Annotated in this window: 55 protein-coding genes and 2 pseudogenes (1 of these 57 running past the window's edge); 31 read left to right on the top strand and 26 right to left on the bottom strand. The window is 64.0% G+C overall.

Annotated elements, in window-relative coordinates; genetic code table 11:
• A protein-coding gene (locus tag BFL28_RS06985; RefSeq protein WP_206599092.1) for a thiolase family protein crosses the window boundary here: on the bottom strand, positions 1-1,116 show its 5' portion. It extends 105 nt beyond the left edge of the window; 1,116 of the gene's 1,221 nt are visible here — the first part of the coding sequence; the start codon lies at positions 1,114-1,116; its stop codon lies off the left edge, out of view.
• Positions 1,117-1,299: 183 nt separating this feature from the next.
• On the opposite strand from BFL28_RS06985, the gene pcaF reads away from it, so the two are divergent.
• The 4 genes from pcaF (at position 1,300) to BFL28_RS06965 (ending at position 5,468) form a co-directional block, all read left to right on the top strand.
• Entirely contained in the window at positions 1,300-2,499 is a 1,200-nt protein-coding gene (gene pcaF / locus BFL28_RS06980; protein ID WP_069319895.1) for a 3-oxoadipyl-CoA thiolase, read from the top strand.
• Between the two features lie 121 nt (positions 2,500-2,620).
• On the top strand, positions 2,621-3,850 hold the full coding sequence (locus BFL28_RS06975; RefSeq protein WP_158011630.1) for an MFS transporter: 1,230 nt from the start codon (positions 2,621-2,623) through the stop codon (positions 3,848-3,850).
• Positions 3,847-4,683 (top strand): SDR family oxidoreductase, encoded by an 837-nt coding sequence (locus BFL28_RS06970; protein ID WP_241527244.1) that lies wholly within the window; start codon positions 3,847-3,849, stop codon positions 4,681-4,683. The genes BFL28_RS06975 and BFL28_RS06970 overlap by 4 nt, the downstream gene beginning before the upstream one ends.
• The gene (locus BFL28_RS06965; protein WP_119184565.1) at positions 4,680-5,468 is read left to right on the top strand and encodes an enoyl-CoA hydratase; all 789 of its coding nucleotides are present in this window, start codon (positions 4,680-4,682) and stop codon (positions 5,466-5,468) included. The genes BFL28_RS06970 and BFL28_RS06965 overlap by 4 nt, the downstream gene beginning before the upstream one ends.
• A gap of 2 nt (positions 5,469-5,470) precedes the next feature.
• On the opposite strand, the gene BFL28_RS06960 is transcribed toward BFL28_RS06965, so the two are convergent.
• Positions 5,471-6,163, bottom strand: a complete 693-nt coding sequence (locus tag BFL28_RS06960) for a TetR/AcrR family transcriptional regulator (RefSeq protein WP_069319893.1) — start codon at positions 6,161-6,163, stop codon at positions 5,471-5,473.
• Between the two features lie 148 nt (positions 6,164-6,311).
• Between BFL28_RS06960 and BFL28_RS06955 the strand changes: the two genes are divergently transcribed.
• Together BFL28_RS06955 and BFL28_RS06950 are read left to right on the top strand one after the other, a co-directional pair.
• Positions 6,312-6,596 (top strand): hypothetical protein, encoded by a 285-nt coding sequence (locus BFL28_RS06955; protein ID WP_069319892.1) that lies wholly within the window; start codon positions 6,312-6,314, stop codon positions 6,594-6,596.
• 28 nt (positions 6,597-6,624) lie between these two features.
• Positions 6,625-7,377 (top strand): SDR family NAD(P)-dependent oxidoreductase, encoded by a 753-nt coding sequence (locus BFL28_RS06950; protein ID WP_069319891.1) that lies wholly within the window; start codon positions 6,625-6,627, stop codon positions 7,375-7,377.
• On the opposite strand, the gene BFL28_RS06945 is transcribed toward BFL28_RS06950, so the two are convergent.
• The gene (locus BFL28_RS06945; RefSeq protein WP_069319890.1) at positions 7,364-7,972 is read right to left on the bottom strand and encodes a TetR/AcrR family transcriptional regulator; all 609 of its coding nucleotides are present in this window, start codon (positions 7,970-7,972) and stop codon (positions 7,364-7,366) included. The genes BFL28_RS06950 and BFL28_RS06945 overlap by 14 nt on opposite strands.
• Complete coding sequence (locus BFL28_RS06940; RefSeq protein ID WP_069319889.1) at positions 7,969-8,751, bottom strand: tyrosine-protein phosphatase; 783 nt, start codon at positions 8,749-8,751, stop codon at positions 7,969-7,971. The genes BFL28_RS06945 and BFL28_RS06940 overlap by 4 nt, the downstream gene beginning before the upstream one ends.
• Positions 8,752-8,801: 50 nt before the next feature.
• On the opposite strand from BFL28_RS06940, the gene BFL28_RS06935 reads away from it, so the two are divergent.
• From BFL28_RS06935 to BFL28_RS06915, 5 genes and pseudogenes are all read left to right on the top strand, one after another.
• Entirely contained in the window at positions 8,802-9,875 is a 1,074-nt protein-coding gene (locus BFL28_RS06935; RefSeq protein ID WP_069319911.1) for a phosphotransferase family protein, read from the top strand.
• Positions 9,872-11,164, top strand: a complete 1,293-nt coding sequence (locus BFL28_RS06930) for an acyl-CoA dehydrogenase family protein (protein ID WP_069319888.1) — start codon at positions 9,872-9,874, stop codon at positions 11,162-11,164. The genes BFL28_RS06935 and BFL28_RS06930 overlap by 4 nt, the downstream gene beginning before the upstream one ends.
• Entirely contained in the window at positions 11,161-11,919 is a 759-nt protein-coding gene (locus BFL28_RS06925) for an SDR family NAD(P)-dependent oxidoreductase (protein WP_069319887.1), read from the top strand. Before BFL28_RS06930 ends, BFL28_RS06925 begins: the two co-directional genes overlap by 4 nt.
• A 12-nt stretch (positions 11,920-11,931) precedes the next feature.
• Positions 11,932-12,699, top strand: a pseudogene (locus tag BFL28_RS21415) (SDR family NAD(P)-dependent oxidoreductase).
• A complete protein-coding gene (locus BFL28_RS06915) occupies positions 12,699-13,688 on the top strand; it encodes an NADPH:quinone oxidoreductase family protein (RefSeq protein ID WP_069319886.1) in 990 nt (329 codons plus the stop codon). Before BFL28_RS21415 ends, BFL28_RS06915 begins: the two are co-directional and overlap by 1 nt.
• 5 nt (positions 13,689-13,693) lie before the next feature.
• On the opposite strand, the gene BFL28_RS06910 is transcribed toward BFL28_RS06915, so the two are convergent.
• From BFL28_RS06910 to BFL28_RS06900, 3 genes are read right to left on the bottom strand one after another with little or no spacing between them, the layout of a single operon-like run.
• On the bottom strand, positions 13,694-14,362 hold the full coding sequence (locus tag BFL28_RS06910) for an SDR family NAD(P)-dependent oxidoreductase (RefSeq protein WP_069319885.1): 669 nt from the start codon (positions 14,360-14,362) through the stop codon (positions 13,694-13,696).
• Positions 14,359-15,129, bottom strand: coding sequence for a hypothetical protein (locus BFL28_RS06905; RefSeq protein WP_069319884.1), 771 nt, complete (start codon positions 15,127-15,129; stop codon positions 14,359-14,361). Before BFL28_RS06905 ends, BFL28_RS06910 begins: the two co-directional genes overlap by 4 nt.
• A 9-nt stretch (positions 15,130-15,138) precedes the next feature.
• Positions 15,139-16,326, bottom strand: coding sequence for an amidohydrolase family protein (locus tag BFL28_RS06900; RefSeq protein WP_069319883.1), 1,188 nt, complete (start codon positions 16,324-16,326; stop codon positions 15,139-15,141).
• A 219-nt stretch (positions 16,327-16,545) separates the two neighbouring features.
• On the opposite strand from BFL28_RS06900, the gene BFL28_RS06895 reads away from it, so the two are divergent.
• Positions 16,546-18,756 carry an acyl-CoA dehydrogenase family protein gene (locus BFL28_RS06895; protein ID WP_206599090.1) on the top strand — a complete coding sequence of 737 codons (2,211 nt, stop codon included), beginning with the start codon at positions 16,546-16,548 and terminating at the stop codon, positions 18,754-18,756.
• Here BFL28_RS06895 and BFL28_RS06890 read toward each other — a convergent pair.
• The 4 genes from BFL28_RS06890 to BFL28_RS06875 are packed head-to-tail and all read right to left on the bottom strand — an operon-like array spanning position 18,753 to position 21,928.
• A complete protein-coding gene (locus tag BFL28_RS06890; RefSeq protein WP_158011628.1) occupies positions 18,753-19,631 on the bottom strand; it encodes an alpha/beta fold hydrolase in 879 nt (292 codons plus the stop codon). The two genes, BFL28_RS06895 and BFL28_RS06890, sit on opposite strands and share 4 nt — an antisense overlap.
• A complete protein-coding gene (locus BFL28_RS06885) occupies positions 19,628-20,398 on the bottom strand; it encodes an SDR family oxidoreductase (protein WP_069319882.1) in 771 nt (256 codons plus the stop codon). Before BFL28_RS06885 ends, BFL28_RS06890 begins: the two co-directional genes overlap by 4 nt.
• 32 nt (positions 20,399-20,430) lie before the next feature.
• Positions 20,431-21,003, bottom strand: a complete 573-nt coding sequence (locus BFL28_RS06880) for an amino acid synthesis family protein (RefSeq protein WP_069319881.1) — start codon at positions 21,001-21,003, stop codon at positions 20,431-20,433.
• A gap of 10 nt (positions 21,004-21,013) precedes the next feature.
• On the bottom strand, positions 21,014-21,928 hold the full coding sequence (locus tag BFL28_RS06875) for a fumarylacetoacetate hydrolase family protein (RefSeq protein ID WP_206599089.1): 915 nt from the start codon (positions 21,926-21,928) through the stop codon (positions 21,014-21,016).
• Between the two features lie 110 nt (positions 21,929-22,038).
• On the opposite strand from BFL28_RS06875, the gene BFL28_RS06870 reads away from it, so the two are divergent.
• On the top strand, positions 22,039-22,569 hold the full coding sequence (locus tag BFL28_RS06870; protein ID WP_079246998.1) for a VOC family protein: 531 nt from the start codon (positions 22,039-22,041) through the stop codon (positions 22,567-22,569).
• A gap of 3 nt (positions 22,570-22,572) precedes the next feature.
• Here BFL28_RS06870 and BFL28_RS06865 read toward each other — a convergent pair whose 3' ends face one another.
• Together BFL28_RS06865 and BFL28_RS06860 are read right to left on the bottom strand one after the other, a co-directional pair.
• A complete protein-coding gene (locus tag BFL28_RS06865) occupies positions 22,573-24,381 on the bottom strand; it encodes an enoyl-CoA hydratase-related protein (protein ID WP_069319878.1) in 1,809 nt (602 codons plus the stop codon).
• Positions 24,382-24,421: 40 nt separating this feature from the next.
• On the bottom strand, positions 24,422-24,988 hold the full coding sequence (locus tag BFL28_RS06860; protein ID WP_206599088.1) for a VOC family protein: 567 nt from the start codon (positions 24,986-24,988) through the stop codon (positions 24,422-24,424).
• Positions 24,989-25,113: 125 nt separating this feature from the next.
• On the opposite strand from BFL28_RS06860, the gene BFL28_RS06855 reads away from it, so the two are divergent.
• The 6 genes from BFL28_RS06855 to BFL28_RS06830 all read left to right on the top strand — a co-directional run bounded on the left by BFL28_RS06855 (position 25,114) and on the right by BFL28_RS06830 (position 29,793).
• Positions 25,114-25,977, top strand: a complete 864-nt coding sequence (locus BFL28_RS06855) for an SDR family NAD(P)-dependent oxidoreductase (protein WP_069319876.1) — start codon at positions 25,114-25,116, stop codon at positions 25,975-25,977.
• Positions 25,974-26,393 (top strand): nuclear transport factor 2 family protein, encoded by a 420-nt coding sequence (locus BFL28_RS06850; protein ID WP_069319875.1) that lies wholly within the window; start codon positions 25,974-25,976, stop codon positions 26,391-26,393. Before BFL28_RS06855 ends, BFL28_RS06850 begins: the two co-directional genes overlap by 4 nt.
• An 86-nt stretch (positions 26,394-26,479) precedes the next feature.
• Complete coding sequence (locus BFL28_RS06845) at positions 26,480-26,902, top strand: PaaI family thioesterase (RefSeq protein ID WP_069319874.1); 423 nt, start codon at positions 26,480-26,482, stop codon at positions 26,900-26,902.
• Positions 26,903-26,915: 13 nt separating this feature from the next.
• Positions 26,916-27,857: an alpha/beta fold hydrolase gene (locus BFL28_RS06840; protein WP_069319873.1), complete on the top strand. Its 942-nt coding sequence runs from the start codon at positions 26,916-26,918 to the stop codon at positions 27,855-27,857.
• 11 nt (positions 27,858-27,868) lie between these two features.
• Positions 27,869-28,783 carry an NAD-dependent epimerase/dehydratase family protein gene (locus BFL28_RS06835; RefSeq protein WP_069319872.1) on the top strand — a complete coding sequence of 305 codons (915 nt, stop codon included), beginning with the start codon at positions 27,869-27,871 and terminating at the stop codon, positions 28,781-28,783.
• Between the two features lie 182 nt (positions 28,784-28,965).
• Entirely contained in the window at positions 28,966-29,793 is an 828-nt protein-coding gene (locus tag BFL28_RS06830) for an IclR family transcriptional regulator (RefSeq protein ID WP_079246988.1), read from the top strand.
• Positions 29,794-29,832: 39 nt separating this feature from the next.
• Here the strand turns inward: BFL28_RS06830 and BFL28_RS06825 are convergent, their stop codons facing one another.
• The 3 genes from BFL28_RS06825 to BFL28_RS06815 are packed head-to-tail and all read right to left on the bottom strand — an operon-like array spanning position 29,833 to position 32,252.
• Positions 29,833-30,621 carry an SDR family NAD(P)-dependent oxidoreductase gene (locus BFL28_RS06825; protein ID WP_069319870.1) on the bottom strand — a complete coding sequence of 263 codons (789 nt, stop codon included), beginning with the start codon at positions 30,619-30,621 and terminating at the stop codon, positions 29,833-29,835.
• Entirely contained in the window at positions 30,614-31,501 is an 888-nt protein-coding gene (locus BFL28_RS06820) for an enoyl-CoA hydratase (RefSeq protein ID WP_241527243.1), read from the bottom strand. The genes BFL28_RS06825 and BFL28_RS06820 overlap by 8 nt, the downstream gene beginning before the upstream one ends.
• On the bottom strand, positions 31,473-32,252 hold the full coding sequence (locus BFL28_RS06815; protein WP_069319869.1) for an SDR family NAD(P)-dependent oxidoreductase: 780 nt from the start codon (positions 32,250-32,252) through the stop codon (positions 31,473-31,475). The genes BFL28_RS06820 and BFL28_RS06815 overlap by 29 nt, the downstream gene beginning before the upstream one ends.
• A gap of 273 nt (positions 32,253-32,525) precedes the next feature.
• Here BFL28_RS06815 and BFL28_RS06810 point away from each other — a divergent pair, with 273 nt between their 5' ends.
• The 4 genes from BFL28_RS06810 to BFL28_RS06795 are packed head-to-tail and all read left to right on the top strand — an operon-like array spanning position 32,526 to position 36,280.
• A complete protein-coding gene (locus BFL28_RS06810) occupies positions 32,526-33,212 on the top strand; it encodes an NIPSNAP family protein (protein WP_069319868.1) in 687 nt (228 codons plus the stop codon).
• Positions 33,213-33,222: 10 nt separating this feature from the next.
• Complete coding sequence (locus BFL28_RS06805; protein WP_069319867.1) at positions 33,223-33,942, top strand: CoA transferase subunit A; 720 nt, start codon at positions 33,223-33,225, stop codon at positions 33,940-33,942.
• Entirely contained in the window at positions 33,939-35,039 is a 1,101-nt protein-coding gene (locus tag BFL28_RS06800) for an acyl-CoA dehydrogenase family protein (RefSeq protein ID WP_069319866.1), read from the top strand. The genes BFL28_RS06805 and BFL28_RS06800 overlap by 4 nt, the downstream gene beginning before the upstream one ends.
• Positions 35,036-36,280: an acyl-CoA dehydrogenase family protein gene (locus BFL28_RS06795; protein ID WP_069319865.1), complete on the top strand. Its 1,245-nt coding sequence runs from the start codon at positions 35,036-35,038 to the stop codon at positions 36,278-36,280. The genes BFL28_RS06800 and BFL28_RS06795 overlap by 4 nt, the downstream gene beginning before the upstream one ends.
• Positions 36,281-36,441: 161 nt before the next feature.
• Here the strand turns inward: BFL28_RS06795 and BFL28_RS06790 are convergent, their stop codons facing one another.
• Positions 36,442-38,778, bottom strand: a complete 2,337-nt coding sequence (locus BFL28_RS06790; RefSeq protein ID WP_069319864.1) for a TonB-dependent receptor — start codon at positions 38,776-38,778, stop codon at positions 36,442-36,444.
• Positions 38,779-38,991: 213 nt separating this feature from the next.
• Between BFL28_RS06790 and BFL28_RS06785 the strand changes: the two genes are divergently transcribed.
• The gene (locus BFL28_RS06785) at positions 38,992-39,657 is read left to right on the top strand and encodes a TetR/AcrR family transcriptional regulator (protein ID WP_079246986.1); all 666 of its coding nucleotides are present in this window, start codon (positions 38,992-38,994) and stop codon (positions 39,655-39,657) included.
• A gap of 69 nt (positions 39,658-39,726) precedes the next feature.
• Positions 39,727-40,449 carry a GntR family transcriptional regulator gene (locus BFL28_RS06780; RefSeq protein ID WP_069319862.1) on the top strand — a complete coding sequence of 241 codons (723 nt, stop codon included), beginning with the start codon at positions 39,727-39,729 and terminating at the stop codon, positions 40,447-40,449.
• Here the strand turns inward: BFL28_RS06780 and BFL28_RS06775 are convergent.
• Genes BFL28_RS06775 through BFL28_RS06745 form a run of 7 tightly spaced genes read right to left on the bottom strand, consistent with a single transcriptional unit; the run spans position 40,446 to position 48,002 of the window.
• The gene (locus tag BFL28_RS06775) at positions 40,446-41,153 is read right to left on the bottom strand and encodes a glutathione S-transferase family protein (protein ID WP_069319861.1); all 708 of its coding nucleotides are present in this window, start codon (positions 41,151-41,153) and stop codon (positions 40,446-40,448) included. The genes BFL28_RS06780 and BFL28_RS06775 overlap by 4 nt on opposite strands.
• Positions 41,150-42,868 carry an FAD-dependent oxidoreductase gene (locus BFL28_RS06770; RefSeq protein ID WP_069319860.1) on the bottom strand — a complete coding sequence of 573 codons (1,719 nt, stop codon included), beginning with the start codon at positions 42,866-42,868 and terminating at the stop codon, positions 41,150-41,152. The genes BFL28_RS06775 and BFL28_RS06770 overlap by 4 nt, the downstream gene beginning before the upstream one ends.
• Complete coding sequence (locus tag BFL28_RS06765) at positions 42,865-43,338, bottom strand: nuclear transport factor 2 family protein (RefSeq protein WP_069319859.1); 474 nt, start codon at positions 43,336-43,338, stop codon at positions 42,865-42,867. Before BFL28_RS06765 ends, BFL28_RS06770 begins: the two co-directional genes overlap by 4 nt.
• Entirely contained in the window at positions 43,335-43,748 is a 414-nt protein-coding gene (locus BFL28_RS06760) for a Zn-ribbon domain-containing OB-fold protein (protein WP_069319858.1), read from the bottom strand. Before BFL28_RS06760 ends, BFL28_RS06765 begins: the two co-directional genes overlap by 4 nt.
• Before the next feature lie 58 nt (positions 43,749-43,806).
• Positions 43,807-45,123, bottom strand: a complete 1,317-nt coding sequence (locus BFL28_RS06755) for an amidohydrolase family protein (RefSeq protein WP_069319857.1) — start codon at positions 45,121-45,123, stop codon at positions 43,807-43,809.
• A 32-nt stretch (positions 45,124-45,155) separates the two neighbouring features.
• A complete protein-coding gene (locus BFL28_RS06750; protein WP_069319856.1) occupies positions 45,156-46,784 on the bottom strand; it encodes an AMP-binding protein in 1,629 nt (542 codons plus the stop codon).
• A gap of 42 nt (positions 46,785-46,826) precedes the next feature.
• A complete protein-coding gene (locus BFL28_RS06745) occupies positions 46,827-48,002 on the bottom strand; it encodes a thiolase family protein (RefSeq protein WP_069319855.1) in 1,176 nt (391 codons plus the stop codon).
• 203 nt (positions 48,003-48,205) lie between these two features.
• On the opposite strand from BFL28_RS06745, the gene BFL28_RS06740 reads away from it, so the two are divergent.
• Positions 48,206-50,392, top strand: coding sequence for a CoA transferase (locus BFL28_RS06740; protein WP_069319854.1), 2,187 nt, complete (start codon positions 48,206-48,208; stop codon positions 50,390-50,392).
• A 9-nt stretch (positions 50,393-50,401) separates the two neighbouring features.
• Here BFL28_RS06740 and BFL28_RS06735 read toward each other — a convergent pair whose 3' ends face one another.
• Both BFL28_RS06735 and BFL28_RS06730 read right to left on the bottom strand, forming a co-directional pair.
• A complete protein-coding gene (locus BFL28_RS06735) occupies positions 50,402-52,054 on the bottom strand; it encodes an FAD-dependent monooxygenase (RefSeq protein ID WP_069319853.1) in 1,653 nt (550 codons plus the stop codon).
• Positions 52,055-52,346: 292 nt separating this feature from the next.
• Positions 52,347-52,670 carry a hypothetical protein gene (locus BFL28_RS06730; RefSeq protein ID WP_069319852.1) on the bottom strand — a complete coding sequence of 108 codons (324 nt, stop codon included), beginning with the start codon at positions 52,668-52,670 and terminating at the stop codon, positions 52,347-52,349.
• Positions 52,671-52,849: 179 nt separating this feature from the next.
• Here BFL28_RS06730 and BFL28_RS06725 point away from each other — a divergent pair, with 179 nt between their 5' ends.
• The 5 genes and pseudogenes from BFL28_RS06725 to BFL28_RS06710 all read left to right on the top strand — a co-directional run bounded on the left by BFL28_RS06725 (position 52,850) and on the right by BFL28_RS06710 (position 55,429).
• Positions 52,850-53,584, top strand: coding sequence for a hypothetical protein (locus tag BFL28_RS06725; protein WP_069319851.1), 735 nt, complete (start codon positions 52,850-52,852; stop codon positions 53,582-53,584).
• A gap of 94 nt (positions 53,585-53,678) precedes the next feature.
• Positions 53,679-54,065, top strand: coding sequence for an IS3 family transposase (locus BFL28_RS21685; protein ID WP_030541591.1), 387 nt, complete (start codon positions 53,679-53,681; stop codon positions 54,063-54,065).
• Positions 53,990-54,175: pseudogene (locus tag BFL28_RS21775) on the top strand (hypothetical protein); the annotation flags it as partial. The gene BFL28_RS21685 and the pseudogene BFL28_RS21775, both read left to right, overlap by 76 nt.
• 4 nt (positions 54,176-54,179) lie before the next feature.
• Positions 54,180-55,043, top strand: a complete 864-nt coding sequence (locus BFL28_RS21675; RefSeq protein ID WP_277620994.1) for an IS3 family transposase — start codon at positions 54,180-54,182, stop codon at positions 55,041-55,043.
• A 92-nt stretch (positions 55,044-55,135) separates the two neighbouring features.
• On the top strand, positions 55,136-55,429 hold the full coding sequence (locus tag BFL28_RS06710) for an MFS transporter (RefSeq protein ID WP_079246983.1): 294 nt from the start codon (positions 55,136-55,138) through the stop codon (positions 55,427-55,429).
• Positions 55,430-55,691 lie beyond the last annotated feature (262 nt).

Genomic DNA, 55,691 nt, shown 5'->3' with positions numbered 1-55,691 from the left:
CATGCGCGCGCCGCTCGCCGCAATCGGGTGGCCGATGCTGCAACCGCTCCCGCTAACATTGACCGTCTCTTCATCGATCCCGAGCTGGCGGCAGGTCGCTAGCGGGACGGATGCGAATGCCTCGTTGATTTCCCAGATCGCAATGTCTGCCTGCGCGACACCTGTCCGACCAAGCAATTTGGGAAGCACTCGGATCACTGAGGTGCCGGTGTCACGCGGCGGCACGCCAACCGAGCACCAGCCGCGTACCCGCGCCATGATCTCCAGCCCCTCGGCGCGCGCAAAAGCTTCATCAACCACCAGCAGTGCAGCGGCCGCGTCGTTGATCCCGCTGGAATTGCCCGCCGTAATCGAGAATCCCTCGATCTCCGGATGAATGACCTTTAGTGATCCAAGCCGTTCCATGCTGGTATCGCGCCGTGGGTGTTCATCGACTGCGAAGTCGAATTCGGTACCGTCACGGCGTTGGACGCGGATCGGCACGATCTCTTCCGTCAGGCGACCTCCATCGGTCGCGGCAATCGCGCGCTGATGAGACCTGAACGCCCACGCATCCTGTTCCTCACGACTGAGGCCGGCGGCTTGAGCAGCGCTCCAGCCCACGGTAATCGTCATGTCGTTGTTCGGCGCCTCCGGCTCATCGGGATGAGTCGGCGGGGATCGTGTGTCGGAATAGTCGTCACTCCCCGGCGTACGCCAGGAGAGCATTGGCATGAACGAACTGGAATGAACGCCGCCCGCGACGATGGCGCGATCCATCCCCGCGATAATCGATCCGGCCGCGACAGCGATGGAGCTAAGGCTCCCAGCGCAATGCCGATTGAGCGCCATCCCCCCTGCGTTCAGAATTCCTGCCTCGACTGCTGCATGCCGAGCCACCGCGCCGCCACCGTAGAGCGATTCGGCGAAGATCACGTCGTCGATCAATTCGGGCGCCAGCCCGGACCGGTCGATCGCTGCCGTCAGGATATGCCTGGCCAACACCTCGGTCGGGACATCGATCAGCGATCCGCGACGGGCGGTGGCCACTGCGGTGCGTACGGCGCTGGCAATAACGGCTACCATTTCAACTCTCCACTGGGCCTCTCGCGCCTCATCCCATGCAGTCTGCGGCAATACGATACTAGAATTTCAATAGCCACATCCGTTACTGCGTTCCTGCGGCGGCAATGCAAGTTTACGCATATGTGTTGATCGCTCGATATCCCGCACGAGGCCAATCCGAAGCTTGGGTCCGGCCCCTGCGCAGATTAGCGAGCATCCGCGAGTTGCCTTGTCGCCGCCGAAGAGGAGAGCAGAATGGAAGCCTATGTTTGCGACGCCTTGCGCACCCCGATCGGACGGTTCGGAGGCAGCATTTCCGCGGTACGGACAGACGACCTCGCCGCGATTCCGCTTGCGGCATTGATGGCGCGCAATCCCGGTGTGGACTGGGAAAAGGTGGACGACGTGATCTATGGCTGCGCAAACCAGGCAGGCGAGGACAACCGCAACGTCGCACGGATGGCATCGCTGCTTGCGGGCCTGCCGACGACCGTGTCAGGCGCTACCATCAATCGCTTGTGCGGATCTGGCCTGGACGCAGTCGGATCGGCAGCGCGCGCAATCCGCGCAGGTGACGCCGATCTGCTGGTCGCTGGCGGCGTGGAGAGCATGAGCCGCGCCCCGTATGTCATGGGGAAGGCCGACAATGCATTCGCCCGTAACCAAAAGCTCGAGGATACGACGATTGGCTGGCGGTTCGTAAACCCTGCGATGAAGCGCCTTTACGGCGTTGACTCGATGCCCGAAACAGGCGAAAACGTCGCCGGCGAATGGCACGTCTCGCGCGCGGCACAAGATAGGTTCGCCCTCGCCAGCCAGACCAAGGCAGCGGCGGCGCAAGCACGTGGGCGCTTTGCTCTCGAGATTACGCCGGTGACGATTCCGCAGCGCAAGGGCGATGCCCTGGTGGTCGATCGCGACGAGCACCCCCGCGCGACTTCAATCGAATCGTTGTCGGCGCTTAAGCCGGTCGTGCGACCCGACGGCACGGTAACCGCGGGCAACGCATCGGGGGTCAACGATGGCTCCGCGGCGATGCTGATCGCGTCGGCCGACGCGGCAACTCGAAATGCCCTCACCCCACGCGCACGCATTGTCGGGATGGCCGCCGCCGGCGTGGCGCCACGTATCATGGGCATCGGACCGGTCGATGCGGCGAAGAAGCTGCTGGCGCGTACATCGGTGCGGCTCGATCAAGTCGATGTCATCGAACTCAACGAGGCATTCGCCTCCCAGGCAATTGCCGTCCTCACCGACCTTGGCCTCGCGGCGGACGATCCCCGCGTCAATCCAAACGGCGGTGCGATCGCGCTGGGGCACCCCCTTGGCATGTCAGGTGCACGGATCGTGATGACCGCTGTTGAAGAATTGCATCGGATCCGGGGTCGCTACGCACTCGCGTTCATGTGCGTCGGCGTCGGTCAAGGTATTGGCATATTATTGGAGCGGGTCTGATCGACTCAGTGGATGTTTGCAAAGCTATCCAAAGCCTGAAATATTCTAGTATGCTTCGGTGTGCTATTTCGTCCCCGATGTTCGATAACAGACCCGCCAGCGGGCAGCGTGAGGATGTATGATGGCTGAAACACGAACGAGCGGTGAGTGGCGCACGGGCTGGCCAGCGCTGATCGCTGGCGGGGCGGGCATCGCGCTGACCACCATCCACATTTATGCGACTGGACTCTTTATCCAACCGCTCGAGGCGGAATTCGGCTGGCCGCGCGCCGAGGTTTCGAGCGCGATGGTGCTGCCCTCGATCATCGCATTCTTCCTCACCCCAATTGGAGGCCGGTTCATCGACCGGCTCGGCGCGCGGCGCGTCGCGCTCGCCGGAACGATCTTCTATTGTCTCGCGGTGATGGCGCTTTCGTTCACCGCCAGCTGGATCTTCAGCTGGTGGCTGCTGTGGGCACTGATGGGCTTCGCGCTGTCGGTGCTCTCGCCCGCCGTCTGGTCGACGGGCGTCGCCTCATGGTTCGACCGTAACCGTGCTGTCGCGCTGGCGCTCGCCTTTTGTGGCACCGGCATCGGCGCCAGCCTAGTTCCGATTCTGACTAACTGGCTGATCAACAATTATGGCTGGCGCGGCGCGTTCGTGGGGCTGGGCCTCACCGGCCTCGCCGTGATCCTGCCAATACTCTTCCTTTTCTTCTTCGATGGTCGCCGCGCAACCAAGGGCGAGGACAAAGTTGAGGCATCGGCCGTCCCGCTGGGCGGCTATGGCGTGCGCGAAGGCTTACGTTCCCGGGCCTTTTTCCGGCTCGCCGTCGCCGGCTTCGGCGGCACTGCCGCGATCGTCGGCGTACTTGTCCATCTCGTGCCGATCCTTAGCACCTATGGTGTCGATCGAACCACGGCGGCATGGCTCGTCGGGCTGGTCGGCATCCCTTCGATTATCGGCCGGCTGTCGGTCGGCTTTCTGCTCGACCGCTTTTCGGGGCCTGCGGTGGGCGCAGTCAGCATCTCATTACCGATCCTTTCGGTTGCTCTCCTCGTCCTGTTCCCGGGCAATGTTCCGGCCGCGATCGCCGCGATCATCATCCTCGGCCTGTCGATCGGGGGCGAATATGACGCGGTCATCTATCTCTCCACACGCTATCTGGGGCTCAAGAACTTCGGGTCGCTGTTCAGCTATATTGCCGCGCTGATCACGCTCGGACTGGGGCTCGGTCCCGCGTTGGGTGGTCTGGTTTACGACCTGTCCGGGTCTTATCAGCTTTATTTCGCGATCCTGATCCCGATCTGGGCGGTCAGCGGGCTGATGCTCGCTACGCTCGGCCCCAATCCGCATGTGAGCGAGTCGTGACGCCGTATCAAGACGACCCCTTGGCGACCTACCGCCCCAGTCTGTTCGCCGGATGCAACGCGGTCGTCGCGGGTGGGACCAGTGGGATCAATCTCGGCATTGCCAAGGCAATCGCCGCGTGCGGGGCAAAGGTCGCGGTGATTGGCCGAAATGCTGAAAAGGCCGAAGGCGCGGCGCAAGCGCTGCGCGACATCGGACCCGAAGCGATGGCGCTCATCGCCGATGTCCGCGATTTCGCCGCGGTCGACGCCGCGATGGCGCATGCGGCGCAACAGCTAGGGCCGCTCGATTTCGTTGTCGCCGGCGCGGCCGGCAATTTCATCGCCGCTGCCGACGCGCTCTCTTCTAACGGCTTTCGCACGGTGACCGACATAGACCTGCTCGGCACGTTCCACACGTTCAAGGCGGCGCGCTCGCGGCTTCGCGAAGCGGGCGCCAGCCTGATCGCGATCTCGTCCGGCCAGGCGTTTCAGCCAATGTGGGGCCAGGCTCATGCTTCGGCTGCCAAGGCGGGGATCGAGTCGCTGGTGCGCACGCTCGCGCTCGAATGGGGACCCGCCGGAATCCGCGTCAACAGCCTCAGCCCGGGACCGATCGCGGCAACCGAAGGGGTCAAGCGGCTGGTGCCGCAGTCGCGTATCGACGCGATCGCCAGCCGGCTACCCGTCCGCCGCTTCGGCAGCGCGGGCGAAGTTGGCAACGCCGCCGTGTTCCTGCTTAGCCCCGCGGCGAGCTTCGTCACGGGCATGACGCTGTTCTGCGACGGCGGCATGATGTTGACGCCCTATGACGGCCAGCCCGATGCCGGTCTCGTTCCGGAGACCGTGCGATGAACGATTTGCTCTTGATCGAGCGACGCAACGGCTATGCCGTGGTTACACTCAACCGGCCCGAGGCGCTCAACGCGCTGTCCGAGCCACTCGTTGCGCGGCTCGCCGAAACGCTCGAGACGCTCGAGGCCGACCCACAGGTTCGCGGCCTCATCGTGACCGGCACAGGCCGCGCATTCTGCGCCGGCATGGACATCAAGGAATTGCAGGACCCCAATGGACCGCTTAGCCGACCCGGCGGCTTGTGGGCGGACGGCACGCTGAACCCCATCCTGCGGCTGCGCGGCTTTGCGAAGCCGACGATCGCCGCGGTCAACGGTGCGGCGGTGACTGGCGGGTTCGAGCTCGCGCTGGCGTGCGACCTGATCGTCGCATCCTCCGCCGCGCGCTTCGCAGACACCCATGCGCGCGTCGGGATCATTCCGGGCGGCGGCCTCAGCCAGCATCTGTCGCGCGTGATCGGCATCCACCGCGCCAAGGAGCTTCACCTGACCGGCAATTTCTTGTCCGCGGAGCAGGCGGACCGCTGGGGCCTGGTCAACCGGGTGGTCGCGCCGGAAGAACTGCTGCCGGTCAGCGAAGCATTGATGCGAGACATGCTCGGCATCGAACAGGCGATGTTGGTCAGCTACAAGCGGTTGATCGACGGCGGCTATGCGTTGGGTTTCGGCGATGCGCTGGCCGAAGAGGCGCGTACGGCAAAAGCAGAGGCAAACCGCACCCAAGCGGATGACATCGCCCAGCGCGAGGACGCACTGCTCGATCGGGGACGAACCCAAGCGAACTGAATTTAGCGTGGTTCGAGCAACCGTGTGAGGATGCGCGCCTGGGCTTCCATCAGATCGTCCGCGCTTAATCCGTCCTCGGGATATTGATGCACCGCCGCGGCTAGCCGCTCCAGCGCGACGAAGAAAACCGCCGCCTCGGCATAGACCGCTCCGCGTCGCGGGCGGCGGTTGGGCGGATAGGCATTGCCGATCCGGTCCGACAAGGCGTTCATCACCGGAATGGCCCCTTCGGTGCGCAGTTCATTGAAGCGCGGATTCCCGCGATCCGCCTCCAGATTGCGATAGAGCAATATGTCGCTGTGGCGGTCCCACACTTCATTGAACGCGCGCACGAACCGCATCGAGTCGGCAAAGAAATGATCCGGATTGCGCAACAGCCGGTCGTCATCGAACAGATCGACGATCTCCGACGCGATCTCGGCGCTCATCGCATAGAGCACGTCCTGCACATCGTCGAAATAGACATAGAAGGTCGCCGGCGCCGCCTTGGCCTCGCGGGTGATCAGCAGCGCGGTCAGCTCGAACGGCGAGCGTTCGGTCAACAGGCGCCGCGCGGCATCCATCAACCGCTTGCGGGTCTCCATGCCCTTGCGGCCGAGCTGTTGGCCATTCTTGTTGACGTTGCGCGACGCGTCCGCCGTTGGACTGGCCGTCGTGCCCGGGGGTCGGGCGGCAAGTCGCGCAACCGGTGCCATCGCTATGTCCGCTCCTGATTTTTTATAACTGAATAACCTTCAGAATTCTCTTGAGGCCGTGGACGATGGACGTCAACACGATCCGGAGCGGCAGCTATAGCCGCATAAGGAGAGGCTGCCCAAGGCATGGTTCACATAGGAGACTTCCATGTCGTTTCGCACCGTGATGCTGCTTGCGGCAGCCGCTACTCTGTCACCAAGCCTGGGCCAAGCTCAGGAGACAACCAGCCCTACACCAGCGGCAGTGCCCAAAAAGGGCTTCGCGCTCAAGGACCGCGACGGCAAGAAGATCGGAACGGTGGACATGGTAAGCGCGAGCGGCGTAGTTACCTTCATTCGCGACATGCGCATCTATCGCGTGCCGCTGGCAACCGTCTCTACCAATGGCCGCACCAGCACGACCAGCCTGAGCTGGGCCGAGATCCGCAACTGATCGCCGCCCTGCCTCATGGTGGCCGGCGATGACGTTGCTGACCGGACGCCTTGCCGTGATCACTGGCGCCGCGTCTGGCATCGGACGCGGCACGGCGATCCGGCTGGCGCGCGAGGGCGCCCGGGTGGTACTCGCCGACATCGCCGAGTTGGGGCTTGCCGAAACCGCGGCGCTGGTCCGCGAGGCCGGTGGCGAGGCGCATTGCCGCGTCGCCGATTGCGCCGACCCGCCGCAAATCGACGCGCTCGCCGATTTCGCGGCAGGTCTCGCGCCACTGGAAATCTGGTGCAACATCGCTGGCGTGGCCGCAGCCTGCCCGGCGGTGGACATCCGCCCGGCACTCTACGACCGCATCCTTGATCTCAATCTGGGCGGAACCTTCTGGGCCTGCACGGCGGCGGCACGGCAAATGATTCCACAAGGACGTGGGGTCATTGTCAACATTTCGTCCAATGCCGCGGACGAGCCGATTGCGGGGCTGTCGCTGTATGCCATGTCCAAGGCAGCCGTGAACATGCTAACCCGCACACTCGCCAAGGAGCTGGGTCCACACGGTATCCGCGTGAACGCGATCGCCCCGGGTTTCACGGTGACGACGATGACGGTCGCGGAAAGCCTGGACGCCGATGCGCTAATCGCGCGCAATGCGGCGCGCTCACCGCTGGGCATGGTCGGTTCGCCGGAGGACATCGCTGCGGCAATCGTTTATCTCGCCTCCGATGACAGCCGCTTCGTCACCGGCCAGATCCTGCGCGTGAATGGCGGCGTCACGATGCCGTAACGGGTTCCGCCAACATCGCCGACAGCTCTTCCGCGACCAGGTCGAGCGCGGCCGTCGCCGCCAGACGCGGTGCGGGCTGAGCTACGGCATCGGCGACAAAGTCGATCTTGACGACCATCAGCACCGCCGCCGCATGTGCCCGACCTGCTCCCGGTGCAAACGCCGCAAAGTGCTGGCCGAGGCTGCGCACGACCGATTCGCGATAATCCTCGATCATCACGCGAACCGTGTCGTCCGTGGCCATGGCGATCTGGAAAAGGCGCATCGCCTGGCGGTGACGGACCAGCGCTCGGACATAGCTCTCCAGCCATTTGCGAACGCTCGCGATATCATACGCCCCCAGCCCGCATAGCCGCTCATAGATCAAGCGCACCTCCTCGAGATTGCGCGACAGCAGCTCGGTGAGAATGGCGCTCTTGTTGGCATAATGGAGATAGACCGTAGCGCGACGCACACCCGCCGCGGTCGCGATATCCTCGAATGAGGTTTCGCTCACGCCTTTTTCATAGAAGCACTGACGCGCAGCCTCGGCAATGCGCGCGCGAGTCAGGTCCTTGTGCGCTTGGCGGATCGAGGGTCTGGCTTTGGTCTTCACGCCGCCTCCAGCATGACCGCGCGGAGCTGTTCGATGCGTGACGCATCAAAGCCGAGCGTTCCGGCGAAATAGAATTCGACGCCACCCCGCGCATCGAACGCAGCGAACATCGCGTCGAGATAGGCACGGTCGGTGCGCAGAATCGGCTCCCATTCAGCACGCAGCAGCAAGGCGTCGGCGCCGTTGCCGGCAAAACGCGCGCGATTGGCCTCGAAGCAACGTTCGCTCATGAGGAAGTCGTCGTAGATCGCATCCCGCGTCACGCCAAGTGCGCTGAGCAACAACGCCGCTGCCACGCCGGTGCGATCCTTGCCCGCCGCGCAGTGGAACAGTATCGGCATCCTCCCGGTCTCCACCAGTTCGAACAGCAACCGAAAACCTTCGGCCTGCTCCCAGGGCAGCCGGCGATAGATGTCCAGCATCATCGCATGGACCTCGGCATGAATGACCTCGCCCTTGGCCCATAGTCGCTCCATGTCGGCGCTGCTCGTCGCATAGTCGTAATGCACCAGCGTCAGGCCCGAGTGCAGGCCGTTCGCCGGCGGCCGCTTAGTGCGCTCGCGGGTAGAGCGAAGATCGAGGATCGTGGCCACGCAGTGCTGGTCGCGCAACGCGGCCAAGCCTCGGTCGGTCAGCTTGTCGAGTTCGGCGGAGCGGATCAGCACTCCACGTCGGACGCGGCGGCCATCATCCGTCGGTAACCCGCCGAGATCGCGAGCATTGATCGTTCCCTCGATCGCCAGAAGCCGAGTGGCAGCGCTAAGATTCATGCTGGACATTTATCATTTTACTGTACATATGTCACGTGAAATTTCCAGGAAAGTTGCTCGTGACGCCCGATTCGAATACGCTCAATACCGAGACGCTGGTGCCGTGGCTGGACCGCACCTTGCCCGAACTTGGCGACGGACCGCTCGTCGCGGAAATCCTCACCGGTGGCGCGACCAACATCGTGATGCGGATCGACCGCGGCGGCACGCCGGTGGTGCTGCGCCGCCCGCCGCTCGCACCGCGGCCGGACAGCTTCAAGGTGCTCGGACGCGAGGCGCGCGTGCTCGGCGCGCTCAACGGCACGCCGGTGCGCAAGCCCGAGCTGATCGCCTGTTGCGAGGATCAGGCGGTACTCGGCGTGCCCTTCTACATCATGGAATATGTGCCGGGCTGGCTGGCGATGGACCCGAAGAAATTCCCCGCCGCTTTCGACCCCCCCGAGATCCGTCGCCAGCTCGCATTCGAACTTGTCGGCGGTATCGCCGAACTCGCTAAGGTCGATTATCGCGCGGTTGGGCTGGAGGGTTTCGGCAAGCCCGACGGCTTCCTCGCTCGGCAGGTCGATCGCTGGCTCTACCAGCATGCCTCCTATGCCGACAGCGAAGGCTATGGTTATCGCCCGTTGCCGGGCAAGGACGCAGTGGTCGATTGGCTGCGCGCCAACACGCCCGAGACGCCGCACATCGGCATCATCCATGGCGACTATGGCTACCCCAATGCGCTGTTCGCGCCCGAGGCGCCGGCGCGCCTGGCGGCGATAATCGACTGGGAACTGTCGACGATCGGCGATCCGCTGCTCGATCTTGGCTGGCTGATGTACGCCGTGCCGTCAGAGCGTAGCGCGGTGCGTCCGCCCGAGTTGTACCAGGACCCATCCTACCCACTGCGCGAAGAGCTGGTCGAGCACTATGCGGCGATTACCGGCCGCCCGGTGGTGAATCTAACCTACTATATGGTGCTGGCGCAGTTTAAGCTCGCGATGCTCCTGGAGCGGCACTACGCGCGCGGCCTGAACGGCCGCCTCGACCGCGAGATGGGCGAGCAGATGGGGGCGCTGGTGCTCGACCTGTTGCGGGCCGCATCCGAGATGACCCGCGAATTTGACGGTGCTTCCGAAAGGCAAATGGCATGATCGATTTCAAGCTCGACCCCGCATTCGAACGGAAGCTCGAATGGATACGCAACTTCGTGCGCGACTATGTCGATCCGCTCGATGCGCTGTTCGATAATTACAGTGCGCCTTACGACCACAGCGATGCTGCTGCTGTTGCTGCGCTGCGCCCGCTGCAGGCCGAAGTACGCCGCCAGGGCCTGTGGGGCATGCACTTGCCACCTGAGCTCGGCGGTCCTGGCTTCGGCCAGGTCGAGCTGTGTTTTCTCAACGAGATCCTCGGCCGCACCCATTGGGGCCCAACCGTGTTCGGCTGCCAGGCGCCCGACAGTGGCAACGCCGAGATCCTCGCGCGGTTCGGCACCGACGAACACAAGGAGCGCTATCTCAAGCCGCTGCTCGAGAACGAGATCGTCTCCTGCTTCTCGATGACCGAGGTCGAGGGGGGATCCGACCCAACACAGTTCACGTGCAAGGCCGAGTTCGACGGCACCCACTGGATCATCAACGGCGAGAAATGGTTCTCGTCCAACGCGCGCTTCGCTGAGTTCCTGATCGTGATGGTCGTCACCGATCCTGACGCGCCGATCTATGACCGCATGTCGACGATCATCGTTCCGCGCGACGCACTGGGCCTGGAGTTCATCGCCGAGCCAGGCGTCGCCGGCGAACCCTATGACGAGGGCAGCCATGCACATCTGCGTTATACCAATGTACGCGTGCCGGCCGACAATCTGCTGGGTGAGCGCGGCGGCGGGTTCAAGGTGGCGCAATCGCGCCTCGGCGGCGGTCGAATCCATCATGCGATGCGCGTGATCGGGATGTGCGAGCGCGCGCTCGACATGATGTGCGAACGCGCATTGTCTCGCCACACAAAGGGCGAGCGGCTTGCTGATAAGCAACTCGTACAAGTCGACATCGGCCAGAGCTGGATCGAGCTGGAGCAGTTCCGCCTGCTCGTGCTGCGCACCGCCTGGATGTTCGACAATCACATGGAGACCGAGGCGCGCGCATGGATCGCGGCGTGCAAGGTCGCCTGTGCGAAGATCGCGCACGACATCATCTTCCGTGCGATGCACATGCTGGGGTCACTCGGCGTATCGAACTACACCCCGCTCGGTCGGATGTGGGCGAATGTGCTGGTGATGGGGATGGCCGATGGCCCGACCGAGATCCACCAGATGTATGCGGCGCGGCATCTGCTGCGCAGGCACAAGCCGGCACCGGGCCGCTTCCCGACCGATTATATTCCGGAGCTGCGCCGTCAGGCGCAGGAGAAGTTCGCTAAGGCGCTAGAACCTGCCGAATGACCGCGAGCTTGCGTGTCGACCTCAGCGGCCGAACGGCGCTGGTGACCGGAGGCAGCCGCGGCCTCGGCCTGCAAATGGCACTAGCCTTCGCTCATGCAGGGGCAGATGTCGCGGTGTCGAGCCGCAAGCTCTACGCCTGCGAGGCGGTGGCGGCGGATATCCGCGCGCTCGGCCGGCGATCGCTCGCGGTCGCCGCGCATGTTGGGGATTGGGCTCAGCTTGATGCTCTGGTCGAGCGAGTCCATGGCGAATGGGGCCGCATCGACATTCTTGTCAACAATGCTGGAATGTCACCCGTCCAACCGAGCAGCGCCGCAACGGAAGAGGCGCTGTTCGACAAGGTCCTGGCGGTCAACTTCAAGGGGCCGTTTCGTCTCGCCGCGCAGGTCGCCCAGCGGATGGTGCAGGGTGATGGCGGGTCAATCATCAACATCTCGTCTCTCGGCGCGATCAGCCCGGTGCCGGGAATTATCCCTTATGCGTGCTCGAAAGCCGCGCTGAATGCGATGACGATCGGCATGGCAAAGGAGTTCGCGCCCAAGGTGCGGGTCAACACGATCTCGCCAGGCATGTTCGCCACCGACATCGCGCAGCACTGGAGCGATCCCCAAGGGCTGTTGCAGGGCATTCCTATGGGCCGGTTTGGCTCGCCGCACGAGATCGTCGGCGCGGCATTGTATTTGGCGTCGGACGCGTCGAGCTACACGACCGGCGCCAATATTGCGGTCGGCGGCGGCATCGATTCGCCGCGATAGGGAGAGCTAGGCATGTCGCTCACGGGCAAGCGTTTCATCGTCACGGGCGCCGGCAGCGGGATGGGCAAGGCGACAGCACTCGCCCTTGCGCAGCACGGTGCCGCGGTCGCCGCGATCGGCCGTTCGGCGAATATCACGGACATTATTGAAGACGCCGATGCCCTGGCGCGTGAACGGCTCTTCGCGCTCGCGGGTGACGTGTCGGATCCCGCGACTGTCTCACGCGTAATCCCGCAGGCCATCGAGCGACTGGGTGGCCTCGACGGCCTGATCCATGCGGCTGGCATCGCGCCAAATGCGATGGTGGACGAAATGACCGTCGAAGAATTCGACCAGGTCTTCGCCGTCAACATGCGCGGAACCTTCCTCACCAACCAGGCGGTGTTCCCGTTCCTGAAGAAGCGGGGCGGGCGCATTCTCAATTTCGCCTCGCCGGTCGGGGTCACCGGCATGGCGGGTAAAGCGCATTATGCCGCGAGCAAGGGCGCGGTGCTGGCTTGGACGCGGTCGCTGGCACGCGAATGGTGACAGTACGACATTACCGTCAACGCGATCGCGCCTGCCATCTGGACACCGATGTTCGAGCGCACTCGCGCCAGCATGGGCGAAGCAGCGGTGGCGCAGCTCGACGCGATGTTGAAGCAGAAGGTGCCGATCGGCGGGTCGCTCGGATCGATCGAGGATTTCCTGCCGTTGATGCTGTTTCTCGCCGACGATGGGTCGCGCTTTCTGACCGGGCAGACCTATGTGATCGACGGCGGCGCGCTGATGATGAGCTGATGCACGAGACATTTCGCGCCGTTACCGCCGACCGCTTCGGCCCACCCGACTTCTACCAGCTGAAGGAGCACCGGATAGAGGCGCCCGGAACGGGAAGGGTTCGCGTGCGCATCTCGGCAGCCGCACTCAGCTATGCGGACATGCTGGCCGCGCGCGGCGGCCATCAGGCGAAGGCGGCGCTCCCCTTCACGCCCGGATCGGAATTCGCCGGCATTGTTGATGCGATCGGCGAGGATGTGAGTGGCGTTGCGGTGGGCGATCCGGTTACCGGCGTGTGCGGATCGGGCGCGCTTGCGGAAATGGTGACTATCCCCGCCCCGGCGCTGCGCCCGCTCCCGGCCGGTCTGCGATCAGTGGAAGCCGCTGGATTGCGGGTGAACACCGCGACCGCGCTCGACGCGCTTGCCGACCGCGGCACGCTGGCACCTGGCGAGACATTGCTGGTGCTGGGCGCGGCAGGCGGAGTCGGCAGCGCCGCCGTCCAGGTTGGCAAGGCGATCGGCGCGCGAGTCATCGCCGTCGCATCGAGCGCGGAAAAGCGCGATTTCGCGCTGGCCAACGGAGCGGAGGAGGCCATCGACTATGCCGCCGTCGGCCGCCGCGAGAGGCTGCGTACGATGACCGGCGGACAGGGCGTCGACCTAGTATTCGATCCGGTCGGTGGAGGCAGTTTCGATGGCGCGTTTCGCAGCCTTGCGTGGCGCGGCCGATATCTCGCCGTCGGGTTTGCGAGCGGCACGATTCCTAGCTTGCCACTCAACCTAGCCCTAGTAAAGGGCGCGGCGCTGATCGGTGTGGAGATCGGCCGCTTCACAATCCTCGAGCCGATGCAGGCGCGGGCGAACGAAGCCCGGATCGAGCAATGGTACGCCGACGGGATACTCAGCCCAGCGATCGCCCGCGTATTCTCGCTCGAAGCCTACGCCGACGCGATGGTCGCGGCATCCGACGGTACCGGCTGCGGCCGTATCGTCGTGCGAATGGCGTAGGCCGGTCAGACGCGCCCTGTGACCGGGATCAGCGCACCAGTGATCGGCGCCGCGGCGTCCGACAACAGGAAACCGATTACGCCGGCCAGGGCTGCAGGGCTGACCCAGCGGTCGAACTCGGCGTTAGGCATGTCGGCGCGGTTGACGGGCGTGTCGATGATGCTCGGCAAAACGGCATTTACCCGAATGCCCGCATCTTTCAGCTCCTCGGCTAGACTCTCGGTCAGCCTCGCGACCCCGGATTTGGACGCAGCATAAGCGCCCATTCCTGCTCCCGCTTTGATTGCACCTGCCGCACCTACGTTAACGATCGAACCGCCCGTGCCGAGCAGTGGCAGCGCGGCGCGCACGGCATTCAATGCGGTGCGCAGATTGATCCGGTAGAGAAAATCCCAGCTCTCCACATCGCCTTCGGTAATCGTTTCCCAGCGAAAACCGCCCGCCACATTGACCAGCCCATGCAGCGCCCCCAGAGCTTCGATCCGGGCAAACGCATCCGCGACGCTCGCCGCGTCGGTCAGGTCAATGGCCGATAGCGACAGTGCGAGAGCAGGATCGGCGAACGGAGCGAGGTCAATGCCTGCGACAACATGGCCCGCGTTCAGAAGCTCGGCGCAAACTGCGCGCCCAAGGACCCCGGCTGCGCCGGTGACGACGACGAGTCTGGCAGTCAATCTTCTTCTCCTAAATTGGATGGCGACGGTGCGGGCTGGAGCCGTAGTGCCAACGGCCCGGCGCGTTCAGCAGTGAAATCGAGCTTGCTTCCGCGCACCGGCAGCGCTGTTCCCGAGCGCTCCGGCTGGAACGTGAAACAAGCGCCGACCTGCCGCGTGAGCACGGACGCGTTGTCAACGTGCTCATAGTCGAACCGCCGGCCGGACGAGATGAAGATCGCGCGGCGCAAGACGGTAGCAGGCTCACGCAAGCGTGGCCGCAGTTCCGGCAGCCATTCGCGCAACCGGCGCAGGTTGTTGCCCTCGCCCGGCCCGGCTGCGACCCGATCGCCATCGAGCATCCAATCGAGCACGATCGACTCGCCGCGCCACACTTGGGCGGCGCGCAGCGCGGACCCGGGATCGGCCACGAACATCGAATACAGCAGCGGCACATCGTCGTGAGCATGTGCTGCGGCGAGCAGCGCCAAGTCGAGCATGTGCGTGCAGTGCGAATAGGGCGAGTCGAATCCGGCAGCCTCACCAAGCGGTACGCCCCGCAGCCGCGCGGCCAGCAGATCACCGGCCGCCGGGCAGCTGGTCCATGGGTGACGCGGTGCCGCCGTACTGACCTGCGTGATCCGCTCCCGGTCGTGAAACAGCGCAACGACGAAATGGTGGAAATCATCCTCCACTTCGCCCCGCACTGCATCGGGTCCCGGCCGCAACAGGATGCGTCGCCGCAAACCGGGACAGCCGGGATAGAGATCGGGTGCTGAGAGGATCATCGCGTGCCGTTAGTCGCGCACGCCCTCCAGCAAACCCTTCATGTTGGCATGGAAGATACGCTTGATCGATTCGTCGCTGAACCCTTCAAATTCCTTCAGATAGTCCAGCGGCTCGGCGACCCCTTCGGGATGCGGGAAATCGCTGCCGAACAAGATGCGCTCGATCGGCATGTCCTCCGCCAGCGTCTGAAGATTATCCTCATAGAAGGGCGCGATGAAGATGTGCTCGCGGAAGATGTCACGCGGATGGCGCTTGAACGACTTCGGCATCTGGCCATAGGCCTTGTCCAGCCGGTGCAACAGCGGCCGTACCCAATCCGCGCCATTCTCGACCGAGATCATGCGCAGCTTGGGGAATCGGTCGAACACGCCATGGCAGATGAAGGCTGACAGCGTGTCTGAGATCGGCCGGCCGAGCACGTCCAACGTCGCTTGGAACGGATCTCGCTCGAACGGCTGATACTCACCCGACCCGCCGGTCCACCAGCGATAGATGCGGTCGTAGCCCGAGTCGGAGGTGTGCAGGCAAGTGAAGATGCCGGCTTCCTCGACGCGCGCCCAGAACGGGTCGAACTCCGGCAGGCCGGGCGAGCGGCTTCCGCGGAAGCCCGGCACGGGCGCGGGACGGACGCCGATGCAACGCGCACCGGCCTTCAGCACGGTCTCTAGTTCCTCGATCGCCAGCTCCTGATCGGCAAGGCTGATCATCGGCACCGAGAACAACCGGTTCTCGCGCGCGAAGCCCCATTCCTCATCAGTCCATTTGTTGAGTGAATGGAACAGTGCTGCCATCGCTTCGGGCTTGTGATTGAGCCGCTCCTCGATCACCGAAGCGAGCGTCGGGAACACCAGCGCGGCATGCACGCCCTGTTGATCCATCACCGCGATGCGGCCATCGCCCGAACGCCACTCAGCCGGCGGCCGAATGGGTTTGCCGGTCATCTCGCGCATCGTCAGGCCTTCGGGATTGTCGGCACGGTACCATTTCTCGTGCGTGCCCGGTCCGGCAACGACTTCGAAGGTCGGATTGGGAATATAATCGGACAGCTGCCCGCCAATGACTAGCTTCGCACGGCCGTTGAGCTCCACGAAATAGAAGTCGTTCGAGAACTGCTTGGGCAGGTGCCTGAGGAATGCCTCGGCCGGTTCGTAGAGATGATGGTCGGCATCGTAGACGTCGAAGGGCAACGCAGGCATCCAAGCTCTCCCGAAAGACAGCGCCAGCCGTACGACGCGCCGGCACTTCAATAACTGACGCTTTATCATTTTTTTGAAATGTCGCAAGTCGTGGCGATGGTGCCAGGCGCTCTGCACATCCGTGCAATGTTGCTGGCACGGGTCCACGTCAGGCGTGAAGCCGCTATGCACCTGCAGAAATGTCGCGGGCAGTTGCCCCGCACCGGGAGCTTTACGACCATGGCCGCGCTATTGAATCTTGCCCTTTCAGATGACCAGACGATGCTGCAGGAAACGGTAGCGCGTCTGTTCCGCGAGCAATCGACGCCCGAGCGGATTCGCGCTGCGGAGAGCGGACTCGACGAGGCGCTGTGGTCGAGCGTGTGTGAACTCGGTCTGCCGCTGATGCGTACCCCCGAATCAGCCGGAGGCCTTTCGCTCAGCTTGCTCGACGTCGCATTGGTTGCGGAAGAGGCCGGCAGAAACCTTGCATCGATTCCACTGGTGGAAACGATCGTCGCGACGCGCCTCGCCGGCCAGTTCGGCGCGGATGCGCTGGTGGCGGAGGTGGCTAACGGCGCCGCTGCTACGATCGCGCTGCATCCCGTCACCCCGGGCGGAGCACAGGTCGTTCCCGCCTTGACGGGCTGCGCGTTCGTGATCGCGCTAAGCGGCGAGCGGCTGATCGCTCATCGCGATCCGGCCGTCGAAGCGCCGGCCAACTGGACGTCGATGAGCGCGCTTGGCGCGTGGACGCCGCCCGCAACGCCGGGCGAAGGCGATGTCGTGCTCGCCCAAGGGCCGGGTGCGGTCGCGGCGTGGCAGTCTGCCGTCGAGGAATGGAAGTTGGGCAGCGCCGCAACACTCGCCGGCATCTCGCTTCAGGCGTTGCGCCTCGCCGCCGAATATGCCGGCGAGCGCGAGCAGTTCGGGCGCCGGATTGGGAGCTTTCAGGGTGTTGCGCATCCGCTGGCCGACGCCGCCACCGACGCTGACGGCGCGCGGCTAATGGTGTGGCAGGCGATAAGCGCGATTGCGGCGCGCGCGGCGGATGCCGCAGCGCAGGTGTCGATGGCATATTGGTGGGCGACGCAGGCCTCCGGACGCGCAACCGAGGCGGCGATCCGCACCTTTGGCGGCTATGGCGTAAGCCTCGAGAACGATATTCAGCTCTATTATCGTCGCGCCAAGGCACTGAGCCTCGTCGCCGGCGATCCTGAGAAGGAGCTTCAAAGTGTCGGCGACCGGCTGTGGTCGAACGGGTCGGCGGCGCTGCCCGACGCGGGCGAGATCGGGATCGAATTCGGCTGGGGCAGCCAGGCCGAGGCTTATGCCGACCAGCTCCGCCAGTTCATGGCGGAGAACGTCGATGACGAGCTTCGCGCAAAGATCCACCACAGCACCAAAGCGCACAGCAAACCCTTCGCGCAGAAGCTGGCCAAGGCGGGTCTGCTCTATCCGCATCTGCCGGCCGAATTTGGCGGCGAGGGCCGTAGCCAGATCGAACTCGCCGCCGCGGACGCGGTATGGGAGGAGATGGACTGGAACCGCACGGCAAGCGGCGTCACCGAATTCGTGCTGCAGCTCGAGATGAAGTTCGGCAGCGATACCGCGAAGCAGGAGATCATCCCGCGCCTCGCGTCGGGCGAAGGCGTCGGTTGCCTCGGTTTCACCGAGCCGGGCGCCGGGTCGGACATCTTCGGCACGAGTTTCAAGGCGGTGCAGGATGGCGACGAATGGGTGCTCAACGGCCAGAAGATGTTCACCACTGCCGGCCATATCGCCGACTACATCCTGCTGCTCACCCGTACCGATGCGAGCGGAAAGAAGCATGAGGGGCTGACGGTGTTCATCCTGCCGATGGACGTGCCGGGCATCGAGATCCAACCCGTTCATACGCTACAGGACGAGCGGACCAACATCACCTATTTCCAGGATGTAAGGATTCCCGACAAATATCGCCTCGGCGCCGTCGGTGGCGGCATGCAGGTGATGCACACCATGCTCGGGCTGGAGCATGGCGGCATCGTCTATCACTATGCGATGCCGGTCATGCTGCGTCATGCGGTTAACTGGGCGAGCCGCGGCCAAGCCGGCACGCGCCGCATCGACGAGCCGGGCGTGCGCCGCCGACTTGCCCGCGCGGCGACGATCGTCGCGGTGTCCGAAGGAATCTCGCGCCGCGACGTCTGGGCGCAGGCGACCGGAAATGGCGCGATCTCCGACGGACCAATGTCGAAGCTGTTCTCGACCGAAGGGTTGCGCAGCGCAGCCGCCGATCTCGTCGCTCTCGCAGCGCCCGAATCGCTGCTGTCGCGCGACGAGGATCTTGCGCTAGTCGAGGTGGCTATGCGGCGTGCGATCGCCATGACCATCTACGGCGGCACCAGCGAAATTCAGCGCAGCCTGATCGCGGAACAGTTCCTAAAGATGCCAAAGTCCCGGACCTAGCCCGGCCCGCATACCGGAACGTGCCGCTGCAGGAAGTCGAGCAAGATTGCGTCGAAGGTATCGTTGCGGTCGCCGACCACCATATGCCCCGCGCCTGCGATCACCGCGATTTCGAGATGCGCGATGCACGCCGCGAGCGCCGCCGCGCCTGCCGCATCGGTCACGTCGCTCAGTTCACCGCGCACCAGCAATGTGGGGGCGGTCACGCGGCGCGCGGCATCCTCCAGCCGCGTGAGCGCCGGCTGGATGCCGAGTCCATGCGACGGGTCGAAGAACCGCGGGTCCCAATGCCAGTGCCAACGCCCCGCCGCGTCGCGCCGCATGTTGCGTTGCAGGCGTGCGCCGGCGTCCGGCGCAGTGGCCGTTCCGTTTGTGGCAGCGAGCGCCGCCGCCGCAGCCTGAGGGGAGTCGAAGCCGTCGGGCGGCGGACGCAGAATGCTCGCGACGCGCGCGATGCCGCTTTCCAGCGACCGCGGCACCGCATCGACCAGCACGAGGGCGCGGATCATGTCGGGCGGTAGCCTGCCCGCGGCGGCGAGCGCAATCTTTCCGCCCAGCGACGCGCCGACCAGCACCGCCCGTCCCCCCGCCGCCTGGATTAACGACGTTGCATCTTCGACCAGCCGGTCATAGCCGTAGTCACCGTCCGGCGCTGGATCGCTGTCACCATGACCTCGCACGTCGCATGCGATCGCCTGCCAGCCCGCCGCCGCCAACTGCTTGCCGGTACGCCGCCAGCTCTGCCGCTTCTGCCCGCCGCCATGCAACAGGATAACCGCAGACGCGCCGGGCGCACCGGTTCGTTCGATCGCGATGCGGTTGCCATGACTGCCGATCACATATTCCGGTGTAGTAACGGCGGCGGCTGGTGTCACGCTGACCAGCCGCCATCGATCGCGATTACCTGCCCATTGACGAAGCTGCTCGCGCGCGACGAGAGGTAGACCGCCAGCGCACCGATATCCTCGGGACGACCGAAACGTTTGAGGGGGGTCCGCTCGATCCAGGCGGCGCCATATGCCTCGCTGATCGGCGCGTTCATGCGGGAGGGAAACCAGCCCGGCGCAATGCAGTTCACCCGGATCCGATCGTTGGGCAGCCAGCGCGCCATCACCCGCGTGAGCTGCTCGACCGCCGCCTTCGATGGCCCGTAGGCAGCGGACGGCGCGTCGTCGGTGTGGCGGGAGGCGACCGAACTGACGTTGATGACGCTCGACCAATCGTCCTCGGCCGAGCTTTTCGCGAGCAACGGCGTCAACGCCTGGCTCAGCAGAAACGTGGCCTTGACATTGAGGTCCATCACCCGGTCCCAACCGGAAGTCGGGAACTCGCTGAACCGCGCACCCCAGGTAGCGCCGGCATTGTTTACCAGGATATCAAGCCGATCGATACGTTCCACTAGCGCCGCGGTCAGCCGATCCGCGCCCTGTGGATCTGCAAGATCGACCGCGGTGCCCTCGACCGTCCCATGCGACCCGATCCGGGCCAACGCTTCGGCGAGCCGGTCGGGCTTGCGTGCGGCGATGAACACGGTGACGCCGGCGCGGACCAGCGTGGTCGCGATCATCTCACCGATCCCGCTGCTGCCGCCGGTCACCAGCGCCACCTTGCCGCTGACGTCGAACAACGATGCTATGCTCATGGCCGGCTCCGGATGAATGGCACAGTTCGCGCTCAGCGCAGCCCGTCCTCGCCGCCGATATCGGATGCAGCCAGGCCGCCCGCGCGCGAATGGATCCGTCCGCCCGTCGCCGCGACGAGCGCATAGGCGATTTCGTCGCGTCGCGGGCCGTCCCACACCGTCATTTCCGCGGTGCCGAAATGACTGCGGACATAGGCGGCATGAATATGGCCGAGCGGCACCATCAGCCGTGTGCCAAGCGTGCCCACTGTCTTGGCGGCGGGAACGATCGCCTTAGGTCCACCCAGCAGCTCGCGGAGCGCCCAGCCACCGGCCTCATGCCACAGCGCGCCATGCTCCAGCTCGCCATCCTCGCCTACAATCGCGCCCTTGCCATAGGCTTCGATTGACGCGGCCCCGAGCGCATCTACCAGCTTCTCCGACAGCGTCCGGCCGAGCGAGCGCAATTCCGCCTGGAACGAAAGCAAATCGAGCTCATGCCGGCCCGCAAAGGGGTTGCGCACGATTGCGAGCGCGGTCGCGACCCGCAGTGGGGTTGCCGCGCGCGCGCCGCGTTCGTGCCAGATTTCCTCGACGCTCAGCTGCGTCTTGCGGATGTCGATCATGCCGGACAGACTATTCGTCGACGACCGGATTGCTCAGGATGCCGATCCCCTCGACTTCGCACTCGCAGACGTCGCCCGCCTTCATGAAGATCGGCGGCTTGCGCGAGAAGCCGACGCCGCTCGGCGTACCTGTGGCAAGCACGTCGCCGGGCTTCAGGTCGAGAATGTCGGAGACATAGGAGATGAACGCGGGAATCCTGTGGATCTGGTAGCTGGTATTGCTGTCCTGATAGGTCGTGCCGTTGACTCGGGCCTGCACGCGCAGATTGTGCGGATCGGGAATCTCGTCGGCAGTCACCATCCATGGGCCAAGGCCGCCCGACGAACGGAAGTTTTTTCCTGGGATGATCTGCCGCGTATGAAACTGCCAGTCGCGAATAGAAACATCGTTAAAGATGGAATAGCCAGCGACGTGTAACATTGCATCGGCTTCGCTGATGTGCCGCCCGCCCTTGCCGATGATCACCGCCAGCTCGACTTCCCAGTCGACATCGTTGGAGACGGTCGGCTTCAGGATCGGCGCGTTGTGGCCCATCATCGTGTCGGGGTAGCGAGCGAATAGCGCCGGCTTCTTCGGCTTTTCGCGCTGGATGCCGACAGCTTTGATCTCTTCGATATGGTCTTCATAATTGATGGCTAGGCACCACAGATGCGTGGGATCAGGGATCACGGGCAGGAATTCGATCGTGTCGAGCGAATGATCGGCAGGTGCGTCGGCGAACTGCGCCGCCTCCCCCAGCCGATCCGCCGCGATCAGCGCCTTGAGACTCGGGACGTCGAGACGTGAGGCCAAATCGATCACGTCGTTGTCGCGCACGAGACCGAAAGAGTCGCCGCTGGGAGTGCTAAAGGAAACGAAGCGCATGGAGTGTCCCGTCTGAATTGCCGTTCCTGCGGGGCTAGGGTCACGTCGCGAGGTGAGCAAGCGACGGGTAGGCCGCGAAGGCAAGATCACAAGGATGTGAAATCCGCGCCAGACGCTGCCATGCCGTTCGGCAGCCGCCTATGATCCGCATCTCACTGCAAGGATCCGTCATGGCGCGCCCGCATCTCAGCCACTTTGGAATCTTCGTCCGCGATATCGACCTGATCGAACGCTTCTACACCGGGGTTTTCGGACTTCTCGCCACCGATCGCGGCGTCGGCAAGACATTCCGTAACCAGCTCGTCTTCCTCACCGGCGATCCGCGCCAGCACCACCAGCTCGTCCTGTCTGGGGGGCGCGCGCCGGACAGTCCCAGCACGGTGATGCAACTGTCGTTTACGGTCGAGTCGCTGGATGAGCTACGAGCGATACGTGACAAAGCGCTTGTCGCGGGTGCGACCTCACTGATCGGGCTAAACCATGGCAACGCCTGGTCGATCTATTTCGATGATCCCGAAGGGAACAAGGTCGAAGTCTATCTTGACACCCCGTTCCATGTCCCGCAGCCCTGCGGCGAGCCGCTCAACCTCGAGCTGGGCGACGAAGCGCTGCTTGCCGAGACGCGTGCGCTCGTGGAAACACTTCCCGGCTTCATGCCGCGAGACAAGTATGTCGCCGAACTCGCGCGAACGCTGGACTGACCGCTATTCGCCTAGCTTGCGACCGGCCGCAGCGTATTCAATCAGACGCGGTGCAGGATTGAGGCCGAGCGAGCGGACTTTCTGAATGACCACCGACAGACCGATCAGATCGGCATGGTAGATCGGGCCGCCGCGCCAAGCGGGCCAGCCATAGCCGTGCACCCATACCATATCAATGTCGGAGCCGCGTTGGGCAATGCCTTCGCCGAGGATATGAGCGGCCTCGTTGATCAGCGGGATCAGCAACCGGTCGAGGATCTTGTCATCGGAGAGAGCCTGGGTCATGGCGCCAGGGACGGCCCGCGCGACAAATAGGCCGGCGGCGAAGCCGAATTCGGTCGCGACCCGATTGATCGCCTCGGGCTCGACGCCCTCCCCGATCATCGCGTCCACGCTTCTTTTGAGCACGCGCATCGAGCGTTGGCCGATAAATCCGGGACCAATGCCCGACAGGACACCGACGCGCTTCAACTTGCGCGCCAGCGTGAACGCGGTCGCGACCGCTTCGTCGGAAGTCGCCTTGCCGCGCACGATTTCGAGCACGCGGTTCGCGCTTCCGGATGAGAGGAAATGCAGGCCGATCACCCGGCCCGGACGCGCGGTCGCGCGGGCGAGCGCATCAACGTCGAGATGCGTCGTGCTGGTCGCCAGCAGCGCACCGGGCGCTGTCTGGTCGAGTTCAGCGAGGATCGCCTGCTTGGCTTCCGGCGCGTCGGCCACCGCTTCGACGACGAGGTCGCAGGCCGCGAAATGGTCCGGGCTGCCGGCCAGGGTCAGCCCCGGCCGGTCAATCGCCGCACCAGCGTCACTCAGAGCTACCGCGTCGGCGTCGAACAATGTCGTCTCGATCCCCGCATCGAGCAGTGCCGCGGCGATCCCGCTCCCGATCGGCCCAGCGCCGGCCACCCCAGCGCGCGTGACCGCCCGCGGCTGGACATCGGGCGCGAGCCCGGCGACTTTCGCGGCCTGGCGTTCGGCGAAGAAGGCATAGCGCAATGCTGCCGATTGCGGCCCGTCCAGCAGCTTCTGGAATTCAGCACGCTCGACGGCGATGCCCGCGTCGAAATCGCCACGTGCGGCAGCCTCTACGCAGCGGATGATGGCGCGCGGCGCTTCTTCGCCATGCCGCAGCTTCTCTGCCTGAGCGCGCGCGGCTTCGAAAACCGCCGCGTCGGCATCACCGATCTTGTCAGTCAGGTCGCGCACGCGCTTCGCGGGACGCCCTTCGGCCAGCAGCGCACGGACATAGGACTTGGCTGCGGCGGTTAGGTCTGCCACGTCGGCGATGACATCGACCAGCCCAACCGACAATGCGCCCGACGCGTCCACCTGCCTGCCGGAGACGAGCAGGTCGAGCGCCGCCGCGATGCCCACGATACGCGGTAGCCGCTGCGTCCCCCCGCCGCCGGGTAACAGCCCCAGATTTACTTCCGGCAGGCCTAGCTTCGTGCCGGACGCAGCAATCCGATAGTGGCAGGTCAGCGCCACTTCGAGCCCACCGCCGAGGCATGTGCCGTGCAGCGCCGCCACCACAGGCTTGCCGGCCCCCTCGATCTTCCCCTGCAACTCGAAAAAATCGACCTTCGGCGATTCGACACCGAGCGCCTTGATGTCCGCCCCGGCAATGAAGGTGCGGCCGGCGCAAAGCAGCAGGATCGCCCGCACCTCGGGGTCGCCGATCGCCTGGACGAAGGCGTCGTGCATACCGTCCATCAGCTTGGGCGACAGCGCGTTTACCGGCGGATTGTCGAGCGTGATGAGCGCGACGCCGTCCTCCAGCGTCAGGTCGACCACTTCGTTGATCGCGGGCATCGATGATATTCTCCGGCTAGTCGGCAATGGGCTCAGTGACTCAAGCGCGGGATGGATGTCCGGCGGCCATCATCGCCTCCATCTCGGCATGCCATTGCGCGATCGGCTTGAACCCCGCGCGCGTCCTGCAATACTCGCGCGTGAAATCGCGGATTTCGGCTTCCGGCAACGTCAGGTCGAGCGGCTCCTTAAACGGCTGGGAGATGTACCAGTCGGTGTCGGCAAACGCTTCGATCCGGTTGCCTTCCGGATCATGGAAGTAGATCGACCAGCTGTTGCCGTGGATCACCGGCTCCATGCCCTTCGCGCCCGCTCCCACGAGCCGCGCATAGAACGCCTTGAGTTCGCCCAGCGAGCGCACGCGGAAGGATATCTGGTTGATATTGAGCTGGCTGTCGGGATCTCGCCCGGCAACCAGTACGATCTGGTGATGCTCGCGCGGATCGCGGCTGAGAAAAGTGATCGCCTTGCCGTTTAGCGTCCCCTGGTCGGTGATGAAGAACCCCATCACGCGCGAATAGAAATCGGCCATGATTTCCATGTCGGTCACGAAAAACCCGACATGGCTGAAGGCCATCTGATATTCTTGGCTAGCCGTGTGCGCCACCCTGCGCTCTCCCAAATGTCGAAGACATCTCCTCTGAGCTGTCCTTCTAGAATTTTAATGATAGAGAGACGATGCCGTTTTGTCTATCGTGCGCCAAGGGATGACCCCAATGAACGGAGAGGAAGATGACACCCGCTGATATCCGACTGGATGGGCTGTGTGCGCTCGTTACCGGCGGCGGCAACGGGATCGGCAAGGGGATCGCCCGCGGCATGGCCGAATTCGGCGCCGATGTTGTCATTATCGATATCGATGCCAACGCCGGTGCGCACGTCGCGGACGACATTGCGGCGGCCGGTGGCCGCAGCCTGTTCATTCAAGCCGATGTGATGGATAGGGACGCACTCCGTGCTGCGATCGATAGCGCCGCCCATCAATTCAGGCGGCTCGACATCTTGGTCAACAACGCCGGCGGCGGACGTCCAGTCAAGTTCATGGCGCAGAGCGAACGCAGCCGCGACCGTCATGTCGAATTCAACCTCGGCAGCCTGATGACCGCTACCCATCACGTTGCGCAGCATATGATCGCCTTCGACAATGGCGGCGCGATCATCAACGTGTCCAGCATCGAAGGACTGCGCGCCGCGCCGGGCTATGCGGTGTATGCTGCATGCAAGGCGGGAATGCTTAACTTCACGCGCACCGCCGCAGTCGAGCTGGCGGAATTCGGTATTCGAGTTAATGCGATCGCGCCGGACATCATCGTCACCGACGGCTTCGTGAACCAGGCCCCTGGGGCGATGGACCCGGCGCAAGTCGCTGCCCGCGCGCGCTACATTCCGATGCAGCGGGATGGGGCGCCCGACGACTGCGCCGGACCGGCGATTTTTCTCGCTTCCAAAATGGCCGCCTACGTGACCGGCACTACGGTCAGCGTCGATGGCGGAACCTGGGCATCGAGCGGCTGGGTGCGCACGCCCCAAAACGACTGGCGCCTGTTTCCCGACCTGCTGTCCGCCGCTCCGGGACCGAAGGAACTGCAACCATGACCATCGACGAATTGCTCGCGCGCGAGACGATCCGCCATACGCTGGCGCTCTACAACAACGCGGGCGACCGCGGCGCGGTGGACGAGATGATGCGCTGCTTCACTCAAGACGCGGTGCTTGAACTGGGGGACGACCGGCCCGAGGGGTGGGAGGCGATCCGCGCCTATTTTAAAGCGATCTTGGACAGCGGTCTGCTCGGCGGGACCGAGCGCCGCGCGGCGCGGCATTATGTGACCACCTCCCGGATCGAGCTGGACGACACCGAAACCGCGCATGGCTGGAGCTATTTCCTGCTGATTCGCGGCGACGTTATCCTGCAGACCGGCATGTACATCGATCGCTTCCGCAAGACCGGCGACACATGGCTGCTCAGTTCGCGCCGCGTGAAGCTGGAGCATGACGGGCTGAACCGCTGACTTCCACATATGCATAATCCGCCGAACGCAGATTGACCCTGGCCGGCCACGGCGCCCATCGGAGCCGATCAGATCACGGAGCGTCCATGACCGACCAACCCGATATTCCCGAAGGCTATGGCTACGAGCCGTCGGTGAGCGCGTTTATCAACCATATCGGCCACGTCTATTCGCGCCGCGCCTCTGGCCCGAATGGCGACGAGGTTTGGGCGGCGCTGCGCATCGAGGCGCACCATGTCAACGCGTGGAATCTGTGCCACGGCGCAGTGATGGCGAGCATGGCCGAGATCGGCACCGCCGGCCCGGGCTGGGATCCCGAAGGTCCGCCGGTGGTGGCGATCGAGATGTCGATGCAGTTCATCGGGGCGCCCAAGCTCGGCGAGCTGCTCGAAGTGCGCGGCATTCTGGTCAAGCGGACGCGCAGCCTGGTGTTCACCCGCGCCGAAGCGGAAGTCGGCGGCAAGCCAATCTTTATCGCGACATCGGTCCAGAAGGTGATCGGCAACTGAAGCGGCTATCCTGATGACCCCCGATCCCCTGTTGCCGCTTGCGCGGCTGGATGACATCCCCACACCGCCTGCATGGTTCGCGACCGCACTCGACACCCCGTACGAAGCGCTCGACGTAGCCATGACCGACGGCCGGCGGATCGAGGCGCGCGCCTGGGGGCCGGCCGGCGCACCCGGCCTCGTGCTGCTGCACGGCAATGCCGCTCATCTCGGCTGGTGGACCTTCCTCGCGCCGTTTTTTGCCGACCGCTTCCGCGTCACCGCCTTCTCGCTCGGCGGCATGGGTGGATCCGAATGGCATGACGATTATTCCGTCGCCCGCTTCGCCGATGAGATGTGGACCGTCGCGGACGCCGCCGGGGCCACGGCCCACACCTTGCCGCCAGTCCTCGTCGCGCATTCGATGGGCGGACTTCCCGTGATCCATGCCGGCGCAAAGGTCGACCGGCCGATTCGCGCGGCTGTGCTGATCGACGTCGGGCTGCCGGGCATCGACACCGGCATCGCTATTCCCGAATACAAGGGCCACCGGCTCTATCCCAGTGTCGAAGCGGCGCTGGGCCGCTTCCGCCTCGCACCGCCACAGCCCTGCGCCAATCGGTGGATCGCCGAGTATCTCGGGCGCATGGCGGTTCAGCCGGCGCATGATGCCGCTGGCAATGCCGGCTGGTCCTGGCGCTTCGATCCTCGATTATGGGGCGGCGTCCCGGCGGACGACGTCTGGCTGGAGCTTGCCGCAATGCGCTGTCCGGTGGCATTGATCCGCGGCGCCAATTCGCGGCTTACCGCTGGCGAGATGATCGCGCGGATGATTGCGGCGCTGCCGGCCGGCAGCCCGCTGATCGAGATTGCCGATGCCGATCACCACGTGATGATCGACCAGCCGCTCGCGCTGGTGGCGGCGCTCGACGCGTTGTTCGCCGGCTGGGTTCCTGGCCTCGGCGCCAAATCCTGACGGAGCATGCGATGCGGATTATGATCTATGGCGCCAATGGCTATCTCGGATCCCATCTGGTGCGACATTTCGTCGCGGCCGGACACGATGTCACCGGCTTTGTCCGCAGCGCCGACGCCGCCGCACGGCTGGAGGCGGCGGGCGCGCGCGCGACGCTAGGCGACCTCGCCGACCTCGACGGCGCGTTGGCCGCTCTGGATGGCGCCGATGCTGCGATCTACGCCGCGCAATTGATGCTCGAGGACGAGCGCAGGACGATCGAGGCGATGACCGACCGGCTGGCCGGCAGCGGCAAGGCCTTCATCTTCACTTCGGGCACCGGCGTTCTGTCGCAGCGTACCGATGGCGACTGGAGCGAGGACACGTTCGCGGAGGACGATCCGTTCGTCCCTTCCAAATACATCGGCTCGCGCAAGCTGACCGAAGATCTGGTCCGTGCAAGTGCCAACCGCAACCTGCGCGCGTTCGTGGTCCGGCCACCGCTGATCTGGGGCAATGGCGGCTGCCTCGCGGTCACCAACTTTTACGAGTCGGCCGCGCGCACCGGCCAGGTCTGCTATGTCGGGCGCGGCCTCAACCTCTATTCTAACGTGCATGTCGAGGATCTGGCGCGGCTGTACGAGCTGGTGCTCGACAAAGGCGTGCCCGGCAAGCTCTACCACGCCGTTTCGGGCGAAGCGAACTTTCGCACGATCGCTGAAGCTGTCGCGCGGACGCTGGGCGTCGCCGCGCGCAGCGTAACGCTGGCCGAAGCGATGGAGATCTGGGACAAGTTCACCGCGCTGATCGGGCTGAGCATCTGCAGCCGCTCACGCTCGCCCCTCGCACGGCGTGAACTGGGCTGGGCTCCCAGCCCCGAACGGCTCGACATCCTCGAGGAAACCCGCCACCCGGCTTTTGCCGCAGCGATGCGGAAGTACAGCTGACCGGCTCGGCCGGCGCCGTACCGATAGTTTAGGCAACGACCATCGTCTCGCGGCCTTCGGACGCACCTGTTGCCTGGGCAAACTGGATCGTGCCGACAATCGTCTTGACCTACTAGAATTTTAGATCGATAATTGAAGGGTCGTCAGCTATCGCAGGCACTAAAAGATAACAGGAGGAGAGAATGGCTTCAGCACCCCTCGCCGGCGGCCGAATTCCCGTGGCGGCGCAACGTGCGGGCCCGCCGATGGTGAAGTCTGCAGGACGAGTCCTCCAGATCCTAGAATTTTTCGACGATATCCGCCGCCCCGCCACCTTATCGGAAGTGGCCCACGCGTTCGGCTTTCCACAGTCGAGCACCTCGCAGCTTCTGCGCAGCATGCACTCGGAGGGCTATCTGCAGTTCGACCGCGAGACGCGGCGTTACGGACCATCGATGCGGGTCAGTCTGCTCGGCAGCTGGTGCGACGACCGCTTCGTCGGCGAAGGCGCGATGCTGCGGATGATGAAACGGTTGAACGAGCGTACCGGCCGCGCGGTGTTCCTCGCGTGCCAGGTGATGAGCCGCGCGAAGTACATCCATGTCTATCAGTCGTTGATCCCTGAGCGCCCGCATCTGACTCTCGGCACTAGCCGTCCGCTGAGCACATCGGGCGCCGGCATCGCGCTGCTTTCCACGATGGATGACAGCGAAGCGACCCGATTCGTGCTGCGCAACAACGCGGATCGCCCGGATGCAGTCGATACGGCGTCCGTCCGCGGCGTGCTGGCGATGCTCGCCCAGGTGCGGCGCGATGGCTATGTCTGTTTCTTCGACCCCATCCTATCGGGCGGCGTGCTTGCCGCGCCGCTACGGCCGCGTCCGGGACAGCCGCGCATCGCCATCTGTCTTGGCGATCATATGGAACATATGACGCGCGACCGCGAGTTCCTGACCGAGACGTTTCTAGAAGAAGTATCGCGTCATCATAGCGAGCAAGCGCTGGAAGACAGCAAAGCGGCCGTCGACTAAAGCAATGGGGCCCGGCGGTGATGCCGGGCCGCCCGTGCCTCAGTGTCCGATCTTGAGCGGGATGCCCAGCGCCTGACCGCCATCGACGATCAGCGTCTGTCCGGTCACATAGCTGCCATCGTCGGACGCCAGGAACAGCATCGCATTGGCGATGTCGATCCCCTGCCCCACGCGCCGCAGCGGCATCGTCTTTTCCCACTCGGCCACATAGTCCGCAGACATCCCAGCAGCAAAGGACACCGACATCGTGCCGCCCGGGGCAACGGCGTTCACGGTGATGCCTTCAGGTCCCAAATCGACTGCAGCGCCGCGGACCAGCGAGTTAATCGCGCCTTTCACTGCCGTATAGGCCGACAGCCCCGGAATGCTGTTGCGGTCCGCCATGATCGAAGAGGTCAGGATCACGCGTCCCGCTTCGCTCGCGCGGAGCAACGGGAACGCATCCTTCATCAACCAGAAGGCGGTGTTTGGCCCGACATCCATCGCCTTCGACCACTCCGAATCGGCGGTGTCAGACAACATACCATGGGGCGCGTAGGCCGCATTGTGGACCAGGATATCCAGGCCGCCCCACAGCCGCTTCGCGAAATCAACGATCTTGGTGGCGGCGTTACGCGTACCGAGCTCGGCGACAATCAGATGCGCCTCGCCACCGGCGGCGCGCACTGCATCGACCGTCTCCTGGCCATAGCGCGCGGTGCGCGTCGCGACGAGCAGCTTGGCGCCTTCCTCCGCGAAACGCTTGACGATCGCCTCGCCGATGCCGCGCCCGCCGCCGGTGATGATCGCTGTGCGCCCAGCGAGCCGACCCTGCGCCGTCTCAGCCATCGGCCTTGTCCCTACCCTGAGCGGCGCGATTCTCAGCTGTCATCTCGTCAAGGCCGACGGTGATGACATGGCCGCAGATCGTCCAGGCATTCGCATGACCGAGCGAGTGGGTGTCATATGCCGACTGCAGGGCGTTATGCTGGCCCTGCGCATCGAGCGTGAGGTTCACGGCGCGCTTCGCCATCAACAGCGCGTGCGGATGCATCCGGGAAATCTCGGCCGCCAGCGCGAGCGCGGCATCCTCGAGCTGGGCGCGCGGGACCACGCGGTTGACCATGCCAAGCCGATGGGCCTCCTGAGCATCGATGAACCCGCCTGTGAACAGCAGCTCCTTGGCCTTGCGCGGGCCGAATTCCCAGGTGTGACCGTGATACTCAACACCGCCGATACCCATCTTGATCACCGGGTCGCTGAACCGCGCGTCGTCCGCCGCGATGATCAAGTCGCACGGCCAGGCCAGCATCAGGCCGGCGGCGATGCAGGCCCCCTGCACCGCCGCGATGGTCGGCTTGGGAATGTCGCGCCATTTGCGGGAATAGCCGAAATAATGTTTCAGCTCCCAGGTATACATGCGCAGCATGCCGGTATTCGGCACGTCGTCGAACATCGACTTCCATGGCTCGATGTCGTGCACCTCCGGCGCGATGTCGTGGCCTGCCGAAAAATGTTTGCCATTGGCCTTAAGTACGATCACGCGCACGCCGTCGTCGGCGATCGCGCGATCGAACGCCTCGTCCAGTTCTTTGAGCAGCGCCGCATTCTGCGCATTGCGCTGCTCTGGGCGATTAAGCGTCACCAGCGCGACTCGGTCGCGCACCTCATATTCGATCAGGCTCATCGCGATCTCTTCCTCAGCGCGGCGGCATACGGATCGCGCCATCGAGGCGCACCGTCTCACCATTGAAATAGCCGTTACGGATCATTTCCAACGCCAGCGAGGCATATTCGGGCGGCTCGCCGAACCGCTTCGGGAAGGGCACCGTGGCGGCGAGCGCTTCTTTCACATTGTCCGGGGCACCCATCATCAGCGGCGTGTTGAAAATGCCCGGCATGATCGTGTTGATCCGAATGCCCTCCCCCGACAGGTCGCGCGCGATCGGCAACGTCATGCCGACCACCGCCGCCTTCGATGCCGAGTAGGCTGCCTGACCCATCTGCCCGTCCTGCGCCGCCGCCGAGGCGGTATTGACGATCACGCCGCGTTCGCCGTCGATCAGGTCGAGCGTCATCATGCCGGCCGCCGCGCGCGAGATGCAACGGAAGGTACCGACCGTATTGAGCATCAGCACCCAGGCAAAGGCGTCGGCAGGGAAAATCTTGACCCCACCGGTCTTGCGGTCCCGACTGACCGTCTTGATCGCGTTGCCGCCGCCGGCGCAATTGACCAAGATCCGCTCCTGCCCGTTCGCGGCTCGTGCCTGCTCGAACGCTGCGGCGACGCTGTCATCGGACAGGACGTCGACCTGGCAGAAGGTGACGCCAAGTTCGCTCGCTACGTTCGCCCCTGCCTCCGCGTTCAGATCGAAGATACTGACCTTGGCGCCCTGAGCGCGCAGCGCGGCAGCGGTCGCTCTTCCCAGACCCGAGGCGCCTCCCGTAACGATGGCCGCCACTGTTTCGTCGATCCGCATAGCGCTCCTTCTCGATTCGCGGCGCAGGTCGGTAGATATGGAAGGCGGCACGCTGTTCGATCGCACCCTCTCCGTAATCGGATGACCATCCGCTCGCTTGTTATTCTAAAATTCTAGACTCGTACGACGCCCGAAGCAAGCGCGGGGCCGGGTTTGACACGTGTGAAATCTTAGAATATTTCTCGAGGGACGAAGGACATTGCTTGCCTTTGGATCAAGCAACTCCAGCCCGTTGCGGCCGACGAGAGTTAGCAGCGCCGCGGAGGATGCAAAATGGCTGACGACAGGGACAAGATCTACGAGCTGCGTTTCTATTCGGTGGGAGCCGGGCGGGACGGCGACATGCGCGCCCGGGTGCAGAACGAGCTGAAGTGGCTGTTCCCGCGCCACGGCATCCGTCCGGTCGGCGGCTGGAGCGCGCTGGCAGCGCCAGAGTTGCCGCTCTTCGTCTATATTTCGCCGTTCGCAAACATGATCGAGCGTGACCGGTGCTGGACCGGATTCTACACCGACCCGGATTGGCAGGAGGTGCGCAACCGCACCAACGCGGGCAGCGAACTGGTCGAGGATTATAAAATCTGGTTCGTTCGCGAAATCATCGAATGGACTCAGCCGCCCGCATCGCCGGATGGTGTCGATGAGCTGGTCTTCTTCAAGACGCTGGTCGGCAAGAGCGCAGTGGCGGGCCGTGCCTTGCGCGAAAGCGAATTGCCGGCGCTGGAGCGTGCGGGGGCGGTAGTGCAGGGCGCGTTCGACGTGGTCAGCGGCGGCACCCTGCCCGGTGCGGTCGCGTTTCTGCGCTGGCCGGATTGGGAAACGCGCCGGGCCGGCCTCGCCGCGCTTGGCGATGATGCCACGCTAGTCACGCGTCGCGGCGCCGAGCGCGAGGAATTTGGACGCACCCTGATCGGAAGGACCGGTTCATACCTGCTCGATCCGGTCACGGTGGACTGGGATTGAGATAACGATCATGGCTTCCAAGATATATGCCGACCCCGGATCCGCGCTGGAAGGGGTGCTGTTCGATGGCATGACTATCCTGTCCGGCGGCTTCGGGCTTTCGGGCAATCCCGAAAATCTGATTCCCGCGATCCGCGACGCCGGCGTTCGCGATCTGACCGTGATCTCGAACAACTGCGGTGCCGACGGCTTCGGCTTGTGGATGCTGCTCAACAACGGGCAGATCCGCAAGATGATCTCGTCCTATGTCGGGGAGAACAAATTGTTCGAGCAGCTCTATCTTTCGGGCGAACTCGAGCTGGAGCTCAACCCTCAGGGCACGCTGGCCGAGCGCATCCGCGCGGGCGGCGCGGGCATTCCCGCTTTCTATACGAAAACCGGCGTCGGCACCGTCGTGGCGGAGGGCAAGCCGGTCGAGACGTTTGATGGCCAGGACTACGTACGCGAGACGTGGCTGAAAGGCGATCTAGCGATTGTGAAGGCATGGCGCGCCGACCCCGCCGGCAATCTGGTATTCCGCAAGACGGCGCGGAACTTCAATCCGGTGATGGCGACGGCGGGTCGGATCACCGTGGCCGAAGTCGAGGAAATCGTGCCGCTCGGCGCAATCGATCCGGATCATGTCCACACGCCAGGCATCTATGTCGATCGGATCATCCAGGGCGCGAAGTACGAAAAACGAATCGAGAAATTGACCACACGGCCCCGGCCCGAGCCGGCAAGCGCATGAACGAGGCATCCGAAATGCTCGTCATGCTGGCCGATCAAGCGGAGCGGCTGCTTGAAGACCATGCGACTTGGGAACATCTCAAGTCGCTGCTCGAAGCTCCTGGCAGCTTCGACCGTGAGTTGTGGGCGCAGTGCGCAGAACTCGGCTGGCCTGCAGCGGCGGTCGCCGAAGCGCAGGGTGGACTAGGTCTGGGCTTCGAGGCGCTCGCTTTGTTGAACGAAAAGCTCGGCGCGCGGACGGTGTCGCTGCCCCTGACGCCTGCAGCGGTGATCGCCGATGCTGTAGCGCGCGGCATTGGCGATCACCCCTCAGTGACGGCACTCGCCACAGGCGAGCGGATCGGCTGCCTCGCGTTCGGCGAATTGGGCGAATCCGGCCTGCCGCGAACACCGACACTTCGCTTTGCCGACGGCATGCTGCAGGGTGAAAGAGCGCTCGTGCCGTTCGCCGCCATCGCCGATGTCGCGCTGTGCCATGCGGCGGCTGAGGATGGTATCGGGCTGTATCTGGTGATGCTCGATCAGCCTGGCGTGACCCGTAAGGCGACTGCCACGATCGACAATGCCCGCGCTGCCGCGACCCTATCATTCGACGGGGCACACGCGATGCGGATCGATGGCGGCGACGGCTGGAGCGCATGCCTGCGCGCTGCGGCGCTGGCGTCGATTGCCACTGCGTTCGAGCAGGTCGGCGGCACCCAGAGCTGCCTCGCGCTCGGCGTCGAATATGCCAAGGAGCGCATCGTATTCGGTCAGCCGATCGGGCGCTTCCAGGCGGTAAAACACAAGCTGTCCGACATCTATACCGAGCTCGAGATCGCACGCGGCTGCGCGATCGACGCGCTCGCTGCCGCCGGGCGCGAGAGCACGGCGCTTCCCGCAATGGCGGCGATGGCACGGCTGGGCGGAATTCACGCTTATGAATTCGCCTCGCGCGAGACTATTCAGATCTATGGCGGTATCGGCGTCACTTGGGAGGCGGCGCCGCAGCACCATTATCGCCGCTCGCGCGCGCTCGCGCTTGAACTCGGCGCCGCACCGTTCTGGCGGGAATTGCTCGTCGACAATATCTTCACGCTGGCGGAGGCCCAAGGATGAGCGACGCACAGCGGCTGGATGCCGCACCGGCCGAAGAACTGCTAGCGTATCGCGCGCGCGCGCGCGCATGGCTCGCGCAGCATGCCCCGGCGTTCAGCGGCGCGGCGCGCGCGGGATTGAGTGCGGACGAGGATCTCGCGCTCGGACGAGCCTGGCAACGGCTTAAATCCGAGCATGGCTATGCCTGCATCACCCTGCCCCGCGCCTATGGCGGGGGTGGGGGCAGTGAGCTCGAGAAAATCGTCTTCGGCGAGGAAGAGCTGAAATACGATCTCCCTACGGTCTATTTCGGCGTGAGCCTCGGAATGCCGGTACCGATGATGCTCCGCTACGCAACACCCGAGGTCGCGGAGAAGCTGTTGCCGCCGGCGATTTGTGGCGACGACATCTGGTGCCAGCTTTTTTCGGAGCCCGCCGCCGGCTCCGATCTCGCTGCGTTGCGCATGCGCGCGACGCCTGCGACGCGCGGCGGCGTCGAAGGCTGGCTGCTCAACGGCCAGAAAGTGTGGACCAGCTGGGCGCAATATGCCTCCTGGGGAATCATCGTCGCACGCTCCGATCCAGCTGCACCCAAACACGCGGGATTGACGTTCTTCTATCTCGACATGCGCTCGCCCGGCGTCGAAGTGAGACAAATCCGCAAGCTGGCCGGCGAAACCGAGATCAACGAGGTCTTCTTCAACGACGTGTTCGTGCCCGACAGCCAGCGGATGGGGCCAGTCGGCGCGGGCTTCCGCGTGGCGATCGAAACGCTGATGATCGAGCGTTATTCGGTTTCCGACGAATCGCTCAGCGGTCCTGCGATCGAGAAGTTTGTCTGCTTTGCACAGGACGCACGAATCAACGGCAAGCCGGCGCTGGAGGACGGCGAAGTTCGCGCGCTAGTCGCCGACACGCTAGTCGAGCGTCAGGGATTGCGCTCGATCCATCGCCGCGCACTGGAAGCGATCGGCGCGGGGCGCGAGCCGGGGCCGGAGGGCGCAATCCGCAAGCTGCTACTCGGTCGCCGGCGCCAGCAGGTCGGCGCGACCGCGCTAGACCTGTTGGGTCCCGCGGGGGCGGCACTGACCGAAGGTCTGACCACCGTGCAGGATTTCGCTTGGTCGTGGATCGACTCGCCGGGGCCGCGAATCGCCGGCGGCACGGATGAGATCCTGCGGAATACGATTGCGGAAAAGGTGCTGGGTCTTCCCCAAGACCATCGGCCCGACAAAGGCGTGCCGTTCAACCAGCCGCGCTGACCGGGGCCGCGGTCCCCGGCCCTTCCTTCCATTTTGGCGGCGAGCTCACGCCTGGTGCGCGCGACACACCGGTGCTCCTTCAGCTCTCTGCCATTCACAAAAAAGGGCCGGCTCGCACTAGGCGAGCCGGCCGTCGGAAGGGCCAAAAGGTGGCCCGTGCGTTAGTCGCCGAAGCCGAAGCGGGCGCGAACGCCGAACATCCGCGGCGGACCATAGCTGAACGTCGTCGTGCCGGGGCTCGGGCCGCTCAGGCTGTTGTTGATGTAGTATTCCTTGTCGAACAGGTTATCGACGAACAGCGTAACGCTCAAATTCTGGTCGGCGATGTTGGCGACCTCGAGCCGGAGATTGGCCAGGTCGTAGCTTGGAACCGCTGCGACGATGCCCTTGCGGTAGCCATCGGTCCAGTAATAGTCGCCCGACAGCGTTACTGTCATGCCGTCAATGTTCGCGAGCTCTGCGCGCGCGCCCAGGCTGAAGCTGGTCTTCGGCGTGTTCAGAAAAATGCCTGAGCTCGTCGCGACGCCGTTCAAGATCGCGGGGTTGGTGAACTCGAGATACTTCGCATCGATCAGCGAGCCGCCAAAGGTGAACTGCAAGCCCCGTACCGGCTGGATGAAGCCATCGATCTCGATACCCTGCACCCTCGCCTTGGCCCCGTTGATGATCAATGCAGTGCTGGCAGGATCGTTGGCAGAGTTGTTATCTCCGTCCAAATTGGCGGGAATGCCGGCGATCTGACGCTGCAGGTCGTTGAAAATACCGCGATATGCCGCGATGTTGACACGTCCCGAAAAGTCCCCGCTGCGCCAGTTGGTCTTCAGACCGACTTCGATATCGTCAACCGTCTGCGGTTGATAAAATTGCAGGCTGGTCAACGCGCCACCGAGCAGCGGCGGGTTCGATCCACCCGAACGATAGCCGCGGCGAGCGACCGCGTAGGTGAAGAAATTTTCATCGATCTTGTAGTCGAGGCCGACGGTCCAGGTCAGCTTCTCGAACTTGGCATCGATGTCGAAACGGTTGGCGTAGGTCCTGCACTGGGCAGTGGACTGGAGTGGCGTCGAAGCCCCCCCCAGCGTAACCGAGCAGACACCCTGAGAGTCCCAAGTGTAGCGGGCCGCCGCGGTCGCGCTCAACCCTTCGAGCCCACCGCCGAAGCTGTATGTCAGATTGCCGAAGACAGCCTTGCTTTGCTCACGATAAAGCGTGTTGCCGACCGTCGAGAGCCGCCATGTCGCCAGCGGGATCGACGGCGGGCGCAGAAAATCCGAAAACAGGCTGATCGAGCCGGTTGGGCGCGTCTTGAGATAGAAGCCGCCGACCAGGAAATCGAGGCGATCCTCAAACGCCGAACCGGAGAGCTGAAGCTCGTCGGTAATCTGTGCCTCGTGGCGGGTAAGCGCGGTATTGATCAACGGAACGGGCACACCGTCGGTGTTGCCGCGCTGGTCGACCTCGGTCTTGCGCCAGCCGAAGATGTTCTTGATCGTCACTGCGCCGAGATCGATGGTCGTCGTATTCGAAATACCCTGCAACCGGGTCCGGTCGAATGCGTCGACATCGGAATAGACCTTGCGCGGCCCGATCTGCCTTTGGCGCTCCACCATGAGATCGACGTCGCAATTCACCGATGTGTTGCAATTGAACGTGTCGTTGATCAGCTGGGCATTGGCCGCACCGACGATGCCGGCATAGTTTTGGCCGTTTCGATATGGCGGGGTGGGACTCGCGACCTGCGTCGGGGTCACACCAATATACGGTCCGCTACGAATGAAATAATCGTAGACGAACGTGTTCTCGATGAAGTCCAGCGGCGCGAGCCGCAGCGAAACTCGGAACGAGTCGTTATGTAGCGGATCGAAGTCGGCGCCGACCCCCAGGTTCTCGGTGAATCCATCACGCCGCTCAATATTGCCGGCAACGCGCAGCGCCACGCCCTGGGTGATGGGCAAGTTCACCGCGCCCTGGATCGCGTGCCAGCCATATTCGCCGACCGTGACCTGACCATAGCCCTCGAAGCGGTCGGTCGGCGCCTGCGAATAGATCAGCAGCGCGCCGCCGGTTGTATTGCGGCCGAACAGCGTACCCTGCGGGCCCTTGAGCACCTGAACCGACGAGATGTCGTAGGTCGGGATCGAGCTGCCGAAGCCGGGCAGCGGAACCTCGTTGAAATAGCTGATGACCGAGGGCAGACCCGGGCCGATCACGTCCTTGCCCTGACCGCGGATGGTCAGCGTGGTGTTCGCCTCGGTACCAGCGCCCGAGAAGACCACGCCGGGCACGACCTTCTGCAGATCGATCGTCGTCTGGATGTTGCGCTCGGTCAGCATCTCGCTGGTGACCGCGGTGACCGCGACCGGTACCGTCTGGAGGCTTTCCTCACGACGGCGGGCCGTAACGACGATGTCTGGAATCGCGCTATCCGGCGCGTCTTCCTGAGCGACGGCCGCAGCCGCAGCGTCCTGCGCAATTGCCGGGGCGGCAGCAAAAAGCATGATGGATGCGCAGCTGGCGTTAAGTGCCGCGCGAAAACGGATTGACCGCATCAGTTCCTCTCCTGATCGTATCTCGAGCACGGAAGCCCAGACTCGCAGACTAAACTACTAATATTTTACCGTACGTCCAGTTGCTATTATGTCACAGGGCTGATTTTACGATGCGATGCGATGCAGACGCCGTTCCGCGGCTGCCAACAGGCGACTTAACTGATGGAAATGCCAAGCGAAACCGATGCTTCGGGAACGAACAAGAGCGGTCAGGCCCTTGGGCGCAAAGGTGCCGATACGCGGAGGCGCTTACTCGATTCAGCGCGCGAATTGCTCAATCGCGGGGTGAAACTCACCGCGGCAGCGATTTCACGCGAAGCAGGCGTGTCGGCCCCTACCTTCTATCTCTATTTCGAAAATATTCCCGATATTCAGCTCAGCCTTTCGGACGAAGCTGGAGAGGACATGGCTGAGATACTGGGAATCCTCGAACTGCCGTGGCTCCCTTCGACTGTCAGTTTGCGAAGCGAACAGCTGGTGCGCGCATTTTATGCTCATTGGGATCGCAATCGTCCGATCCTCAGCACGCGCAATCATCAATCCGACCTAGGAAATTCCGATTTCAACCATTCCCGCCGTCGCGCGGCGATGCCGATAATCAATGCTTTGTCACAACGGATATGTGAGGCGCAGGGCAGCTCGCGAGTAAGCGATCGGGACGCGCTGGCACGCAGCGTTATCGTTTATGCGGCAATGGAGCGGCTCGCTGCGCGCGGCTCAGCACGCACGCTGCAGCCCGGCGACCTGAGTGACGAGGAATTGATCCGTGCAGAAGCGCATGTCCTTGCCCTCCTCTTCCGCACGGCACCTGAGCATGCAACGGATTGAGCCAGTGATTTGACCCGCGACGCCAAAAAGATAACAGAAGGCAGGAACAGAAATGCTAGGCTGCTACCCATGAAATTGTCCGAGGTCGCTTACTCGCATGTGAAGGACATGCTCATCGAAGGGCGTGTCGGCGCTAGCGAATGGCTGCCGATCGACGGCATCGCGGCAGAGTTGGGATCAAGCCGCCAGCCCGTGCTCGAGGCGATGAAACGGCTGGTCCTCGAAGGGTTCGTCGAAATCATGCCGCAGGTCGGCTGCCGGGTGCGCAGTCCGGACTCGCAGGAGATTGACGATTTCTACCGACTGTTCGCGGCTGGCGAAGCACTGATCGCGGAACTGTGTGCAGCGCGGGCCGAGCCCGCCGATGTCCTCAGCTTGCGACTTATCTCCAGCCAGATTGCCGCGCTGAGCACGCTGGGCGAGGATTCGCAGGCGATCGGTGAAAATTACCGCGTGCTCAATCGGCGCCTGCATGCTGAAATGCGGCGCGTCAGCCGGTCGAAGCCGCTCGCCGATGTCGTCGAAAGCCTGGGCGACCGTTCGGATTTCTACGTCGCGCTCACCAACCGCTCGATCTTCGCGCTCAATATCGAGCAGGCGCATCGCGAGCATGAGGCGATCATCACCGCGATCGCCAATGGCGACACCACTGGTGCGCGCGAGGCGATGGAGCGCCACATCTTCGCGACCGAGCGCCGCGTCCTCGACCAGCCGGAGGAAGCGAAACAGCGCGGCGCAGAGCCTGCCGAGCGGGTCGCGACGAAGCGCGCGGCCCGCGCCGCCAAAGCCTAGAACTCCGCAGGCGCTGGCGCGCGTCCGTAATAGCGGTCCAGCGTGGCTTGATCGGCGTCGCGCAGCGCGCGCAAGTCGCGGCGCGAATGGTCGATCGAGGCAGCGACCGCACGAGCGACCGCCGGTCGCTCCCCAAGTCGGGCCATCCATTCCTGCAGCCGAGGCAATTCGACCGCCTCGGGCAGCAAGCGCTTGAGCGTGAGGCACCAGGGCAGGAAAGCCATGTCGGCGAGCGTATAATCGGGACCGGCGATATGCGCATGGTTGCCGAGTTGGGCTTCGATCAAGCCCAGCAGTCGCCGGAGCTCGGCGGTGAAGCGGTCCCGCGCATAGCCCGGTTCGGCGACCGCTCGGTTAAAATGGAGGGCCTGCCCGCAGGTCGGGCCGAAACTCGCCATCTGCAGCATCAGCCATTTGAGCATGTCATAGCGCGCCGCCGTCGCCGCTGGCCAGAATCGCCCGCTGGTCTCGGCGAGATACATCAGGATCACGCCGGATTCGAACAGCACCACCGGATCGCCACCTCCGCGCGCATCCACCAGCACCGGCACCTTGCGGTTTGGATTGAGCTGGCCGAAGCCGGACTCGAACTGCTCGCCATGGATGACATCGATTCGCTCGAATCGATAGGGCAGCCCCAGCTCTTCGAGCAGGATCGTCACCTTGATCACATTGGGGCTACCCATGCCGTAGAGCGTGATCATGCCGTCTTCTCCTCTTTGCTGCCGCTGCAGGCGATACCGGCGACATGGCGCGCCGCGATGAAGCCGAAGGTCATCGCCGGACCGAGCGTGATGCCACCGGCGGGGTAGCTTCCGCCCATGATCGAATTCATGTCGTTGCCGCACGCGTATAGGCCGCGAACTGGCTTGCCATCCGCGTCGAGCACGCGGGCATCGGCGTCGGTGCGGATGCCGCGTGCGGCGCCGATATCACCCGGCCAAATCTTGACCGCATGGAAGGGCGGCATGCGGATCGGTCCCAGACAGGGATTGGGCGAATGTAAGCCGTCGCCCAGATAACGGTTGTAGCCAGTGCTGCCCTTGCCAAATTCGAGATCGACGCCCGTGGCCGCCGCCCGATTTGCCGCTTCGATCGTCGCCGCTAGCTGCGCCTGCGGAACGCCGATCTTGTCCGCAAGCTGGCCAATCGAGCGCGCCGACACGAGATAGCCCGAGCGGACGAAGCCGCGCTTTGAAAAGGGAGCCGGACGGACCAGGCCCAGCCCATAACGCCGGACGAAGCGTGAGTCGGCGACCAGCCAGGCCGGGACCGCGGGGCCGTCGCCATGGTCGCGATACATGCCTTCGACGAAATCATGATAGGAGTCGGCTTCATTTACGAAGCGGCGGCCCGCGCTGTTCACGGCGATCACGCCAGGCTTCTGCCGGTCGAGGATGAGGTGGGGAAACAAGGTGCGTTTGCCACCCGCCGCGTCGACCGAAACCGGGCTCAGGAATACCGCGTTGCGGGCGGTCGCTCCTATCGTACCGCCGACGGCAGCCGCGAGCGCAAGCCCATCGCCCACGTTGCTCGGCGGGGCCATCGAAAGATGAACATCGGCATACGGCACATTCGCGGCACGGAAGTGCCTGTTCGCCGCGCCCCCGCCCGCTGCCAGCACCACCCCGCGCCGCGCCCGGATGCGCACGATTTTGCCACCGATCACGGCTTCGGCGCCGATGACCGCGCCACCGTCGCGCACCAGGGCCGTCACGTCAGCGCCGGTTTCGAACCGCACGCCCCGATCGATCGCCGACCGCAACAGCCGCGCCGCCAGCGCATTACCCGCCAGAAGCCGCGCGCCGCGCGCGAAACGCAGCCGGTCGCTTGCGTGGCCGAGCAGGATCCGCACTGCATGCCGAAATGACGTCCAGCTGCGGCACGCGCGCTGGAGATGATCGATATCGGCGCGGCTCACCATCATCCCGCCGAAGATCATCGTCTGCTGCAATGGCGCGCGTAGCCGCGTGAACCAGCCACCAAGCTCCCGCCCGTCATATTCGAGAGGATCCAGCGCGCGACCACCCGACGACGCGCCCTCGAGTTCAGAGTGATAATCGGGCGCGTACATTCGCGGGACCAGGTGCACCACCGTATGCCTGTTGAACCAATCGACCATTTTCGGACTGGCCCGCACATAAGCCTCGACCATGTCGCGGCGCATCCCCGGGCCGATTACTTGTTCGAGATAACGCAACGCCGCGCCGGGCGGATCAGGCGCGCCCGCCTCGGCCATGCCGCGATTGCCCGGCACCCAGACAACACCGCCTGAGATTGCGGTGCTGCCCCCGATTAGATCGGTCTTTTCGAGCACCAGTGCATCGAGACCGCTCGCCGCCGCGACAATCGCCGCAGACATGCCGGCGGCGCCTGACCCGATGATGACGAGATCGGCCTCTTGGTCCCAATCGGTCATTCGGCAGGCACGGCGCCGGGCAGCGGCACGGTCTCGACATGCAGCCGGTCGAGCCGCAGCGCAGCGATCCGCCAGGCGCCGTCGCGCCGCTCATAGCGCTCGCGGTAATAGCCATAGCCGTGGAGTCGCGCGAGCCCGAACGGATTGAGGCGATCGATAGGAAAGACGAGCAGATCGCTCATCGGCCAGACCGCCGTGGCGCGATCACCCTCGACCTCGATCTCGGGGATGCCACCACTGTGAACGCTGACGACGCCGGGGAAGAGAATCTGTGAAATCCGCGAGATTGCCACCTCTGCGGTTTCGGGATCGTCCGTGCGATGCGCGAAATGCAACGTCGCCCCGGGCAGGAACAGCGTCCGCAGCGCGTCCCAGTCCTTGGTATCGACGAACCGGAAATAGCGCGCCTTAAGCGCTTTGATCGCTTCGATCGCGGCCAGCGTCGTGACCTGCTGTGCCGCGTCGCTCACGCTGGGCGCGGCTCGAATAGCGGCAGCCAGACGTCCTCGTCCTGTTCGAACACAACGCGGACCGGCATGCCGATCGTGACGGCATCCGGATCGATGCCGACGATGTTGGTCGTCAGCCGCAGCCCCTTCTGCTCGGCCAGCTCGACGATTGCGATGACATAGGGGACCTGCATGCCTGCCCCCCAGACCTTGTAGTTGACCGTCAATGCCTCGACCGTCGCTTCGCCGGACACGGTCTCGATTGTAACGCCGTCACTCAGGCATTCGGGGCAGACCGGACCGGGTGGATGCAGCCAATAGCCGCAATCCTGGCAGCGCATCAGATGCAGCCTGCCGTCCGCGCCGCCATGCCAGAAAGCTCGATTCTCGTCGTCGATCACCGGCAGGGTGCGTTGGTAATTCTCGCTCATCCGCGAACCTTGCAAGGAGGAGCGGGAGGCCGAGACGGCCTCCCGCGATGAAGCTTCTTCAGGCCGCTTCGTTGAGCTTGCGGAACATGTCGGTGATGTCCTGCGACGTCACAACGCGGCGCGCCTCGCCCTCAGCCAACGGGCTCGGCCCGCCGAACGAGATCGGGTCGAGACTTACATCCTTTGCCAGCGCGCGCAGCGCGCCGACGGTGCATTTGTCGCGCCCGCCCATCTTGCCGATCGCGTCGAAGTTCATGAACTTCAGCGCATTCTGGTGCGTGACCTTCTCGATCTGCGCCGGCGTCAGATGCTTGACCGTTTGGAACAATCGATCGGCCGAATGCGGCCACAGTGTATCGGAGTGTGGATAATCGCATTCATAGGCAACTATATCCTCCCCAATCGCATCGAGGTTCGCCAGGCCGAACTGGTCGTCGATGAAGCAGGTCAGGAAATGTTCGCGGAACGAATCGCTCGGCTTGCGCCCCTTGCCGCCGAAGTCGGTATAGGTCCACGCGCTGTGGTGGTCGAAGGTGAAGTCTGCACGCTCGAGGAAATAGGGGATCCAGCCGATGCCGCCTTCCGACAGCGAGATCTTGAGGTTCGGATAGCGGTTGAGCGCACTCAGATACAGCCAGTCCGCAGCCGAGTTCGCGATCGACATCGGCATGGTGATGATCCAGGCATCAATCGGCGTCAGCATCGAGGCATGCGGTGCTTGCGCGCCCGATCCGATATGGATGTTGATGCAGACATTGTTGTCGGCGCACACCTTCCAGAACGGTTCCCAATAGGGGTCGTGGATCGACGGCTGGCCCTTGAGTGAGGGATTGTCGCTGAAAGTGACCGCGTGGCAGCCCTTCTTGACGACTCGCTTGACCTCCTCGACCGTCGCGGCGACGTCCCAATAGGGCAGGATCGCGCATGGGATGTTGCGGCCGGGATAGGATCCGCACCATTCGTCGATATGCCAGTCGTTGTAGGCGCGCACGAGCGTGAGCGCGTCGGCCTTGTTCTCGTAGCTGAGGAACAGACCGCCATCGAAGGTGACGACAGTGGGGAAATTCAGCGAGGCGAGGATGCCGTTGGCGTTCATATCGCCAATGCGGGCATGGATATCATAGGCGCCGGGACGCATTTCGGCGAGCGAGGACGGCTCGCAGCCATATTCCTCCTTCACGCGGCCGGCTACCGCGTTGAGGCCGATCCCGCCGGTGCGGCGGCCTTCAAAAATCCAATAGTCGGCGCCGTTTTCATCCTGGCGCATCTCCGGCTTGATCGCCTTGTGCTGCACCGAAAGATGCTGGTCCCACATGGTGGGCGGCTCGACGATATGGTCGTCGACGCTGACGATGACGAGGTCTTCGGTCTTCATAACGGGTCTCCTAGGCTGAGCAGGGCGCACTCTTATCGTTTCACCAATTCGAACTGAGACTTCTCGCGGTCCCATGTGGTCTGCGTAATTCCCTCGTCGCGAAGCTCGTATTTGAGCACGCGGCCGACTGGATTCTTGGGCAGGGCCGCGCGGAACTCGATAAAGCGCGGCACGGCAAAATAAGGGAGGTTATCGACCGACCAGCGGCACAGCTCTTCCTCCGTGAGCGTCGCGTCCTCGACCAGCGTGCAGGTTACCTTCACATCGTCTTCCATGTCGGCGAACACCGCATGGACCGCGACTTCGTTGATCTGCGGGTGCAGGCGGAAGACACCTTCCATCTCCATGCTCGAGATGTTCTCACCGCGGCGGCGCAGATAGTCCTTCTTCCGGTCGACGAAATAGAACCAGCCTTGCTCGTCGAACATCCCGATATCGCCGGTGTGGAACCAGCAGTTCCGCAGCAGCGCCGCGGTCGCTTCGGGCCGGCGCCAATAGCCCTCGAACATGACATGCGGACGCTTGGGGCGGATGATGATTTCGCCCGACTGGCCCGCGGGAACCTCATTGTCATTCTCATCGACGATGCGGACATCGAAGTCGTCATTGTGTGTACCCGACGAATTGGCCGGCCGTTCGACGTCGATCGGCACGCTGGTGACGAGCGCGCATTCGGTCAGGCCGAAGCAGATCTGCGCCGTGTATTTGACGCCGAAGCGGTCCTTCCACTTGTTCTGATAGACCTCCGGGATCGGCGTTCCAGCGAGCAGCCGTAACTTGCCCTTGTAGCGTTCGGCGGCGGGATCATCGGCGGCATCGGCGATCAGCGTGATCATCGACGACAGGATCTGCACGACCGTGGCGCCGGTGCGTTCGATCTCGCCCCAGAAACGCGACACCGAGAAGCGCGGATATACCGCCGCCTTGCACCCGGCCATCAACGCAGGAAGGATCGTCGCAGTGTATTGGTTCATGTGGAAACCGGGCAGCGGCGTCCACACCACGTCGTCCTCATTGTACAGCATCGCTTCGCCGATCTGGCGGGCCATGTTGCATGCGTAATTCTGGCTGATCATGCAGCCCTTAGACGGACCGGTGGTACCGGCCGTGTAGATCAACATCGAGAGGTCGGCGGGCTTCACGGCGAAACCGGTCGGCTCGGTCGTGTCGACGAACGCGGAAGACAACGGACGAACGTCGAGCCGCACGGCGGCGGCCGCCGGCATGTCGCCTTTGACCAGAAGCACGCGGGCCTCGGGAATCCCGCCTTCGATCTGGATCATGCGCTCGACATATTCCTTCTCGGCAACGAGCACGACCGCACCGCTGTCAGAAACCTGATGCCGCAGATATTCGCCCTTATAGGCCGTGTTGAGCGGCACATGGATCGCGCCGATCTTGGCGCAGGCAAGCAGCAGCAGGATCTGCTCGACGCAATTGTCGAGCACAGAGGTGACGCAGTGGCCCGGCAGCGCACCCGCGGCGCGCAGCCCGTGCGCCAATTGCGTGCTGCGAATGTCGAGCGCGCCTAGTGTGTAAGTGGTCCCCGAAAAATCGAGGAACTCGAAATCGGGCCCGCGCCGGTCTAGCGCGCGCTCGAACACGTCAACGATCGTCGTCAGCTTGCCGGGCAGCCATGCGCCCTCCACACCCTGAGTCATCGCTTATTCCAAACCCTTCTGTTCGAAGTTCAAGTCCATGCGTCAGTGCCGCGCGAGCAGCAGGCAGCCCGCCATCGGGCCGCCGCCGGCCGCCGCCACCGCCAGTTTCACGTCGCGTTTGACCTGCCGGTCCCCGCCCACGCCGCGCAGCTGAGTCACCGCCTCGTGCACGAAACCGAAGCCGTGGGTGCGTCCCGCAGATAACTGACCACCATTGGTGTTGAGCGGTAGCTCGCCCTCAAGCGCGATCCGCGCGCCGCCTTCCACAAAGGCGCCGCTTTCGCCTTCGCCGCAAAAGCCGAGCGCCTCGAGCCAGGTCAGCGTCAGGAAGCTGAAGCCGTCATACAGTTGGGCGACATCGACGTCGCCGGGCTTGTAGTCGGTGCGGTCCCAGAGCATCTTGCCTGCATCGAACGCCGCCATGCGCGGGGTATCGACCTGGTCCCAGCTTGGCCGCGTCGTGAGCGCGCTGCCGATGCTGTCGATATGGATCGGCGCGCAAGCCAGATCCGCCGCCGCTTCCGCGCTCGACAGGATGATCACCGTCGATGCATCGGTCGGCGCATCGCAATCGAGCAGGCAAAAGGGCGACGACAGGAACGGCATCGCCAGATAGTCGTCGAGGCTCAGCGGCTTGTCGTACATCCGCTTGGGGTTGAGCAGCGCGTTGCGGCGCCCATTCACGGCGATCGCGCCGAGATGCTCGCGCCGCGTGCCATAGAGATGGAAATGGCGCTTCGCGTAGGGCGCCAGCCATTGCATCGCGCTGATCGCGTTGAACGGCAGCTGCCATTGATATTCGCCCCACACGCGCGAGCGCTCCGTCCTGGCGCGCGCGGCATCCTTCCATGACGCGCCGCCCGACCCTTCCTTGACGGTGCGGAAACACAGCACATGCCGCGACAGGCCGGCCTTGATCGCTGCATAGCCGTTGATGATCGCCGCAAGCTGAGCGCCGCCTTCAAGGCCGCTGCTATACCAGTTCACCTTCAGTCGCAGCGCGTCGATCAGCTGATTGGCGCCGATCGGGCCGAAGTGCGGCATGTCGGGCCGCGCGCCGGGATAGCAGGACACCCCGTCGATATCGTCGCGCGTGAGGCCCGCATTGGCGAGCGCGTCCTTCACCGCATCGACCGTCAGGCCCATCGCGGTGCGGTCCAGCCGCTTGCCCACGGCGGACTGGCCGATACCCGAAATCACGACGCCGGAATTCGCCATCCAACCTCTCACCATAGGGAACCGCGCGGCTTTCCGCGTCGGGGCAGCAATGCCGCCGGTTCGTCGATACCACCGCCGCGCACTGCTTTCCAGCAGAAACTGACGATGCATCAGTTATCTTTCTAGACAGGCTATAACTAAAATACTAGCACAATTTGCAATGAATCTAGCGCCGGCAAAACGCGCATCGAATGGAGAGAGACATGACCGCCAAAGCTCCCCTTGCGCACCTGCTGGTCGTAGATATGGGCCGGGGGCGGGCGGCGTCGCAAGCGGCGTTGCTGTTGGCATACGCCGGCGCCACCATCCGCAAGATCGACGATGTCGGCACGACGGCGCCGGTGAGCGCAATCGGCGACCGGCTGTGGAATCGCGATAAGCAGCGCGAGTCGTTCGCAGCGATGACTGGCGACGAAATCGAGACACTGCTCGCCCGCGCCGACATCCTGATCCATGATTGCCTGCCGTCGGTCGCACGAACGCTCGGGATCGACGCCGACTCGCTAAGCGCGCGCTTTCCGCAGCTCGTGCACGTTGCGATCGGTGCGTGGCCAGCGGGACATCCGCGCGAGGAAACGCCGGTCGACGATGCCTTGGCGCTTGCCGGATCCGGTCTGCTCGACGAACAGCCTGCCGCGAACCGTGACGGCCCGGTTTGGCTGCGCTTTCCGCTCGGCAGCGCCCTCGCCGCCTATCTCGCGGCCAGCGGCGCACTCGCCCGCATCCATGCCCGGTATCGCACGGGCCGGGGCGGCCCCGTTTTTACCAGCTTGGTGCAGGGCGCCATGCTGCCCATGATGATGTACTGGATGAAAGCGGAGCGCCCTACCCGCTCGGTCCAGTTCGGCATGCCGAAAGACAGCGGCGCGACCCTGTTCGAATGTGCTGACGGCCAGTGGATCCATACAATGGGCGCGCCGCAACAGGGCCCGACGGTGCGCGCAGCGCTCGAAGCCATGACCCCCGAGGAACGCGCGCGCCACAATGCCAAATATGCCGACGCCATCGTCAAATATCCCGGCCTTGGCGACGACTGGGGCGCGGTCGAGGCAATCCTGAAGGCTCGGCCACTCGACTATTGGCTGGCCGAATTCTGGGCATCCGACGTGCCGGCCCAGCCGGTGCTGCCGATGGGCGCGTTGTACACCGACGAGCAGGCGATCGCCGCGGGCTATGTCGAGATGCGCGAAACGCCGGACCTCGGCCCGATCCGGATGCCTGGCGCGCCGTTCCACATCGCAGCAACGAGCGTCGGCCAGCAAGCGGCAACTCGTCCGGAAATCCTGTCGGGCCCGCTCGATGGGCTTCGCGTGCTCGACATCGGCAACTTTCTCGCGGGACCACTGGGTCCGATGCTGCTCGGCGATCTCGGCGCGGACGTGGTGAAGCTCGAAGCGACCTCGGGCGACCCCTTGCGGCCCGTCGAATGGGCATTCAACGGGTGCCAGCGGAGCAAGCGCGGCATCGCGGTGCAATTAAAGGATCCGCGCGGACGGGCCGTCATGGAACGGCTCGTCGAATGGGCGGACGTTGTCCATCACAACCAGCGTATGCCAGCAGCGGTCAAGCTCGGGTTTGACGCCGAGTCGGTTCACCGCATCAACCCGGCGGCGATCTATTGCCATGTCAGCTCCTATGGCCAGACCGGCCCGCGCAAGGACTGGCCGGGCTATGACCAGCTGTTTCAGGCAGCGTCGGGCTGGGAACTGGCAGGCGCTGGCGCTGGCAATCCGCCGATGTGGCACCGTTTCGGGATGATGGATCATCTCGGTGCGCTTGCCTCGGTGGTCGCGACGCTGGCCGCGATGGTCGCGCGGGATCGCGACGGTACGGGCGCGAAGACCGCCGCCTCGCTGCTCGGCGCCAGCATTGCCAGCATCGATACATTGTGGGCGGGCGGCGCCGCGCTACCCCCCGAGGAAATGCTCGATCATGCGCAGACCGGCGTCAGCGCGACACGACGGCTGTTGCGCGCCGCCGATGGTTGGGTCGCGCTCGGCGGGCAAGACCACGACGCCAATGCAGTCGGGGAGCTGGCCGGTGGCGATATCGATCGCTGGGCAGCATCGCTGACGGTGGAAAGGCTGCTGGCACGGCTCGCCAGCCGCTCCGTTCCGGCAGCCCGGGTGATGCTGGACCATCGCGACGACTATCTCGCCGATCCGGCCAACCGTGCCGCCAAGTTGGCAACGACGGTTGCGCATCCCGTCTATGGCGCGTTCGACATGCTCGGCGCCGCCTGGACGTTTGGCGATCTCGACGTCGCGATTGACCGCGCGCCACCGCTGCTCGGCGAGCACAGCCGCGCGATCCTCGCCGAGATCGGCGTGCCGCAAGCCGAACAGGATGCGCTGATCGCCGACGGCATCGTGGTCGAAACCGCAGCCTAGCGCTTCGTGTCAGCCAGCAGCCGCGCGTCTGACCTGGTCGGCTTGCGCGCTGTTGCCGGTGACCTTGGCGATGACTGCGAACGCGTTCGCGCGGTCGGTCGGCGGCGCGCCGCGCCAGGCAACATGCTGGTCCGGCCGCACCAACAGCGCGGGTTCGGGGTAGAGCTGCTCATGCCCGGCGATATCGAGTCGGACCACAGTCAACGGCACTCCGGCCGACTGCGCCGCCGCCTCGATCGCGCTGGTATCGAGCGAGGCGAATGTCAGCAACGTGAACCACTCGCCGAGATGATCGTAGAGATTGCTGCCGTCGGCGAGATAGACGCTCGGCACGCGCGCACCAGGGGTCGTGGTGGGGACATAGTCGATCGGATCGTCAGATGCACGGTCGCCCTCCCCGTTCACCACGACTGGCGATCCGACATAGGCGTAGCCGAGCTCGATGCCGAAGCTCTCATTCTCGGCGTTGCCATAGGCGGCGATTTTCGCGCTTGCGTCCCTGCGTGCCTGCGCGCCGGCCTCGCTCTCTTCGAACAGCTCAGGGACGTAGAGCTCGGCGATCGCCATGCGCACGTCGTTGTGCCGACCGGAACCGGCGCAGTTGACCAGCGCGACCGGTCGGCGCTCGATCTCATAGGAAGCAATGAGCTCCGGCCCGCCGAATCCCGCAATCGTCGCTGCCAGCTTCCAGCCGAGATCAAACGCGTCGCCGATGCCGGTATTCATCCCATAGCCGCCAGTCGGAATATATTGGTGAACGGCATCTCCCGCGAGCAACACGCGGCCACGGCCATAGCTGTCGGCCACCAGCAGATGCGGCGCCCAATGGTTCGACACGATCACTTCATGCTCGATCGGCTCGCCTACGAATGCCTCCAGCAGCGCGGACGGATCGACGTCCTCGGGCTTCATGCCTTCGGGAAAACGCGTCAGCAGCGTCCAGACATCGCGGTCATTCTGCGCGACTAACGTGCCGCGGCTCGACTGATAGTGCCAAGCCGCGCCCCAGCGCTGCAGCAGTTCGCGCGCTTCGGAGTAGAAGTGGGTGATGAAGCGCTCGTTCACACGCGCACGCCCGCTCAGTTCAATGCCGAGCTGAGTACGCACCCGACTGCCGCCGCCGTCGCAGCCGACGAGCCATTTGCTGTGGATGAGCTGCTCGCTGCCATCGGCCGCGATCGCAGTGACCATGACGCCATCGGCGTCTTCCTCGAACCTGTCGAAAGCGGTAGCGAAACGGACGTCGATCCGCGGATGCTCTTCGATCGCCTGTTTGAGCACTGGCTCGATGATCACTTGCGACACGCGCATCGGCGGCTGCGAGGGTTGAGTGCCGTCATTGATCCGGTGCAGGCGCTCTCGCACCTCGCTCACGCTGGGATAGACGAAGCGATGCAGCTCATGTCCGTTCAGTGTCGTGATCCACGACACGTCGAATGGCTGGCTTTCGGGAACGGACACCGCACGCAGGCGGTCCGCAAGGCCGATCTTTTCGAACAACTCCATACTGCGCGCGTTGGTGATATCCATCTTGGGATGAGTCGTCGTCGTGGGATTGCGCTCCAGCAGCAGCACGTCGACGCCGTACTCCGCGAGCACATAGGCCAGCGTCATTCCGACCGGGCCGCCACCTGCCACCACCACGTCTACACTTGTCGTCATCAAGGCCCCGATCCGCTCCCAACCGCGCTATTACGTCGGAATATACTAGAATATTAGAAGCTGTAACTGGTGTTTCGGCGCAAGTCGCCCCCTTTCTGAATGGATTTATGCGAAATTGCCGGTGCCGGACGCACAAGCGCGCACTAATCACAGGTGTGAAAAGCGGACATTCGGGCAGTGGACAACGCAGCCGCAAAGGTTTGGCGCCAGCCCTTGGACGCGTTTCCCTCCGCATGCTCCCCACACGGGCGTCAGCGTTCCGCAGTGACTCCGAAACCGCCTTACTGAGGCATCAGGCCGCGCGCGCGCGCGCCTCAAGGATCGTGACCTTTATGCTCCCGCGGTCCAGCGCATCGCTGCTGGGCATCGCGCCGCTGCTCGACCGCGTCTCGATTTCAGCAAGCAGCGCAGACAAGTCGTCGGTCTCATAATCGACAATCATGAAGAAGGCCGGGCTGTCGCTGTCCGGCGCGCCGACTACCGCAAATCGCTGTGCCTGGTAGGCGCCCGGTAGTTGCAGCAAATCTTGCATGTGTCGTCCATCATACCAAGCATGATAATCGGCCTCGCGCCCCGGCAGCGGTTTGCTCTCAACGAGAAAGCGGTAGTGAGTCATCGTCGCCTCTCTCGTAACCGATCGCCGTGCGGCAGCTATTGCAGCGCGCCCGGTGCGCATAGCCCCAGCCACCCCGCGTGATGAAATCGCACATATCTGCAAATTACCGGTTCGGCCGGGACGCGTGTTGCCGCCAGCGTCGCGCCGCCTAGCCTGACCGAAACGATCGGAGAGGCCAATTGCACAAGCTGATCTATCTACTCACGCCAGACCCCGACGATACGCGCGCGGCGATGGTCGCGCGCGTCATGCAGGCTGGCGCCCGACTGGCCGCACTCGGCCCGGCAGGCTTGCGAATCAACGTCCAGGACGCCGGCGTTGACTGGGGCGACGCCGTCGACCATCACCCCGCGCTCAAACTTAAGAGCGAATATGGCCCGTTCGAGGCCGTGGTTCAGATCTGGCTCGACGATGCCGGCGACATCGCGCGATCGCCCCATGAAGCGATTATCTCGCAACTTGCGCCGCTGCATCACGGCTATCTCGTCAAGGAGCGGCTGTTGGTCCACAATCTGCGCCAGTCGGCGAGGCCGGGCGATCGCAATGACGGCTATTCGCAGATGGCGGTGCTGCAAATTCCCGACTGGCTCGACGAAGCGGAATGGCGCCAACGCTGGCAGGGGCGCCATAGCTGGGTCGCGATCTCGATCCACCCACACCTCGAATATATCCAGAACCGGGTGCTGCGGGCGGTCACCGCCGGGGCGCCGCCGATCACCGGGATCGGCGAGGAGGCCTTTCCGATCGAGGGGCTTCACGACGAACGCCCGCTGTTCCGCGGCGGCGAGAAGTCCGAAGCGAAGTTTAAGGAACTTTACGAGATCATGTATGAGGACGCGTCGCGCTTCATTGATTTCGGCAAGCTCGACATGCTGGTTTCGTCACAATTTGATTTGGTTCGGCCAGTGCGCTGAACCAGCGGCTGTCCGCCGTCAGCACCAATGGCACAGATTTGAGGTTGTGATTTAAGGAGGATCTGGGCTTCGTCGTAGTGACGAAGGAACGAAGATGAAGCCCAGATCCTCCAATGTAAAATCGCCCGCCAAGGCCCCAGCAGAGCGGGTAGTGAAGGACATCCGCCGACAGACCCGGCGCCACTTTTCGGCCGAGGACAAGATCCGCATCGTGCTGGATGGCCTGCGCGGGGAAGACAGCATCGCCGAGCTATGCCGCAAGGAAGGCATTGCCCAGAGCCTGTATTACACCTGGTCGAAGGAGTTCATGGAAGCTGGCAAGCGCCGCCTGGCCGGCGACACCGCCCGTGCCGCGACCACCGGAGAGGTCCAGGACCTGCGCCGCGAAGCCCGGGCCCTGAAGGAATGCGTGGCCGATCTGACACTGGAAAACCGTCTGCTCAAAAAAAGCATGGTCGCGGATGGGGGCAACGACGAATGAGGTATCCCGCATCCGAGAAGCTCGAGATCATCAGAACCGTCGAGCAGTCGCACCTGTCGGCCAAGCGCACGCTGGACCAACTCGGCATCCCTCGTCGGACATTCTACCGCTGGTATGATCGCTACCTCGAAGGCGGGCCGGAGGCGTTGGAAGATCGGCCATCGGCGCCGAGCCGGGTTGTGGAACCGCATCCCGGCGGGCATCCACGACCAGATCATCGAGCTGGCGCTGGAACAGTCTGAGCTGAGCCCCCGGGAACTGGCCGTGCGCTTCACCGATGGGCAGCGCTACTTCGTGTCGGAATCCACGGTTTACCGCTTGTTGAAGGCCCACGACCTGATCACCAGCCCGGCCTATGTCGTGATCAAGGCTGCCGATCAGTTCCACACGAAAACCACGCGGCCGAACGAGATGTGGCAGACCGACTTCACCTACTTCAAGATCATCGGGTGGGGCTGGATGTATCTGTCGACCGTGCTCGACGACTTCTCACGCTACATCATCGCCTGGAAGCTGTGCACCAACATGCGAGCCGAGGACGTCACCGACACGCTGGACCTCGCCCTGGCGGCTTCTGGTTGCGACAGCGCCACGGTGCTGCACAAACCCCGGCTACTCAGCGATAATGGCCCCAGCTACATCGCGGGTGAGCTGGCGGAATACATCGAGGCCCGGAAGATGAGCCATGTCCGCGGCGCCCCGTGTCATCCCCAAACCCAGGGCAAGATCGAGCGCTGGCACCAGACCCTGAAAAACCGCATCTTGCTGGAAAACTACTTCCTGCCCGGCGACCTCGAAGCCTACATCGAGACCTTCGTCGAGCACTACAATCACCAGCGATACCACGAGAGCCTGGCCAACGTGACGCCTGCCGACGCCTACTTCGGCAGGGCTCCGGCAATCATCAAACTGCGCGAAAGGATCAAGCGACAGACCATCGATCATCGGCGCTTGCAGCACCGCAAGTTCGCCGCCTAACATCAACCCCCTGACGAGGTCCGCACTCCGCTAATCTACGCCGCGAGTTGTGCCGAATGTTCTGACGACGGACAGTCGGTGACAAGGAAACGCTGCGGACCGGCGCGAATCGGACGGGGCTTTTCTACGCGCTGTTGATCGGCACGTGGAAGATCGGGCAGGCGGTGTCTGTCGGCATCGCGTTCCTCCTGCTGTCGGCGCTCGGATTCGATGCCCGCGCGAGCGGCGATGCGGGCGAGACCGGGTTGCTAATGATCTATGTGATCGTCCCGGTAATTCTGGCCCTCATCGCGACCGTGACCGTATTCCGTTATCCACTCACTGCCGCACGACATGCCGAGATCAGGTCAGCGCTGGACGCCAGCCGGGCTGACGCAGTAGCCTGACCGCTTCAGGGAATGATGCCGGCCGGCACCTCGCCTCGGTCTGGCGTTTCCTCGCGCCACCGCACGGAACCGACGGGACGCTCCAGCAAGCGCGTGATGCGCAGCTCGCCTCCCTTGCCATAGCGGGCCGACAAACCCCTGACGTGACCCCCGCCTTTCATCCAGCGGCAACCAGAGACCGACCGGTGTTGTCGCGCATGAGCGCAGGTGAAGCAACGGGCGGGGTTAACCCCGCCCGTTGCTGTTCAAGTTCGGCGGCGAA

Source organism: Sphingomonas turrisvirgatae (assembly GCF_001721295.1).
GTDB classification, from domain to species: domain Bacteria; phylum Pseudomonadota; class Alphaproteobacteria; order Sphingomonadales; family Sphingomonadaceae; genus Sphingomonas; species Sphingomonas turrisvirgatae.
The sequence above is the reverse complement of the archived record's forward strand: the minus strand, read 5'-3'. Positions and strand labels throughout refer to the sequence as shown.

What these genes read in the sequence shown, in the direction of transcription:
- BFL28_RS06870 (WP_079246998.1), top strand. Translation starts at nt 22,039, where the DNA reads ATGGCGCGCCCGCATCTCAGCCACTTTGGAATCTTCGTCCGCGATATC.
- BFL28_RS06780 (WP_069319862.1), top strand. Translation starts at nt 39,727, where the DNA reads ATGAAATTGTCCGAGGTCGCTTACTCGCATGTGAAGGACATGCTCATC.
- BFL28_RS06960 (WP_069319893.1), bottom strand. Translation starts at nt 6,163, where the DNA reads ATGGCACCGGTTGCGCGACTTGCCGCCCGACCCCCGGGCACGACGGCC.
- BFL28_RS06775 (WP_069319861.1), bottom strand. Translation starts at nt 41,153, where the DNA reads ATGATCACGCTCTACGGCATGGGTAGCCCCAATGTGATCAAGGTGACG.
- BFL28_RS06845 (WP_069319874.1), top strand. Translation starts at nt 26,480, where the DNA reads ATGACCGACCAACCCGATATTCCCGAAGGCTATGGCTACGAGCCGTCG.
- BFL28_RS06730 (WP_069319852.1), bottom strand. Translation starts at nt 52,670, where the DNA reads ATGACTCACTACCGCTTTCTCGTTGAGAGCAAACCGCTGCCGGGGCGC.
- BFL28_RS06810 (WP_069319868.1), top strand. Translation starts at nt 32,526, where the DNA reads ATGGCTGACGACAGGGACAAGATCTACGAGCTGCGTTTCTATTCGGTG.
- BFL28_RS21685 (WP_030541591.1), top strand. Translation starts at nt 53,679, where the DNA reads ATGAAGCCCAGATCCTCCAATGTAAAATCGCCCGCCAAGGCCCCAGCA.
- BFL28_RS06790 (WP_069319864.1), bottom strand. Translation starts at nt 38,778, where the DNA reads ATGCTTTTTGCTGCCGCCCCGGCAATTGCGCAGGACGCTGCGGCTGCG.
- BFL28_RS06915 (WP_069319886.1), top strand. Translation starts at nt 12,699, where the DNA reads ATGCACGAGACATTTCGCGCCGTTACCGCCGACCGCTTCGGCCCACCC.
- BFL28_RS06940 (WP_069319889.1), bottom strand. Translation starts at nt 8,751, where the DNA reads ATGTCCAGCATGAATCTTAGCGCTGCCACTCGGCTTCTGGCGATCGAG.
- BFL28_RS06950 (WP_069319891.1), top strand. Translation starts at nt 6,625, where the DNA reads ATGACGTTGCTGACCGGACGCCTTGCCGTGATCACTGGCGCCGCGTCT.
- BFL28_RS06895 (WP_206599090.1), top strand. Translation starts at nt 16,546, where the DNA reads ATGGCCGCGCTATTGAATCTTGCCCTTTCAGATGACCAGACGATGCTG.
- BFL28_RS06975 (WP_158011630.1), top strand. Translation starts at nt 2,621, where the DNA reads ATGGCTGAAACACGAACGAGCGGTGAGTGGCGCACGGGCTGGCCAGCG.
- pcaF (WP_069319895.1), top strand. Translation starts at nt 1,300, where the DNA reads ATGGAAGCCTATGTTTGCGACGCCTTGCGCACCCCGATCGGACGGTTC.
- BFL28_RS06815 (WP_069319869.1), bottom strand. Translation starts at nt 32,252, where the DNA reads ATGCGGATCGACGAAACAGTGGCGGCCATCGTTACGGGAGGCGCCTCG.
- BFL28_RS06905 (WP_069319884.1), bottom strand. Translation starts at nt 15,129, where the DNA reads ATGATCCTCTCAGCACCCGATCTCTATCCCGGCTGTCCCGGTTTGCGG.
- BFL28_RS06925 (WP_069319887.1), top strand. Translation starts at nt 11,161, where the DNA reads ATGACCGCGAGCTTGCGTGTCGACCTCAGCGGCCGAACGGCGCTGGTG.
- BFL28_RS06750 (WP_069319856.1), bottom strand. Translation starts at nt 46,784, where the DNA reads ATGACTCAGGGTGTGGAGGGCGCATGGCTGCCCGGCAAGCTGACGACG.
- BFL28_RS06855 (WP_069319876.1), top strand. Translation starts at nt 25,114, where the DNA reads ATGACACCCGCTGATATCCGACTGGATGGGCTGTGTGCGCTCGTTACC.
- BFL28_RS06760 (WP_069319858.1), bottom strand. Translation starts at nt 43,748, where the DNA reads ATGAGCGAGAATTACCAACGCACCCTGCCGGTGATCGACGACGAGAAT.
- BFL28_RS06770 (WP_069319860.1), bottom strand. Translation starts at nt 42,868, where the DNA reads ATGACCGATTGGGACCAAGAGGCCGATCTCGTCATCATCGGGTCAGGC.
- BFL28_RS06850 (WP_069319875.1), top strand. Translation starts at nt 25,974, where the DNA reads ATGACCATCGACGAATTGCTCGCGCGCGAGACGATCCGCCATACGCTG.
- BFL28_RS06825 (WP_069319870.1), bottom strand. Translation starts at nt 30,621, where the DNA reads ATGGCTGAGACGGCGCAGGGTCGGCTCGCTGGGCGCACAGCGATCATC.
- BFL28_RS06805 (WP_069319867.1), top strand. Translation starts at nt 33,223, where the DNA reads ATGGCTTCCAAGATATATGCCGACCCCGGATCCGCGCTGGAAGGGGTG.
- BFL28_RS06965 (WP_119184565.1), top strand. Translation starts at nt 4,680, where the DNA reads ATGAACGATTTGCTCTTGATCGAGCGACGCAACGGCTATGCCGTGGTT.
- BFL28_RS06745 (WP_069319855.1), bottom strand. Translation starts at nt 48,002, where the DNA reads ATGGCGAATTCCGGCGTCGTGATTTCGGGTATCGGCCAGTCCGCCGTG.
- BFL28_RS06755 (WP_069319857.1), bottom strand. Translation starts at nt 45,123, where the DNA reads ATGAAGACCGAAGACCTCGTCATCGTCAGCGTCGACGACCATATCGTC.
- BFL28_RS06880 (WP_069319881.1), bottom strand. Translation starts at nt 21,003, where the DNA reads ATGATCGACATCCGCAAGACGCAGCTGAGCGTCGAGGAAATCTGGCAC.
- BFL28_RS06835 (WP_069319872.1), top strand. Translation starts at nt 27,869, where the DNA reads ATGCGGATTATGATCTATGGCGCCAATGGCTATCTCGGATCCCATCTG.
- BFL28_RS06820 (WP_241527243.1), bottom strand. Translation starts at nt 31,501, where the DNA reads ATGGCGCGATCCGTATGCCGCCGCGCTGAGGAAGAGATCGCGATGAGC.
- BFL28_RS06885 (WP_069319882.1), bottom strand. Translation starts at nt 20,398, where the DNA reads ATGAGCATAGCATCGTTGTTCGACGTCAGCGGCAAGGTGGCGCTGGTG.
- BFL28_RS06735 (WP_069319853.1), bottom strand. Translation starts at nt 52,054, where the DNA reads ATGACGACAAGTGTAGACGTGGTGGTGGCAGGTGGCGGCCCGGTCGGA.
- BFL28_RS06900 (WP_069319883.1), bottom strand. Translation starts at nt 16,326, where the DNA reads ATGCCTGCGTTGCCCTTCGACGTCTACGATGCCGACCATCATCTCTAC.
- BFL28_RS21675 (WP_277620994.1), top strand. Translation starts at nt 54,180, where the DNA reads ATGATCGCTACCTCGAAGGCGGGCCGGAGGCGTTGGAAGATCGGCCAT.
- BFL28_RS06830 (WP_079246988.1), top strand. Translation starts at nt 28,966, where the DNA reads ATGGCTTCAGCACCCCTCGCCGGCGGCCGAATTCCCGTGGCGGCGCAA.
- BFL28_RS06955 (WP_069319892.1), top strand. Translation starts at nt 6,312, where the DNA reads ATGTCGTTTCGCACCGTGATGCTGCTTGCGGCAGCCGCTACTCTGTCA.
- BFL28_RS06800 (WP_069319866.1), top strand. Translation starts at nt 33,939, where the DNA reads ATGAACGAGGCATCCGAAATGCTCGTCATGCTGGCCGATCAAGCGGAG.
- BFL28_RS06930 (WP_069319888.1), top strand. Translation starts at nt 9,872, where the DNA reads ATGATCGATTTCAAGCTCGACCCCGCATTCGAACGGAAGCTCGAATGG.
- BFL28_RS06865 (WP_069319878.1), bottom strand. Translation starts at nt 24,381, where the DNA reads ATGCCCGCGATCAACGAAGTGGTCGACCTGACGCTGGAGGACGGCGTC.
- BFL28_RS06840 (WP_069319873.1), top strand. Translation starts at nt 26,916, where the DNA reads ATGACCCCCGATCCCCTGTTGCCGCTTGCGCGGCTGGATGACATCCCC.
- BFL28_RS06740 (WP_069319854.1), top strand. Translation starts at nt 48,206, where the DNA reads ATGACCGCCAAAGCTCCCCTTGCGCACCTGCTGGTCGTAGATATGGGC.
- BFL28_RS06795 (WP_069319865.1), top strand. Translation starts at nt 35,036, where the DNA reads ATGAGCGACGCACAGCGGCTGGATGCCGCACCGGCCGAAGAACTGCTA.
- BFL28_RS06785 (WP_079246986.1), top strand. Translation starts at nt 38,992, where the DNA reads ATGGAAATGCCAAGCGAAACCGATGCTTCGGGAACGAACAAGAGCGGT.